Origin of the sequence: Duganella sp. CY15W (assembly GCF_009857555.1) — a bacterium.
GTDB lineage: Bacteria > Pseudomonadota > Gammaproteobacteria > Burkholderiales > Burkholderiaceae_D > Rugamonas > Rugamonas sacchari.
Genome location: NZ_WWCQ01000009.1, coordinates 171,532 through 228,687, shown reverse-complemented (window position 1 = coordinate 228,687; position 57,156 = coordinate 171,532). Strand labels below are relative to the sequence as shown.

General features: G+C 61.4%; 54 protein-coding genes (2 of these 54 cut by a window edge). 34 read left to right on the top strand and 20 right to left on the bottom strand.

Annotated features, from left to right (window positions below; genetic code table 11):
- A protein-coding gene (locus GTP58_RS30360) for a DUF4238 domain-containing protein (RefSeq protein ID WP_161080689.1) crosses the window boundary here: on the bottom strand, positions 1-536 show its 5' portion. 463 nt of this gene lie to the left of the window's left edge; the window shows 536 of its 999 coding nt (coding positions 1-536); its start codon is at positions 534-536; its stop codon lies off the left edge, out of view.
- A 526-nt stretch (positions 537-1,062) separates the two neighbouring features.
- Between GTP58_RS30360 and GTP58_RS30355 the strand changes: the two genes are divergently transcribed.
- From GTP58_RS30355 to GTP58_RS30340, 4 genes are all read left to right on the top strand, one after another.
- On the top strand, positions 1,063-1,728 hold the full coding sequence (locus GTP58_RS30355) for a hypothetical protein (RefSeq protein WP_161080639.1): 666 nt from the start codon (positions 1,063-1,065) through the stop codon (positions 1,726-1,728).
- Positions 1,729-1,846: 118 nt separating this feature from the next.
- A complete protein-coding gene (locus tag GTP58_RS30350) occupies positions 1,847-2,128 on the top strand; it encodes a hypothetical protein (RefSeq protein ID WP_161080638.1) in 282 nt (93 codons plus the stop codon).
- 97 nt (positions 2,129-2,225) lie between these two features.
- The gene (locus GTP58_RS30345) at positions 2,226-2,651 is read left to right on the top strand and encodes a hypothetical protein (protein WP_161080637.1); all 426 of its coding nucleotides are present in this window, start codon (positions 2,226-2,228) and stop codon (positions 2,649-2,651) included.
- Entirely contained in the window at positions 2,645-3,190 is a 546-nt protein-coding gene (locus GTP58_RS30340; RefSeq protein WP_161080636.1) for a PIN domain-containing protein, read from the top strand. The genes GTP58_RS30345 and GTP58_RS30340 overlap by 7 nt, the downstream gene beginning before the upstream one ends.
- 36 nt (positions 3,191-3,226) lie before the next feature.
- Here the strand turns inward: GTP58_RS30340 and GTP58_RS30335 are convergent, their stop codons facing one another.
- A complete protein-coding gene (locus GTP58_RS30335) occupies positions 3,227-3,481 on the bottom strand; it encodes a hypothetical protein (protein WP_161080635.1) in 255 nt (84 codons plus the stop codon).
- 337 nt (positions 3,482-3,818) lie between these two features.
- Positions 3,819-3,965, bottom strand: coding sequence for a hypothetical protein (locus tag GTP58_RS30330; RefSeq protein WP_161080634.1), 147 nt, complete (start codon positions 3,963-3,965; stop codon positions 3,819-3,821).
- Between the two features lie 266 nt (positions 3,966-4,231).
- On the opposite strand from GTP58_RS30330, the gene GTP58_RS30325 reads away from it, so the two are divergent.
- The 3 genes from GTP58_RS30325 (at position 4,232) to GTP58_RS30315 (ending at position 6,427) form a co-directional block, all read left to right on the top strand.
- Positions 4,232-4,723 (top strand): type II toxin-antitoxin system MqsA family antitoxin, encoded by a 492-nt coding sequence (locus GTP58_RS30325; RefSeq protein ID WP_161080633.1) that lies wholly within the window; start codon positions 4,232-4,234, stop codon positions 4,721-4,723.
- A gap of 1,087 nt (positions 4,724-5,810) precedes the next feature.
- Positions 5,811-6,002, top strand: a complete 192-nt coding sequence (locus GTP58_RS30320) for a hypothetical protein (protein ID WP_161080632.1) — start codon at positions 5,811-5,813, stop codon at positions 6,000-6,002.
- A complete protein-coding gene (locus GTP58_RS30315; RefSeq protein WP_161080631.1) occupies positions 5,996-6,427 on the top strand; it encodes a PIN domain-containing protein in 432 nt (143 codons plus the stop codon). Before GTP58_RS30320 ends, GTP58_RS30315 begins: the two co-directional genes overlap by 7 nt.
- Here GTP58_RS30315 and GTP58_RS30310 read toward each other — a convergent pair whose 3' ends face one another.
- Both GTP58_RS30310 and GTP58_RS30305 read right to left on the bottom strand, forming a co-directional pair.
- Positions 6,428-6,895, bottom strand: coding sequence for a carboxymuconolactone decarboxylase family protein (locus GTP58_RS30310; protein WP_161080630.1), 468 nt, complete (start codon positions 6,893-6,895; stop codon positions 6,428-6,430).
- Between the two features lie 87 nt (positions 6,896-6,982).
- Entirely contained in the window at positions 6,983-7,855 is an 873-nt protein-coding gene (locus tag GTP58_RS30305) for an RNA polymerase sigma-70 factor (protein ID WP_161080688.1), read from the bottom strand.
- A 140-nt stretch (positions 7,856-7,995) separates the two neighbouring features.
- Here GTP58_RS30305 and GTP58_RS30300 point away from each other — a divergent pair, with 140 nt between their 5' ends.
- Positions 7,996-9,267, top strand: coding sequence for an O-acetylhomoserine aminocarboxypropyltransferase/cysteine synthase family protein (locus tag GTP58_RS30300; protein WP_161080629.1), 1,272 nt, complete (start codon positions 7,996-7,998; stop codon positions 9,265-9,267).
- Here GTP58_RS30300 and GTP58_RS30295 read toward each other — a convergent pair.
- The 5 genes from GTP58_RS30295 to ompA form a co-directional block, all read right to left on the bottom strand.
- A complete protein-coding gene (locus GTP58_RS30295; RefSeq protein WP_161080628.1) occupies positions 9,264-10,355 on the bottom strand; it encodes a hypothetical protein in 1,092 nt (363 codons plus the stop codon). The genes GTP58_RS30300 and GTP58_RS30295 overlap by 4 nt on opposite strands.
- Before the next feature lie 107 nt (positions 10,356-10,462).
- A complete protein-coding gene (locus GTP58_RS30290) occupies positions 10,463-11,491 on the bottom strand; it encodes a hypothetical protein (RefSeq protein ID WP_161080627.1) in 1,029 nt (342 codons plus the stop codon).
- A 208-nt stretch (positions 11,492-11,699) separates the two neighbouring features.
- Complete coding sequence (locus tag GTP58_RS30285) at positions 11,700-12,389, bottom strand: HAD-IA family hydrolase (RefSeq protein WP_072787205.1); 690 nt, start codon at positions 12,387-12,389, stop codon at positions 11,700-11,702.
- A gap of 5 nt (positions 12,390-12,394) precedes the next feature.
- Entirely contained in the window at positions 12,395-13,093 is a 699-nt protein-coding gene (ubiG, locus tag GTP58_RS30280) for a bifunctional 2-polyprenyl-6-hydroxyphenol methylase/3-demethylubiquinol 3-O-methyltransferase UbiG (RefSeq protein WP_072787204.1), read from the bottom strand.
- Between the two features lie 143 nt (positions 13,094-13,236).
- Complete coding sequence (ompA, locus tag GTP58_RS30275) at positions 13,237-13,953, bottom strand: outer membrane protein OmpA (RefSeq protein ID WP_072787203.1); 717 nt, start codon at positions 13,951-13,953, stop codon at positions 13,237-13,239.
- A 404-nt stretch (positions 13,954-14,357) separates the two neighbouring features.
- On the opposite strand from ompA, the gene gyrA reads away from it, so the two are divergent.
- The 20 genes from gyrA (at position 14,358) to GTP58_RS30175 (ending at position 36,778) form a co-directional block, all read left to right on the top strand.
- Positions 14,358-17,003: a DNA gyrase subunit A gene (gyrA, locus tag GTP58_RS30270; protein WP_161080626.1), complete on the top strand. Its 2,646-nt coding sequence runs from the start codon at positions 14,358-14,360 to the stop codon at positions 17,001-17,003.
- 96 nt (positions 17,004-17,099) lie between these two features.
- Positions 17,100-17,645, top strand: a complete 546-nt coding sequence (locus GTP58_RS30265; RefSeq protein WP_161080625.1) for a DUF2059 domain-containing protein — start codon at positions 17,100-17,102, stop codon at positions 17,643-17,645.
- A gap of 25 nt (positions 17,646-17,670) precedes the next feature.
- Positions 17,671-18,759: a 3-phosphoserine/phosphohydroxythreonine transaminase gene (gene serC, locus GTP58_RS30260; protein ID WP_161080624.1), complete on the top strand. Its 1,089-nt coding sequence runs from the start codon at positions 17,671-17,673 to the stop codon at positions 18,757-18,759.
- A complete protein-coding gene (gene pheA / locus GTP58_RS30255) occupies positions 18,756-19,829 on the top strand; it encodes a prephenate dehydratase (RefSeq protein ID WP_072787200.1) in 1,074 nt (357 codons plus the stop codon). Before serC ends, pheA begins: the two co-directional genes overlap by 4 nt.
- Positions 19,830-19,846: 17 nt before the next feature.
- The gene (hisC, locus tag GTP58_RS30250; RefSeq protein ID WP_161080623.1) at positions 19,847-20,956 is read left to right on the top strand and encodes a histidinol-phosphate transaminase; all 1,110 of its coding nucleotides are present in this window, start codon (positions 19,847-19,849) and stop codon (positions 20,954-20,956) included.
- The gene (locus GTP58_RS30245) at positions 20,956-21,885 is read left to right on the top strand and encodes a prephenate dehydrogenase/arogenate dehydrogenase family protein (protein WP_202413916.1); all 930 of its coding nucleotides are present in this window, start codon (positions 20,956-20,958) and stop codon (positions 21,883-21,885) included. The genes hisC and GTP58_RS30245 overlap by 1 nt, the downstream gene beginning before the upstream one ends.
- 108 nt (positions 21,886-21,993) lie before the next feature.
- Complete coding sequence (gene aroA, locus GTP58_RS30240; RefSeq protein WP_161080622.1) at positions 21,994-23,307, top strand: 3-phosphoshikimate 1-carboxyvinyltransferase; 1,314 nt, start codon at positions 21,994-21,996, stop codon at positions 23,305-23,307.
- 5 nt (positions 23,308-23,312) lie between these two features.
- Positions 23,313-23,981: a (d)CMP kinase gene (gene cmk, locus GTP58_RS30235; protein ID WP_161080621.1), complete on the top strand. Its 669-nt coding sequence runs from the start codon at positions 23,313-23,315 to the stop codon at positions 23,979-23,981.
- A 75-nt stretch (positions 23,982-24,056) separates the two neighbouring features.
- Positions 24,057-25,733, top strand: a complete 1,677-nt coding sequence (gene rpsA / locus GTP58_RS30230; protein ID WP_072787196.1) for a 30S ribosomal protein S1 — start codon at positions 24,057-24,059, stop codon at positions 25,731-25,733.
- A gap of 21 nt (positions 25,734-25,754) precedes the next feature.
- The gene (locus GTP58_RS30225) at positions 25,755-26,060 is read left to right on the top strand and encodes an integration host factor subunit beta (RefSeq protein WP_072787195.1); all 306 of its coding nucleotides are present in this window, start codon (positions 25,755-25,757) and stop codon (positions 26,058-26,060) included.
- A 106-nt stretch (positions 26,061-26,166) separates the two neighbouring features.
- The gene (locus GTP58_RS30220) at positions 26,167-26,469 is read left to right on the top strand and encodes a lipopolysaccharide assembly LapA domain-containing protein (protein ID WP_072787194.1); all 303 of its coding nucleotides are present in this window, start codon (positions 26,167-26,169) and stop codon (positions 26,467-26,469) included.
- Positions 26,470-26,490: 21 nt separating this feature from the next.
- Complete coding sequence (lapB, locus tag GTP58_RS30215) at positions 26,491-27,666, top strand: lipopolysaccharide assembly protein LapB (protein WP_161080620.1); 1,176 nt, start codon at positions 26,491-26,493, stop codon at positions 27,664-27,666.
- 11 nt (positions 27,667-27,677) lie between these two features.
- Positions 27,678-29,045: a UDP-glucose/GDP-mannose dehydrogenase family protein gene (locus GTP58_RS30210; RefSeq protein WP_161080619.1), complete on the top strand. Its 1,368-nt coding sequence runs from the start codon at positions 27,678-27,680 to the stop codon at positions 29,043-29,045.
- Between the two features lie 14 nt (positions 29,046-29,059).
- Entirely contained in the window at positions 29,060-29,980 is a 921-nt protein-coding gene (gene rfaE1, locus GTP58_RS30205; protein ID WP_072787191.1) for a D-glycero-beta-D-manno-heptose-7-phosphate kinase, read from the top strand.
- Positions 29,981-30,165: 185 nt separating this feature from the next.
- On the top strand, positions 30,166-31,413 hold the full coding sequence (locus GTP58_RS30200) for a DUF4214 domain-containing protein (RefSeq protein ID WP_161080618.1): 1,248 nt from the start codon (positions 30,166-30,168) through the stop codon (positions 31,411-31,413).
- A gap of 112 nt (positions 31,414-31,525) precedes the next feature.
- Positions 31,526-31,822, top strand: coding sequence for a helix-hairpin-helix domain-containing protein (locus GTP58_RS30195; RefSeq protein WP_072787189.1), 297 nt, complete (start codon positions 31,526-31,528; stop codon positions 31,820-31,822).
- Between the two features lie 62 nt (positions 31,823-31,884).
- Entirely contained in the window at positions 31,885-33,234 is a 1,350-nt protein-coding gene (locus GTP58_RS30190; RefSeq protein ID WP_161080617.1) for a M28 family peptidase, read from the top strand.
- The gene (locus GTP58_RS30185; RefSeq protein WP_161080616.1) at positions 33,234-34,544 is read left to right on the top strand and encodes an MBL fold metallo-hydrolase; all 1,311 of its coding nucleotides are present in this window, start codon (positions 33,234-33,236) and stop codon (positions 34,542-34,544) included. The genes GTP58_RS30190 and GTP58_RS30185 overlap by 1 nt, the downstream gene beginning before the upstream one ends.
- Positions 34,541-35,458, top strand: coding sequence for a polysaccharide deacetylase family protein (locus tag GTP58_RS30180; RefSeq protein WP_161080615.1), 918 nt, complete (start codon positions 34,541-34,543; stop codon positions 35,456-35,458). The genes GTP58_RS30185 and GTP58_RS30180 overlap by 4 nt, the downstream gene beginning before the upstream one ends.
- Positions 35,459-36,778, top strand: coding sequence for a hypothetical protein (locus GTP58_RS30175; protein ID WP_161080614.1), 1,320 nt, complete (start codon positions 35,459-35,461; stop codon positions 36,776-36,778). It begins immediately after the preceding gene.
- A 2-nt stretch (positions 36,779-36,780) separates the two neighbouring features.
- On the opposite strand, the gene GTP58_RS30170 is transcribed toward GTP58_RS30175, so the two are convergent.
- Positions 36,781-38,550 (bottom strand): cyclic nucleotide-binding domain-containing thioredoxin-disulfide reductase, encoded by a 1,770-nt coding sequence (locus tag GTP58_RS30170; RefSeq protein ID WP_161080613.1) that lies wholly within the window; start codon positions 38,548-38,550, stop codon positions 36,781-36,783.
- A gap of 145 nt (positions 38,551-38,695) precedes the next feature.
- Between GTP58_RS30170 and cysM the strand changes: the two genes are divergently transcribed.
- Positions 38,696-39,598: a cysteine synthase CysM gene (cysM, locus tag GTP58_RS30165; protein ID WP_161080612.1), complete on the top strand. Its 903-nt coding sequence runs from the start codon at positions 38,696-38,698 to the stop codon at positions 39,596-39,598.
- 74 nt (positions 39,599-39,672) lie between these two features.
- Here cysM and GTP58_RS30160 read toward each other — a convergent pair whose 3' ends face one another.
- The 5 genes from GTP58_RS30160 to GTP58_RS30140 all read right to left on the bottom strand — a co-directional run bounded on the left by GTP58_RS30160 (position 39,673) and on the right by GTP58_RS30140 (position 45,526).
- On the bottom strand, positions 39,673-40,023 hold the full coding sequence (locus tag GTP58_RS30160; protein ID WP_072787183.1) for a hypothetical protein: 351 nt from the start codon (positions 40,021-40,023) through the stop codon (positions 39,673-39,675).
- Between the two features lie 420 nt (positions 40,024-40,443).
- A complete protein-coding gene (gene mltB, locus GTP58_RS30155) occupies positions 40,444-41,598 on the bottom strand; it encodes a lytic murein transglycosylase B (protein ID WP_161080611.1) in 1,155 nt (384 codons plus the stop codon).
- Complete coding sequence (locus GTP58_RS30150; protein WP_161080610.1) at positions 41,589-43,607, bottom strand: DUF3488 and transglutaminase-like domain-containing protein; 2,019 nt, start codon at positions 43,605-43,607, stop codon at positions 41,589-41,591. Before GTP58_RS30150 ends, mltB begins: the two co-directional genes overlap by 10 nt.
- Entirely contained in the window at positions 43,604-44,599 is a 996-nt protein-coding gene (locus GTP58_RS30145) for a DUF58 domain-containing protein (RefSeq protein WP_161080609.1), read from the bottom strand. Before GTP58_RS30145 ends, GTP58_RS30150 begins: the two co-directional genes overlap by 4 nt.
- 6 nt (positions 44,600-44,605) lie before the next feature.
- Positions 44,606-45,526 (bottom strand): MoxR family ATPase, encoded by a 921-nt coding sequence (locus GTP58_RS30140; RefSeq protein WP_161080608.1) that lies wholly within the window; start codon positions 45,524-45,526, stop codon positions 44,606-44,608.
- A gap of 68 nt (positions 45,527-45,594) precedes the next feature.
- On the opposite strand from GTP58_RS30140, the gene GTP58_RS30135 reads away from it, so the two are divergent.
- Both GTP58_RS30135 and GTP58_RS30130 read left to right on the top strand, forming a co-directional pair.
- Positions 45,595-46,521 carry a histone deacetylase family protein gene (locus GTP58_RS30135; RefSeq protein WP_161080607.1) on the top strand — a complete coding sequence of 309 codons (927 nt, stop codon included), beginning with the start codon at positions 45,595-45,597 and terminating at the stop codon, positions 46,519-46,521.
- Between the two features lie 34 nt (positions 46,522-46,555).
- On the top strand, positions 46,556-47,254 hold the full coding sequence (locus GTP58_RS30130) for a class I SAM-dependent methyltransferase (RefSeq protein ID WP_161080606.1): 699 nt from the start codon (positions 46,556-46,558) through the stop codon (positions 47,252-47,254).
- Here the strand turns inward: GTP58_RS30130 and GTP58_RS30125 are convergent.
- From GTP58_RS30125 to GTP58_RS30115, 3 genes are all read right to left on the bottom strand, one after another.
- Entirely contained in the window at positions 47,251-48,417 is a 1,167-nt protein-coding gene (locus tag GTP58_RS30125) for a zinc-dependent alcohol dehydrogenase (protein WP_161080605.1), read from the bottom strand. The two genes, GTP58_RS30130 and GTP58_RS30125, sit on opposite strands and share 4 nt — an antisense overlap.
- A 90-nt stretch (positions 48,418-48,507) precedes the next feature.
- On the bottom strand, positions 48,508-50,496 hold the full coding sequence (locus tag GTP58_RS30120; protein ID WP_161080604.1) for a S9 family peptidase: 1,989 nt from the start codon (positions 50,494-50,496) through the stop codon (positions 48,508-48,510).
- A gap of 62 nt (positions 50,497-50,558) precedes the next feature.
- A complete protein-coding gene (locus tag GTP58_RS30115) occupies positions 50,559-52,544 on the bottom strand; it encodes an OPT family oligopeptide transporter (protein WP_161080603.1) in 1,986 nt (661 codons plus the stop codon).
- A gap of 131 nt (positions 52,545-52,675) precedes the next feature.
- On the opposite strand from GTP58_RS30115, the gene ylqF reads away from it, so the two are divergent.
- A complete protein-coding gene (gene ylqF, locus GTP58_RS30110; protein ID WP_161080602.1) occupies positions 52,676-53,626 on the top strand; it encodes a ribosome biogenesis GTPase YlqF in 951 nt (316 codons plus the stop codon).
- A gap of 88 nt (positions 53,627-53,714) precedes the next feature.
- On the opposite strand, the gene GTP58_RS30105 is transcribed toward ylqF, so the two are convergent.
- Complete coding sequence (locus GTP58_RS30105; protein ID WP_161080601.1) at positions 53,715-54,521, bottom strand: class III extradiol ring-cleavage dioxygenase; 807 nt, start codon at positions 54,519-54,521, stop codon at positions 53,715-53,717.
- A gap of 287 nt (positions 54,522-54,808) precedes the next feature.
- Between GTP58_RS30105 and GTP58_RS30100 the strand changes: the two genes are divergently transcribed.
- Positions 54,809-56,812, top strand: coding sequence for a TonB-dependent receptor (locus GTP58_RS30100; protein WP_161080600.1), 2,004 nt, complete (start codon positions 54,809-54,811; stop codon positions 56,810-56,812).
- Positions 56,812-57,156, top strand: partial view of a cobalamin-binding protein gene (locus GTP58_RS30095; protein WP_161080599.1) — the 5' end (the start) only. Its footprint extends 528 nt past the window's final position; the window shows 345 of its 873 coding nt (coding positions 1-345); its start codon is at positions 56,812-56,814; its stop codon lies off the right edge, out of view. Before GTP58_RS30100 ends, GTP58_RS30095 begins: the two co-directional genes overlap by 1 nt.

Here is a 57,156-nt window from a genome sequence, read left to right as displayed (position 1 = left end):
GAAAGAACTTGAATTACGCCATCTCGAAAAGGCTTTGTACGGGAAATTTGATGACCGAAGAACGCCATGAAATTCATCATGTGAGAATCATCCTGCAACACCCCGAGATTTTCTTCGGCAAGCGCTTCCAGCACTGGACGCGCCAGTTTTTCGTGCTCAGCGTGGAGATTTTCTAATAGGCTGCAATTCAATGCATGAAAATGTAATTCTGCTTCCTGATTCAGCTTGCCAGACTTACGGTACATAGCCTCTGCCTGCTGCACCTTCAAAAATTCACGAAGGAGCGACATGTGCTGTTGATGGAGATCGTCAGGGCTTTTCCGTGAGAAGCGGTCAATCACTTCGACATGCCATCTAGTAAGCGTAGTGATTTTATAGAAATAGTCCTCAACAACAATAGCGCGAACGCTATCTTGGGCGATTTTGCCAGTCTTGGTAGTGTAGAAGACATTGTTCGTGCCACTACCCCATCGAGCTAAGTATGACGCCCAGACGTAATGATGCCGTTTCTTTACTTCGAGGTGTTTTTGCGATATGCGTGTCCGTTCGATGTAGTACCCGCGTGTTGGCGCACTCTACAAGCTTCTGCTGTGTCGCCTGTCAGCTGGCCGGTGAACTTTATAGCTGAACTTCTGTTTCTGGCCTAACTCGGCCGGTGACCAGACAGAATAACATCTTGCTCATCTGGAAAATACGCGAAATCTCTCGAGTCCGAGTAGCGGCGTTCAGAATGACGCGAGTATTGAGTTGGCCAGAGCGAACAGGCGGTCGCGGCTCACTCTGGCAGTCTCCTGGCGCGGCCCTGGCGGAAAGTGAAAGTCCTAGAAAAAAACGACTTCCGGTATGGCATAGGCTTTGAAAACTAAGGGGGCAATTTGAAAATCACCTTACGACGACGGTCGGAGTACCCCTGCAGTGCTGCATCGCTTTCGATGTGATATTTGGTGAGAATCTACAGTTGGTCGTCAAGTACACTGCTCAATCTAATTGTTTCCACCCGGAACTGCTTTATGCCTACGGCTATCGCAGATGGTTTTCAAAAGAATCTAGTTACTTGAATAAATGAATGATCTGAAGCACTCGGGCGAAGGCGCTCCTGTTTTACTTCCACGCATCGCTGCATCAATCGAACTGATTTTTAGTATTGTGAAGTTCGCGGTGGGATTGATTGTCTTACTGATCGTATTTTTTATTGCATATAGCGTAATAAGTACTGCGCTATCTGGCGACAAACCCTTTGCCGGACCAGAAGATAATTCAGTTCAGACGTTGACGCCAGGTGGTGAAGAGACCGCCGGTACATCGAAATATGTGCTCTCCCCAGAAGTTGAAAAACTTGGCGAGTCCATCGATATAGATAAGATCAATCGTGCGATTGATCGCCATGATGTGAGCGTACTGGCAGTCGTTCCGGTTCCTGGTCAGGACAAGAATCTAGCGCGCCTGTTCAAGCGACATAATCTTGTCATTGCCAACAATGGCGAGGCGTTATGTGAGCAAGCTGTGAAATTCGACGGGCTGGAACGGGCAGGGTGCTCGATCTCCATCTTCGTATCGCGAAAGCGTGGCAATGGGAAATACTCGGACTTGGCAGGTTTTCACGCGACGTGGTTTCGCGGCACCCATGATAAGGCGTTTAAGCCTGCTAATGGATGGGCAGAGCACATTACATATGCTGACGAATGGATCGCTTTGGGTGGGATGATCGATCGCATGGACCGTCCATAACCATTGAAAGTCCTGTGATACGCTTTATGCTATGCGAAGGGCGGCAACATGGAGGCAATCGTATTCCGCCTGAGTGTCGTCATCGTATCTTCGCTATGCAACCAAGATGAGGGCATAAATGAGTTGTTCTGTCTGCGATAGTAAAGACGTAATCCATGAGGCTAAAGCGCTGTACTACATCAACGTCGGCGGTTGCCCGCGCGCTGCCGAGATAACGCAGTACCTGGCAAGCCTACCGAAAGACGCGCTGATACGCCTGGCTGGCGAGTGCAGCGTGACCGATGGCTGGGACATGTGCCGCACCCTTAACCTCGACACCGGCAAATTCAGGCTGGGCCGGGAGCGCGCCGTGGTCAACGCCTGGCTGCATGCTTGGGCAGCGAAACGCCTACCTAAGTGACCAGGCAAGTTGACTAGAAATGAAGCACACTACCTGCAACAATGGTATTCTGTACGTGTAACCGGGCAGTATTGCGGTATTTTATCTGGAGAAAATTATGAGTGCGCCAAGCATCCCAAAAGGAGGTCTAGCCGGCGGTTTGCGTAAGAGAGTGCGCCAAGACAAAGGGCCGCGTAGCCTGACGGTGCGCAGCTTGGACGCCTTGTTGCTTCAACGCTTGGATGTGGTAGCCGCCCGTCGCACCGGAGTTGTTGTGCCCGCTCTGGACCCGACGGTGAAAATTAAGGGTACGGTGTACCCAGGCATGATGTACGACATTGCGGGCGCGGAGCCTGCGGGCGTCAACATTGGGGCCGTAGCGCGTGCCGTAGTCGCGCCGAGCAAGACCAAGGATCATGTGGATCTTGAGAAGCTGGAGAAGCACCGCAAGGCCGTCGCCATGATTGCCGGCCTGTGGGGCAACAGCGAAGAAGGCCCGATTGATGGCGTTGAATATCAAAAAAAGATGCGTGAAGCATGGTAATAACCGATCCAGTCATCATCGACACCAACATTTTCATCGACCTGCTAAATGGCGTTCCTGACGCCCGGAGAGTTCTGGACACCCACATCGACATTGCCCTTGCCGCCATTACCTATGCGGAGGTAGCGTCGGGCTGCACGCCGGCGGAATCCGGCATGTTTGAGGCGTTCCTTGCAGCCGGCAAGAGCGCCGGCACGGTCCAGATGATTCACACGGACGACGCCATCATCAAGCTGGCGGCGAACTTCAACAAGAATCCAAAGACCGGGCGAGGGTACGGCAAGAAGCAGCTGGCCGATTCCATCATTGGGGCGACTGCCGTAATGTCTGGCCGGACGCTGTTGACCCGCAACGCACCGGATTTTAAGGGCGCAGTGGTGAAAACGCCGTACCAGGGCCAATTGGTCGACACGCCCCAGGCGGACGGCACGGTGAAGAAGGTATGGGTTCCCAAGGTGTCTGCGCCGGCGCCCGTTGCAGCCACCACAACGGTACTCCCAGTCACTCCGGCCCCCGCGGCACCTGCCAAGCTGGCGTAAATTTAGGGCGCTGGCCAGCTACGCCTGACCGTCCAACTATTCATCGCCCGCCATCTGCGCGTCCAAGTACGACTCGTCCGAAAGGTACGCCAAATACGCCCCGGTCACGGTCGGGGCGCTTTCCGCCCGCCGCATCCAGCGGTGGCGCTCCTCTTCCTTGAGACTCTTCCACCAGGCCACTTCGGCGCCCTCGTTGACGATTAGCGGGAAAACGCCGCTGCCAACCTCATTGCCCTCCGCGTCGTGCAGCTTGAGGTTCCATCCACCGCCTGCAGTCTCAGCGCGCAGCATGATCCGGTAGTGCGGCTGCCCCGACTCGTCTGGGATGGGCAATCGGGGGCCGGCCGCCAGCTCGTCCGCTAGGTGGAGTCAGCGCCGGCGAAGGTAGATGACGTAATCATTGAGCAGGCCTGAATGAGCAGGCGGGCGCAGCTCACTCTGTCGGCCTCCTGGCGCGCCCCCGGCTGAAAATGAAAGTCCTAGAAAAAAACGACTTCCGGTATGGCATGCGAGAGAAAAACCGCGATGCAAATTCGAGAATCTGCTTGCGTGGTGGTGTAATAGCAGTTGATGATGAAGTCGAGTGAAGTTGCTGTGCATGGACCGGATAAGATTAATACGCCGGTCGTCACCGCCGGCCACGCCAGGCGAGGGCGAACAGGGCCACGATCGCGACCAGGATGATGAACTGATGGGCGGCGGTAGGGTTCTGTCCGAAGGCGGCGACGATTTCGGGCGCGTTGGCTACGGTTTTCTCAACGGCGTTGCTGGTCATTTTGGTGTCCTTTTTTGTGATGAAACTGCGTCAATCTTTGCACACAAAAAGAACAAACGGTTTACGGCGGGCGTCTCAAGCTCCGTTTTTGGACCTTCGCGAGCGTGCCGGTGACATGTCGCCGCAGAGCGAAAAACACGCTCCGTTCATAGGCATGCCTACCCACTTCTCATAGGGGAATTCGCCGCCGAAGGTCTCCGCCAAAGTCGAACAGCAGGTGATGCAATTGGTATCCTGACAGACGGTAGAAATCATCCAGCCAATCGATGCGCAACGGCGTTTCGTGGATCGTGGCGTCGATGACGGTGCCGGAGATGGAGGCAGGCCGCCAAGTCGTACCTCTGCCACGCGGCCGCAGGCAGACCGAGCGCGTCGAAGTCATTTGTCAATCGCCGTTATTCACCACGACGTTATTACTGAAAGGAGATTTAATTATGAATTGCCCAAACTGCGGCGGTGACAACGTCGTCCATGAGAGTAAAGCGATGTACTACACCCACGAGGGCCGTGCGCACGCAGGCGGTAATGTCACTGGTTACTTTTGCAAACAATGCGGCACGATGCTGACTGGACAGCAGAGGTCAACTGACGCCGAGCTTGAGGAGCGCCGCTCTAAACCGGCGATTGTTTTGACCGAGGCCCAGCGCGCCGCGCGCCGTGAAGCGCTGACTCGCCTCAGGAGTCTGAATCGACTGCACCGCGAGGGCGGGGTGGTCGATGGCTTGGCATTTCAGTTGGAGCAACGCGCCGAGTGGTAGGGCTGGTTCTCAGGTTCATCACTTGGGCGCATCACCGCCCAGGTGATGAACCTGGTAGCTGACCTCAGTTCCAAGTAGGACAATCTGTATCAATGTTGTAAGTACAAAATCCGGGCCTTTCAAATAGTATTTCTCACAGGGAATACTATCTGGTACAAAACCCGGACCTTTCGGAGAGTATTTCACCGGGGGAATACTCTCCATCGTTTCGCGCGTAGAGTGGATAGGGACTGGGGGTTGATTCCCGATACACTCAGAGGAACTCCGCCGAGCGTCCGGCTTGGTTGGTGCTAGAATACCCCGAGTCTGCACCCCAAACGGGGTGCAAAGTGCGGCCTGATCGAGGTGAGCAGCCCTGTAGAATCAAAAGCTTATGAGTGCCGATGGTGGAGACTGGAGACTCCCGCCGTCTCCACCACAAATTCGAAAAGCCGTTGATTCGTCAACGGCTTTTCTTTTTTGCCTGCCCGGTTTGGCTTGGAACGCCAAGTCAGCATCCCAAGAACGGACCAAGCATAGCAATTAAGCTACTTTCGCCCCCACCATTCGTTTCGTTATAAACGACTCCGATGAGGAGTTCGCTTAAACACGTCGTCGATTTTACTTCATGAGAGTTTTTAGCCGAGGGTCGTCAGGCTTGAACACTTCGCGACAGTCGCCGTCATAAAAGCAGAGTGAATCTCCCGGCTGAATGTCTTCACGCCGTATCCAAACGAGAACACTACTTCTTTCCACAACGATATGGCCTTCGTATCCGGGAGGCGGCAATATCTTCGCAAGAAATTCCGCCACTGAGGGAATAAGTGTAGGGGTATTCATTTAGGATGCCTCTCGACGGTAGTGAAGGTTGAGGCTTTTACAAACTTGAATCCAAAGATGGTGACTCAGCTCGATGTTGACATGTATAGATGGTGGAGATTGCAGAATCCCGCCGTCTCCACCATTCGGCTGGAAGAACAAAAGGCCTCGTTGCGCAAGCTTCAGGGCCTTTGTTTTTGTGCTCTTTTTCTGCACCAGCTCAATCTGTGCGAAAGAAGATTTTATGTCCAAGGTATAGACTGTGAACTCCTGTGGAAGGAGAAGTCAGATGGATACGCCAACAATGAAGAGTTCCAAGGGACCGTTGAAAAACGAACAAGGCGAAAAAACGACCCAATTGGAGGCTGATCGCCAAGTGCGTCTGCAGGCAATCGATCTCATTTTCGGCATCTGGAAAGGCCGTACCGACATTCCTGCCGATGGCTTGAAGTACCAACAGCAGGTACGTGCCGAATGGTAAAAGTCTTGTTTGATTCGAATATCCTGGTCGACATAATGAATGGCGTGCCGCAGGCACGTACAGAGGCTAGTTATTATTCGGATATCACCATCAGTGCAATTACCTGGATGGAGGTAATGGTCGGGTGTGTTCAACCAGTTCAGGCAGTTCAATTCCAAACTTTTTTGACCCGCTTGGCGGTCAATGTCATCCATACGAACGATGCGATTGCACTCGCCGCAGTGCAGATCCGCATGACCGGCTTAATGGCGACTCCGCGCCGACAGATTCGGCTTCCTGACGCAATCATCAGCGCGACTGCACAGACTTTGGGCCTGACTGTTATCACCCGCGATCCAAGTGATTTCAGTGGAAATGCAGTGCGCGTGCCTTATCAGATTGATGCTGGCGGCGTCGTGGTAAATGTACTGCCGCCGCCTGCCTAGTTACATGCCTGGCGGTGGCACTTCCGGGATCTGGCTGTGCAGGCTGGCGTTGATCACGTTCCAACCTCGGATCACCGCAATTGCGTAGCTCATTTCGGCGATTTCGTTGTCGCTGAAATGGCTTTTCAGTAAATCGAAATCAGCGTCGCCAGGATGTTTGTGGGGCAGGGCGTTCACCGCTTCGGCCCAGTTCAGCGCAGCGCGTTCGCGTTCGCTGAAGAACGATGCCGGCGCCTCGCGCCAGCCGGCGATGGCGTTCAGGTGGCGTGGTTCGACTTCCTGCTTGATGAGGTCGCGCCAGTGCATGTCGACGCACACGCCGCAGCCGTTGATCTGTGAGATGCGCAGGTTGATCAGCTCCACCAGGCGCGGGCCGAGCGAGCTTTTCTTGACGGTGCCGGACAACGTAATCATGGCCTGCATATTGGCCGGTGCGAGTTTGAAGAAAGGGATGCGGGCTTGGTTCATGGTGATGCCTTTCAGAGTAAGGGGAGGGCGCACCGTGCGCGCTCCATACCCTGTAAGACGGGCCAGCTTCGCAGCTTGTGACAGCGTTCAGAAAATAGTCTGTGGGACGCCGGTCAACTTATCCGGATTGCGCACGATGAGCACGGCGGCGATGCGGTCGTTTTCGATGACGATGGATTGCGCCGACTCCAGTTTGCCGTTCACATAGCGCACCAGCCCCGGGCCGCCGTTGACACGGGCCTGGCGGTACACCACCTGCTGCGGATACTGGTGCTCCAGCGACCAGAACGATCCCGCCACGCGTCCCGCGCCGTGCAGGATGTGCAGATAGGAGTTGACCTTGCCGCCGCCATCGGCCACCAGCTGTACATCGTCCGCCAGCATGGTTTTCATGGCCGCGCGGTCGCCGATCTGGGCGGCGGCGATGAAGCGGCCCAGCAGCGCCTGATGCTGCTCGCGTGGTATCTCGAAGCGTGGCTTTTGCTGCTGCACGCGTTCCTGCGCGCGGTGCACCATCTGCCGGCACGCCGCTTCGCTTTTGCCCAGTACTGCCGCGACATCGGCGTAGTCGTGGTCGAACACCTGCCGCATCAGAAACGCCGCGCGCTCCTCGGGCGACAAACGCTCGAGCACCCACAGAAATGCCATCGACACTTCACTGGCCAGCTCCGCATGGCTTTCCGGCGTGTGTTCGTCCAGCTCGACGATGGGTTCGGGCAGCCACCAGCCCACATAGGACTCACATTCTGCAAGGCGGCCGCGCAGGCGGTCGATGGCCAGCCGGGTGGTGATGGTCACCAGCCACGCTTCCGCCGATTGCACGGCTTCCTGCGCGCTGCCGTGCCAGCGTAGCCATGCATCCTGCACCACGTCCTCGGCATCGGCGCGCACACCCAGCATGCGGTAGGCAATTGAGAACAGCCGCGGACGCAGCGCGTTAAAAGTCGTCGTATCAGTCATCATGCAGCGTAGACGTGCCAGTGCTCCGTTTTGTGACAGCATAGCTTATCCGGATTGCGCATTTGCATTTTTGGAATCATTCTTGGTCACGCCATGGCCTTCCATGCTATTTTGCTAAGTCCACCACCCAAGGAGACAGCATGAAACTGGAAACCATCGCCGTCCACGGCGGCTACCGCCCGGACCCGACCACGCGCGCCGTCGCCGTGCCCATCTACCAGACCGTCGCTTACGCCTTTGACGACACCCAGCATGGCGCTGACCTGTTCGATCTTAAAGTGCAGGGCAACATCTACACCCGCATCATGAACCCGACGCAGAACGTGCTGGAAGAGCGTGTCGCGGCGCTGGAAGGCGGGATTGCCGCGCTGGCGCTGGCGTCCGGCCAGGCTGCCATCACGTATGCGATCCAGACCATCGCCGAAGCGGGCGACAACATCGTCTCCGCCGCCACGCTGTATGGCGGCACCTACAACCTGTTCGCGCACACGCTGCCGCAGTTCGGCATTACCACGCGCTTTGCCGATGCGCGCGATCCCGCATCCTTCGCCAAGCTGATCGACGAGCGCACCAAGGCCGTGTTCATTGAATCGATTGGCAACCCGCTCGGCAATATCACCGACATCGCCGCGATTGCCGCCATCGCCCACCAGCACGGCGTGCCGCTGATCGTCGATAACACCGTCGCCACGCCTTATCTGCTGCGCCCCATCGAGCACGGCGCCGACATCGTGGTGCATTCGCTGACCAAGTACCTGGGCGGCCATGGCAATTCCATCGGCGGCGCCATTGTCGACTCGGGCAAGTTCCCGTGGGCGCAGCACAAGGAGCGCTTCAAGCGCCTCAACGAGCCGGATGTGTCCTACCATGGTGTGGTCTACACCGACGCGCTGGGGCCTGCCGCTTATATCGGCCGCGCACGCGTGGTGCCGTTGCGGAATACTGGCGCAGCGCTGTCGCCGTTCAATGCCTTTTTGATTTTGCAGGGGATCGAGACGCTGGCGCTGCGCATGGAACGCATCGTCGAGAACACGCGCAAGGTGGCGCAGTTCCTGGGCCAGCACGCGAAGGTGAAGTGGGTCAATTACGCCGGCCTGGAAGATCACAAGGATTATCCGCTGGCGCGCAAATACCTGGGCGGCCGCTCGTCCGGCCTGCTGACTTTTGGCGTCGAAGGCGGCGTCGAGGGCGGCACGCGCTTCCAGGATGCGCTCAAGCTGTTCACGCGCCTGGTCAATATCGGCGACGCCAAATCGCTGGCCTGCCATCCGGCCACCACCACGCACCGTCAGCTCAATGAGGAAGAGCTGGCGAAAGCCGGGGTAACGGTGGATACGGTGCGCCTGTCGATCGGCATTGAACACAGCGATGACCTGCTCGCAGACCTTGAGCAGGCGCTGGCCGCGGTTTAAGGCTTGGCTTTGTCCGGCACGCGGGTGATGATGACGTTGCCATCGGCGATCGTGCAGTCGATGATGTGGCTGCGCGATACGCCCGCGTGACGCGAGTACAGGTCGTGGTACTTGCCTGACTCTTCGAGCCGCAGGTCGATGCGGAAGTTTTGCAGGTTGTTGGCAGCCTGCACATCGCGCAGGCGCTGCTTGCGGATGTCCGCTTCCTTGTCGCTGCGGCCGTGCATTTCCGGGCCTTCAAAGTAGCGTATCAGCGCGCATTCCACCACGTCGATGCGGTCCTTGAGCAGCATGTCCGCCGCCACCGGATTCTGGTTGACTTCCATCTCGGCCGGGTCGCCGTCGTCCGACATGACTTCGACATTGAAGCGCTGGATCAGCAGCAGCATGTCGTTGTCTTCGCTGAACTTCTGGTGCACGCGCTGCACTGGCGTCAAACGCGCGCGTGCCAGCCGGCCCAGCGGGTCCTTGGTCTGGCCGACGTACTGTACCTCGGTCTTGTAGTTCAGCTGATTCTCGTACTGCTGCAGAACATCGTGGATCGACAGCGCTTCAATCAGGCCGCCCCAGTTGAGCGTGATGAAGCGGTCGGTCAGCACCACCGACGGTTTTTTCAGCGTGGCGGCAAACGGCACCTCCAGCTCGATGGTCAGCGATTCCTTTTTCTCTTCCGGCCCCACCAGCAGCGGCACGGTCAGCTTGAGCGAGAAGAAGCCCCAGCTGGTGCTGCGCGTGGTGTCGAAGCGCACGCGCGGGCGGTTGACGGCAAAGTAGATGAGGCGCTTTTCGCTGGTCGCTTCCAGGTCGAACTGCATGCGGCGCAGGTGACGGCCGACCGGATCGCGGATGTCCGGCACTTCCGGGAAGCCGGCGATCAGGTCATACCAGTGGAATTTGGCGTCGGCCACCGTGACCACCCAGGTCTGCGGCGCGGCGGTCCGTTGCGGCATCAGCGGCAACAGTTCTTCCATCGCGTCCGGCGGTGGCGCCATCAGGTCGTGGAAGGGTTCGGGCGCTTCCTCGAACAGCGCGCCTATGCCCAGTTCTTCCGGCGACGGATCGGGGTAATCGTCGTCGTCATTGGTCATGTTGCGCGCTCCAGGGATGTCATAGTGAGGTGATTATAGTGCTTGCGGCAAAATATTTCCATGTGGAAATATGGTCGCAAGCGCCTGTTCACTCAATGTAACACTACTCAGCTTTTAGTGCGTTTGGCGGCGTCCGGCCGTGGCATGACGGCCACTTGGGCCTGGCCGTCGGCGATGTAGCAGCTCAGCAGGTGCTGCCTGGACGCGGTGACAAATTCCGAGCACAGGTAGTTGTAAAAGCCGGTTTCCGGCAATTGCAGATCGATGGTGTATTGCGCCAGCTGGTTGCATGCCTGCACGGCGTCCAGGCGTTCGCTACGCGTCTTGCGCTCGTCGCTGGTGCGCCAGCGCGGCGTGCTGCCTTCGAAGTGGCGGATCAGCGCCGCTTCGATCACGTCCATGCGCTCCGCCTGCAGCGCGTCGGCCGCCAGCGGATGCTCGTTGTGCGGCTGTGCGGCGGGATCGCCTTCGGCGCAGTTGACGTCCACTTCCATGCCCACCAGCAGCAATAGGATGTCATAGTCGGCGCCAAATTGCGCGCGCACCTTGTGCAGGGCGGGCAGGCGGCCTTTGGCCAGGCGGCCGTCCGGATCGCGGGTCTGGCCTACGTACATGACCTTGCTTGGCAGCTTGAGCGTGTGGGCATAGGTCTGCAGCAGGTCGTGCACGGAAAATACTTCGACCAGGCCGCCCCAGTTCAGGCTGATGAAGTCTTCGGCCAGAATCACGGTCGGTTTTTTCATGGTGGCCGCGAACGGCACCTTGAGTTCCACCGAGATGGTTTCCTTGCGGGCGTCCGCCCCCACCAGCAGCGGCAGCGTCAGCTTGAGCGAGAAGAAGCCCCATTGCACCACGCCGGTGACGTCGAAACGCACGCGCGGACGGGTGACGGCAAAGAACAGATGGCGCTTCTCCGCTGCGGCATCCAGTTCGAACTGCATGCGGCGCATGTAGCGGCCAACGGGGTCGTGCAGGTCCGGCTTCTGGGTAAAGCCGGCCAGCAGGTCGTACCAGTGGTATTTGGCGTCGGTCACGCGGACCATCCAGCTCTGCGGGGCTTCGGTGCGCTGCGGCAGGATGGTCGTATTGTCAGAGTAAAGCTGCGGGTTTTGGGCAGCCAGCTCAGGAAAATTCATGATGCTCCTGATAGGAAGTTGAGATAAAGGGTGACTGTCTCTCTCTTCCTAATCAGCGAGGTCGTGGCTTTCAGGAAATAAGTAATTCTACGCAGTCAGGGCGCAGACTATACCTACTCTGTCCGTACGGCAATAACTATTTTGCTCAAAATATAGGCAAAGCACACTAATGAGTCGTCTATACAACGGTTAGCGTTATCATTTAACTTTAGGCCGCCAGCGCGCCGCCTGACAGTGTGTTCTGCATCAATACCAACAGTTCGGCGGGGTGCTGGAACAGATAGTCGGCCTGCCAATGTTGCGGTTCGGTCGGGCCGCAATAGCCCCAGCCGCAGGCGATGGTCAGCATGCCCGCCGCCTTGCCAGCCTGGATGTCACGCAGGTCGTCGCCCACATACCAGCATTGCTCTGGCGCCAGATTCAGGCGTTTGGCCGCTTCCAGCAGGGGCGCCGGATGCGGCTTGGGATGCGGCGTGGTGTCGCCCGAGATGGCGCAGGCGGCGTGCGCCAGGCCGATCTGCGGCAGCAGCGGATCGGTAAAGCGCTTGGACTTGTTGGTAACGATGCCCCATTGCAGGCCTGCTGCCTCGATACCGGCCAGCAGCGCGGCAATGCCATCAAACAGGCCGCTGTGCACGGCCATGGCGGCTTCGTAATTGCTGAAGAAGCCGTCGCGCAGTTCGATATAGCCCTCATCCTCGGGCTTCAGGCCGAAGGATGCGCCGATCATGCCGCGCGCGCCGGCAGAAGCGGTGGGACGCAGGATCTCATAGGCGGTCGGCGCCAGACCACGCGCGGTGCGCAGCAGGTTCACGGCGGCGGCCAGGTCGGGCGCGGTATCGGCCAGGGTGCCATCCAGGTCGAACAGGATGGCGCGCGGTGCGGCAGGCAAGGTCATGGTGCTCATGCCAGTGGACGGCGTGCAGCCACCAGGTAATTGACGCTGGTGTCGTCGTTGAGCGAGTAAATCTTGGTCAGCGGGTTGTAGCCCATGCCCTTGAAGCCTTGCACTTCCAGCCCGGCGCTGCGGATGAACTGCGACAGCTCGGACGGCGTGATGAATTTTTCATAGTCATGCGTGCCTTTCGGCAGCATGCGCAGGATGTACTCGGCGCCGATCACGGCAAACAGGTAGGACTTGGGATTGCGGTTCAGCGTCGAGAAGAAGACTTGGCCGCCTGGCTTCACCAGCGCCGCGCAGGCGCGCACGATGGCGGCCGGGTCCGGCACGTGTTCCAGCATTTCCATGCAGGTCACCACATCGTACTGGCCGGCTTCCTGCGCGGCCATGTCTTCTGCGGCGATGAGCTTGTAGCGCACTTGCACACCCGATTCTAGCGAATGCAGGTCGGCTACCTTGAGCGCTTTTTCGCCCAGGTCGATGCCGGTGACGGTGGCGCCCTTGCGCGCCATCGATTCGCTGAGGATGCCGCCACCGCAGCCAATGTCGATCACGTTCTTGCCGGCCAGCGGCGCGCGCGCGTTGATCCATTCAAGGCGCAGCGGGTTGATCTCGTGCAGCGGACGGAACTCGGAGGTCGGGTCCCACCAGCGATGGGCCAGTTCGGAGAATTTTTGCAGTTCTAATGGATCGGCGTTCATGTTGTTCTGTGCAGATGGAATGCGCTATTCTACCCCGCACTGCGCATGCAGGGGTCTGACCCCGTACGGGGTCAGACCCCTTTTTGCTGAGGGGTATAAAAAAAGCCCCGCAAGGCGGGGCTTTCCAGTGTGCGGGCAGCGAATTACTTGCTGGTGCCGACCACTTCGATTTCTACGCGACGGTTTTTAGCGCGGCCTTCAGCAGTTTTGTTGTCTGCTACAGGTTGTTTCTCGCCTTTACCTTCGGTGTACACGCGGTTGGCTTCAACGCCTTTCGAGATGATGTAGGCTTTGACAGCTTCTGCACGGCGTACCGACAGCTTCTGGTTGTATTCATCGGTACCGACCGAGTCAGTGTGACCGACGGCGATGATGACTTCCAGATTGATCGAACCCAGTTTCGAGGTCACGTCGTCCAGCTTGGCTTTACCTTCTGGTTTCAGCACAGCTTTGTCGAAGTCGAAGAACGCGTCAGCAGCGAAGCTCACTTTTTGTGCGGTTGGCACTGGTACTGGTACTGGGGTCGGCGCCGGGGTTGGTGCTGGTGCCGGTGCTGGCGCTGCTGGTGGCGGCGGTGGTGCTACGCACTTGCCGTTTTCCAGTTTCTCTGGCTCGACGCAGATCGGCAGATCGCAACCTGGCACGGCATCAGCCGGGGTCCAGTAGCCGGTGCGCCAGCACAGACCGAATGGATCACGGGCGATGATGCCGCGTGCGTCTTGCACGTAGGCGCTTTTCGGCGTTGCTGCTTTGATGTCCTGGGTGACAGGCGCATACGGTGGCGCGGTTGGCGCGGTTTGCGCGATGGCCGAGCCGGCAAATGCAGCCGAGATGGCCAGCATCGAAATCAGTTTTTTCATATTTTTCTTCCTTTCGGGGTGATATCTGCAGAAAACTGCGCGACGTAGTTCTTTGCGTGGGGCGAATTCTACCACGCAGGGGCGTCGACACCGTTTTCCGCTTGCGAAACAAGCAATTGACTTCTCGTCCATTTTGCCACAAGCGATTAAAGTCGTTTAAAAGGCTCCAACATGGCACCTTTTCAGGTTCGACTAAAATGTTGTTTTGTTGCAACGGGATTGTCGATAATAATTGAGTAATGTGTCATGAATATTACAACTTGTTACCGTGCGTGGTAGGCCGCAACACCGCATGGCGGCGGGCGGGAAGCGGAATTCCGCTAGTTGCCGTGCGCGCATGCTAAAATCGTACGCTTGCCTTTCCCTCGGGGAGGCTTAACAAACCACAGTAAAACGACCCGCCAATGGATCAATTCGCAAAAGAAACAATCCCTATTTCCCTCGAAGAAGAGATGCGCAAGAGCTACCTCGATTACGCCATGAGCGTCATCGTCGGCCGCGCCTTGCCGGACGTGCGTGACGGCCTGAAGCCGGTGCACCGCCGGGTCTTGTACTCGATGCACGAATCCAATTATGTGTGGAACCGCGCGTACGTGAAGTGCGCCCGTGTGGTGGGCGACACCATGGGTAAGTACCACCCGCACGGCGACGCCTCGATTTACGACACGCTGGTGCGGATGGCGCAGGACTTCTCGCTGCGCTATATGCTGGTCGATGGCCAGGGTAACTTTGGCTCGGTCGACGGCGACGGCGCGGCAGCAATGCGTTACACCGAGTGCCGCCTGGACAAGATTTCCAGCGAACTGCTGGCCGACATCGACAAGGACACGGTCGACTTCCAGCCCAACTATGACGGCAAGGAAAAAGAACCGACCGTTCTGCCGACCCGCATTCCCAACCTGCTGATCAACGGTTCGTCCGGTATCGCGGTGGGTATGGCCACCAACATCCCGCCGCACAATCTGCATGAAGTGATTGCCGGCGCGCTGCACGTGCTGCAAAACCCGGATTGCTCGATTGACGAACTGATCGAACTGATCCCGGCGCCAGACTTCCCGACCGGCGGCACCATTTATGGCGTCTCCGGCGTACGCGATGGCTACCGCACCGGCCGTGGCCGCGTGGTGATGCGCGCCAAGACCCACTACGAAGAATACGGCAAGGACGGTGGCCGCACCGCCATCATCGTTGACGAGCTGCCGTATCAGGTCAACAAGAAATCGCTGCTGGAACGCATCGCTGAAAACGTGCGCGACAAGAAGCTGGACGGCATTTCCGACATCCGCGACGAATCCGATAAATCGGGCATGCGCGTGGTCATCGAGCTCAAGCGCGGTGAAGTGCCGGAAGTGGTACTGAATAACCTGTACAAGCAAACCCAGCTGCAAGACACCTTCGGCATGAATATGGTGGCACTGGTCGACGGCCAGCCGCGCCTGCTGAACCTGAAGGAAATGCTGTCGTGCTTCCTGTCGCACCGCCGCGAAGTGGTGACGCGCCGTACCGTGTTCGAACTGCGCAAGGCGCGCGAACGCGGCCACGTGCTGGAAGGCCTGGCAGTGGCACTGGCCAACATCGATGAATTCATCGCGCTGATCAAGGCCGCGCCGACGCCGCCAGTGGCAAAAGCGGCCCTGATGGACCGTTCGTGGGACTCGTCGCTGGTGCGCGAGATGTTGGCCCGTACCGGCGAAGGCACCACCGTGGGTGGTATCGAAGCCTTCCGTCCGGAACACCTGCCGAAGCACTACGGCATCCAGTCCGATGGCATGTACAAGCTGTCCGACGACCAGGCGCAAGAGATCCTGCAAATGCGCCTGCAACGCCTGACCGGCCTGGAACAGGACAAGATCGTCAACGAGTACAAAGACGTAATGGCGGAAATCGCCGACCTGCTGGACATCCTGGCCACGCCATCGCGCGTGACCACCATCATCACCGAAGAAATGACGTCGGTCGTGACCGAGTTCGGCGATCCTGCCAAGGACCCACGCCGTTCCAACATCGAGCACAACGCCAGCGACCTCAATACCGAAGACCTGATCACGCCGCAGGACATGGTCGTGACGCTGTCGCATACCGGTTACATGAAGGCGCAGCCGATTTCCGAGTACCGCGCGCAGAAACGCGGCGGCCGCGGCAAGCAGGCCATGGCGACCAAGGATGAAGACTGGATCGACCAGCTGTTCATCGCCAACACCCATGACTACATCCTGTGCTTCTCCGACCGTGGCCGCATGTACTGGCTCAAGGTATGGGAAGTACCGCAAGGCTCGCGCAACTCGCGCGGCAAGCCGATCGTCAACATGTTCCCGCTGGCGGACAACGAGAAGATCACGGTCATCCTGCCGCTGTCGGGCGAAAACCGGACCTTCCCGGAAGACCACTACGTCTTCATGTCGACCAGCCTGGGCACCGTGAAGAAGACCCCGCTGAAAGACTTCAGCAACCCACGCAAGGCCGGCATCATTGCGGTCGACCTGGATGATGGCGACTTCCTGATCGGCGCTGCGCTGACCGATGGCGAACACGATGTCATGCTGTTCTCCGATTCCGGCAAAGCCGTGCGCTTCGACGAGAACGACGTGCGTCCGATGGGCCGCAACGCCCGCGGTGTACGCGGCATGAACCTGGACGAAGGCCAGCGCGTGATCGCACTGCTGGTGGCAGAAAACGAGCAGCAGTCGGTACTGACCGCCACCGAAAACGGCTTCGGCAAACGGACCCCGATCACCGAGTACACCCGTCACGGCCGCGGCACCAAAGGCATGATTGCGATCCAGACCTCGGAACGTAATGGCCGCGTGGTCGCTGCAACGCTGGTCGATTCGACCGACGAGATCATGCTGATTACCACCGGTGGTGTGCTGATCCGCACCCGCGTGTCGGAGATCCGCGAGATGGGCCGTGCAACCCAGGGCGTGACCCTGATTGCAGTGGAAGACGGCACCAAGCTGTCCGGCCTGCAGCGCGTGGTCGAAACCGACATCGACGAAGTCGAACTGGAACCGGGCCCGGATTCCAAGCCGGACGACGCGGCAGCCGAATAAGGCTGAACCAATCCGGGCGCAAGTCCGGACCATCGGGGCCAGGTCTGTCGCGTAATGCGGCGCAGACTGGCCCCTTTTTATTTGGAGATGCAGAACATGAAAAAAATCGTAGCAAGCCTGGTGACTTCGCTGGCGCTGATCGGCGCCGCCCCCGTCTACGCACAGGCGCCAGCCGCCGACCCGGCCGCCATGGCCGCCGCCAAGGAACTGTTCGAGTCGATGAACTACCGCAGCGTGATGATCGGCGCCATGCAGCAGATGTCGCAAAGCATCGGCGCCTCGATGCATGCCGGTGCGGAGGCATCGATCAAGAACAACCCCAAACTCAGTGCCGACGACAAGCAGAAAGCGCTGGCACAAATGGAAGCCGAACTGCCGGGCGCCATCAACACCATGCAGGCCGTGATGAGCGACCCGACGCTGGTCGATGAGATCATGGCGGAAACCGTGCCGCTGTACGCGCGCAATTTCAGCGCCGCTGAACTGAAGCAGATCACCGCTTTCTACCGCACGCCGGTGGGCGCCAAGATGCTGTCGTCGATGCCGAAGCTGATGGGCGAGGGCATGCAGCTGGGCCAGTTGATCGTGCAGCGCCGTCTCGGCCCGCTGATGCAGAAGATGCAGCAGCAACAAGCCAAGTAACACCATTCACCATAAGGATCGCAACGTGACTCACATCTTTAACTTCTCCGCCGGCCCTGCCGTATTGCCGAAAGAAGTGCTGGCGCAAGCCGCTGCCGAAATGCTGGACTGGCATGGCAGCGGCATGTCCGTCATGGAGATGAGCCACCGCGGACCGGAGTTTATTTCGATTTACCAGGCAGCGGAGCGCGACCTGCGCGAGCTGCTGGCAGTGCCGGACAATTACAAGATCTTGTTCATGCAGGGCGGCGGACTGTCGCAGAACGCCCTGATCCCGTTGAACCTGCTGGGCCACAAGCCTGACGGTGCAACCATCGATTTCATTCACACCGGTTCGTGGTCGGAGAAATCCATCAAGGAAGCGCGCAAGTACGCCAACGTGAACATCGCCGCATCGTCGACCACGGCGGTGCCGCCGCAGGCGCAATGGCAGCTCACGCCCGGCGCAGCTTATCTGCACATGTGCACCAACGAGACCATCGGCGGCGTCGAGTACCAGCCGGACTTCAACGATCCGCGCCTGCAGGACGTGACGCTGGTTGCCGATATGTCCTCGCACATCCTGTCGCGCGAGATCGACGTCGCCAAATATGGCGTGATCTTTGCCGGCGCGCAGAAGAACATCGGTCCGGCCGGCGTCACCATCGTCATCATCCGCGAAGACCTGCTGGGCAAGGCACTGCCGGTCTGCCCATCGGCGTTCGACTTCAAGCTGGTGGCCGACAACGAATCGATGTACAACACGCCGCCGACCTACGGCATCTATATCGCCGGCCTGGTGTTCCAGTGGCTGAAGCGGCAGGGCGGCGTGGCCGAGATGTCGCGCCGTGCGCAGGCCAAGGCCGACCTGCTGTATGCAGCGCTGGACGGCAGCGACTTTTATGAAACGCGCGTAGCGCTATCCAACCGCTCGCGCATGAACGTGCCCTTCTACCTGAAGGACGAAAGCAGGAACGAAGCATTCCTGGCCGGCGCCAAAGCGCGCGGCCTGCTGCAACTGAAGGGCCACAAGTCCGTCGGTGGTATGCGTGCGTCGATTTACAACGCGATGCCTATCGAGGGCGTGCAAGCGCTCGTCGCCTACCTCAACGAATTCGCTGGTCAACACAAATGAACGACAAACTGAAACCCTTGCGCGAAAAGATCGATACGATCGACGCGCAAATCCTCGACCTGCTGAACCAGCGCGCCCAGGTCGCGCAGGAAGTCGGCCACGTCAAAGCGGAAACCGGTGCACCGGTATTCCGTCCCGAGCGCGAAGCGCAGGTGCTGCGCGGCGTCGCCGAACGCAACCCCGGCCCGATGGGCAACGCGGAACTGCAAACGATCTGGCGCGAGATCATGTCCGCCTGCCGCTCGCTGGAAAAACGCGTCACCGTGGCCTTCCTCGGCCCGGCCGGCACCTACAGCGAACAGGCAGTCTACGAACAATTCGGCACTGCGGTGGACGTGCTGTCCTGCTCCTCGATTGATGAAGTCTTCCGCGCGACCGAAGCCGGCACCGCCGAATTCGGCGTGGTGCCAGTAGAGAATTCAACCGAAGGCGCCATCGGCCGCACGCTGGACCTGCTGCTGCATACGCCGCTGACCATCAGTGGCGAAGTATCGATCGCCGTGCGTCACAGCCTGCTGACCGGCACCGGTAATATGGAAGGCGTCACCGCCATCTGCGCCCACGCCCAGGCGCTGGCGCAGTGCCAGATCTGGTTGAACAATAACTACCCCGATCTGGAACGCCGCGCCGTGTCGTCCAACGCCGAAGCGGCGCGCATGGCGCGTGACGATCACACGCTGGCGGCCATCGCAGGTGAGCGCGCAGGCGTGCGATACAGCTTAGGCACGGTCAAGGCCAACATCCAGGACGACCCGTCGAACCGCACGCGCTTTGCCGTGATCGGCCAGCTGCATGCCGGCCCGTCAGGCGAGGACCGTACCTCGCTGGCATTGGCGGCGCCGCACAAGGCAGGTTCGATCTACCGCCTGCTTGGCTCCCTGGCGCAGCATGGCGTGTCGATGACGCGCTTTGAATCGCGCCCGGCCCGCACCGGCACCTGGGAATACTATTTCTACGTCGACGTCGAAGGCCACGTCCAGAATCCGTCCGTTGCGCGCGCGCTCGAAGAGCTGCAAAGCAATGCCGCATTCTTCAAGGTGCTGGGTTCCTACCCGGTCAGCCTGACCTGATTACGAAGAGAGACAATATGAGCAAGAACTACGGCCCGGAATACGTCCGCGCCATCGCACCCTACCAGGCAGGCAAGCCGATTTCGGAAGTCGCGCGTGAATTCGGCCTGGAAGAAGCGGCCATCGTCAAACTGGCGTCGAATGAAAATCCATTTGGCATGCCGGCCTCCGCGCAGCAGGCGCTGGCCGCCGCCGTGGCGGAACTGGGGCGCTACCCGGACGCCAATGGCTTTGACCTGAAAGGTGCGCTGTCCAAACGCTACGACGTGCCAGCAGACTGGATCACGCTGGGCAACGGCTCCAACGATATCCTGGAAATCGCCGCGCATGCATTTGTCGAGCGTGGCCAGTCCATCGTGTATGCGCAGTACTCGTTTGCCGTGTACGCGCTGGCGACCCAAGGGGTGGGCGCACAGCACATCGTGGTGCCGGCCAAGGCGCACGGCCACGACCTGCCAGCGATGCTGGCGGCGATCCGTGACGACACGCGCCTGGTCTTCATCGCCAATCCGAACAACCCGACTGGCACCTTTATTCCGGCTGCCGAGATCGAAGCGTTCATCGCCAAGGTGCCTGCGCACGTAGTGGTGGTGCTGGATGAGGCATACAACGAATTCCTCGCGGCCGAACACCAGTTTGAGTCGGCGCAGTGGGTCAAGAAATATCCCAACCTGCTGGTCTCGCGCACCTTCTCGAAGGCGTACGGCCTGGCGGGCCTGCGCGTCGGCTTTGCGATTGCGCAGCCAGCGCTGACGGACCTGATGAACCGTATCCGCCAGCCATTCAATGTGAACTCGCTGGCGCAAGCCGCAGCGATTGCAGCACTGAACGACAAAGCCTTCCTGGCGCAGAGCGCAGCCAACAACGCCGCTGGTTATCAGCAGTTTGTCGAAGCGTTCGAGCAGCTGGGACTGGGGTACGTGCCATCGTTCGGCAACTTCGTTCTGGTAAAAGTGGGCGAGGATGCGGGCGCAGGTGCGCGCGTTAACCTGTCGCTGCTGAAGCAGGGTGTGATCGTGCGTCCGGTGGGGAACTATGGCTTGCCCGAGTGGCTGCGCATTTCCATCGGCCTGCCGCAGGAAAATGCCGTGCTGATCGCGGCACTGAAGAAAGCACTGGCGGAGTAATGCTGAATAAAGTCGTTATTTTTGGCGTCGGACTGATTGGTGGCTCGTTCGCCCGTTCGCTGCGCAAGGCCGGTGCAGTAGGCGAGATTGTCGGCGTGGGCCGTTCCGCCACATCGATGGCGCGCGCAAAAGAGCTGGGCATCATCGATGCGATTGGCGTAAGCGGTGTCGCCGCCGATGGCGCGCTGCCGCTAGCGGATGCGCTGCATGGCGCAGACCTGGTCCTGCTGGCCGCCCCTGTCGCACAGACCGAGGCGATTCTGGCCTCGATAGCGCCGCATCTGCAGGCTGGCACCGTGGTCACCGATGCGGGCAGCACCAAGTCCGACGTCGTCGCATCCGCGCGCCGCGCGCTGGGCAGCAAGGTAGCGCAGTTCGTACCAGGCCACCCCATCGCCGGCCGCGAAACCAACGGCCCCGATGCCGCCATCGACAACCTGTATGTCGGCAAAAAAGTCGTGCTGACTGCGCTGGCCGAAAACAGCGAAACGGATGTAGAACGTGTCGCCGCTGCATGGCGCGCTTGCGACGCCATCATCCATCGCCTGACGCCGGAAGAGCATGACAAAGTGTTCGCCGCCGTCAGCCACCTGCCGCACCTGCTGGCGTACGCGTTGGTCGACGACATCGCCAGGAAACCGCACGCCGACCTGCTGTTCCAGTACGCCGCCAGCGGCTTCCGCGACTTCACCAGGATCGCCGGTTCATCGCCAGAAATGTGGCGCGACATCAGCCTGGCCAACCAGCCAGCGCTGCTGGCCGAACTGGACGCCTACATGGCCCAGCTGACCCTACTGCGTGCGCAACTGGCCGCCAACGACGGCGCGGGCCTGGAGCAGGTCTACAGCAACGCCCAGCACGCGCGTCACCAATGGATCACCGCAATCGAAGCAGCCGAAACGCCGCCATCGCCCGATAAAGCAGATTAAACCCGGGGTCAGGTCCGTCATTTCTACACGAGCCCAGCTGTAAGGCCGTACTACGGTAGAGGTCGTGTAGAAATGACGGACCTGACCCCGTAGTGGAAGGAATATTTTATGACTCACGAATTCATTGACCTGCAAACGGTCGCTCATGTTGAGGGCGCTGTGCGCCTGCCGGGCTCCAAGTCCATTTCGAATCGCATTTTGCTGCTGTCGGCGTTGTCGCAGGGGCAGGTGGCGATTGTTGATCTGCTGGCGTCAGACGATACGGCGGTGATGCTGGCGGCGCTGCGTTCGCTCGGCGTCATCTGGACCGAGGAAAAAACGGCTACCGGTACGATTCACCACGTGACCGGCGTGGCGGGCGTGCTGCCGAATAAGTCGGCGGATCTGTTCATGGGCAACGCGGGCACGGCGATCCGTCCGCTGACCGCCGCGCTGGCTGTCATCGGCGGCGACTATACGCTGCACGGTGTGCCGCGCATGCATGAGCGCCCGATCGGCGATCTGGTCGATGCGCTCAATGCTGCCGGCACCAACGTGGAATACACGGGCAATCCCGGTTTCCCGCCGCTGCACATCAAGCAGGGCAAGATCAACACTCAGCGCCTGTCGGTGCGCGGTGATGTGTCGAGCCAGTTCCTGACGGCGCTGCTGATGGTGGCGCCGCTGATGGCGAGCGAGCGTGCCATCACGATTGATGTGACCGGTGAGCTGATTTCCAAGCCGTATATCGAAATCACGCTGAACCTGATCCGCCGTTTCGGTGTCAAGGTCGAGCAGGATGGCTGGGCCTCGTTCACCATCCAGCCTGGCCAGGTGTATCAGTCGCCAGGCACGATCCATGTGGAGGGCGATGCGTCGTCGGCGTCGTACTTCCTGGCAGCCGGCGCGATTGGCGGCGGCCCGGTGCGCGTGGAAGGCGTGGGCAATCACAGCATCCAGGGCGACGTGCGCTTTGCCGCCGCGCTGGAGCAGATGGGCGCGCAGATCACGATGGGCGATAACTGGATCGAGGCCAGGGCGAATGGCCCGCTGAAGGCGATTGACGCTGACTTCAATCACATCCCGGATGCGGCCATGACCATTGCCGTGGCCGCGCTGTACGCCGACGGCACCAGCACGCTGCGCAATATCGCCAGCTGGCGTGTCAAGGAGACGGACCGCATCGCCGCCATGGCGACCGAGCTGCGCAAGGTCGGCGCTACGGTGGAGGAGGGGCCGGACTATATCAAGGTGACGCCACCCGCCGTGCTGACGCCTGCTACCATTGATACCTATGACGATCACCGCATGGCGATGTGCTTCTCGCTGGTGGCGCTGGACGGTGCGCTGCGCAAGGGCGCGGCCACCCGCATCAATGATCCGAAATGCGTCAACAAGACTTTCCCTGAATACTTCAAGGCGTTTGCCGAAATAGCAAAGTAACCGATATGCCAACTTCCCAAATTCCAGTCATCACCATCGACGGCCCTACCGCATCCGGCAAGGGCACGGTCGCACACCGCGTTGCCGATAAGCTCGGCTTCCATTACCTGGATTCGGGCGCGCTGTACCGCCTCACGGCGTTGTCGGCGCTGCGCCGCGAGACCGACCTGGCCGACGAGCACGCACTGGCCAAGCTGGCCGAGCACCTGCATTGCAGTTTTCAGGGCGGCGACATCATCCTGTCGCATGAAAACGTCACGGATGCGATCCGCGCGGAAGAGGTGGGTAACACCGCTTCAAAAATTGCCACGTTCCCGGCGGTGCGCCATGCGCTGACGGGGCTGCAGCTGAGTTTCCGCAAGGCGCCGGGCCTGGTGGCCGATGGCCGCGACATGGGCTCGGTGATCTTCCCGCATGCCCCCTTGAAGGTGTTTTTGACCGCCTCGGTCCAGGCCCGCGCCGAGCGCCGCTATAAGCAATTGATAGACAAGGGATTTTCTGCTAATATGCAAGACCTACTGGTGGATTTGCAGGCGCGTGACGATCGGGATACAAACCGGACCATCGCGCCGCTGGCCCCGGCAGAAGGCGCACTGGTGCTGGATACCTCTGAAATGAACGCTGATCAAGCGGTCGAACAGGTGCTGGCATGGTATGCCGCTGTAGCAAAGTAGTAATTTTATTAACCTAACCCAGTTGAAGCCGCAACCCGCGGGCCTTACTGGTAACCTGGAAATACAATGTCTAATATGGAAAGTTTTGCAGCCCTCTTCGAAGAGTCCCTGTCGCGTCAAGACATGCGTTCGGGCGAAGTGATCTCGGCTGAAGTCGTTCGTCTGGATCACAACTTCGTGATCGTCAACGCCGGCCTGAAATCGGAAGCATTCATCCCTGTTGAAGAATTCAAAAATGACCAAGGCGAACTGGAAGTCAAAGTAGGTGACTTCGTTTCCGTGGCCATCGAATCGCTGGAAAATGGTTTCGGCGATACCATCCTGTCGCGCGACAAAGCCAAGCGTCTGGCTTCGTGGCTGGCACTGGAAAAAGCCATGGAATCGGGCGAGATCGTCGTCGGTACCGTGAATGGCAAAGTCAAGGGCGGCCTGACCGTTCTGACCAACGGCATCCGTGCCTTCCTGCCAGGTTCGCTGGTAGACACCCGTCCGGTCAAGGACACCACCCCATTCGAAGGCAAAACCCTCGAATTCAAAGTCATCAAACTGGACCGCAAGCGTAACAACGTGGTTCTGTCCCGCCGCGCTGTCATCGAAGCTTCGATGGGCGAAGAGCGTCAGAAACTGATGGAAACGCTGAAAGAAGGCACCGTGGTGACCGGCGTTGTGAAAAACATCACCGACTACGGCGCGTTCGTGGATCTGGGCGGCATCGACGGCCTGCTGCACATCACCGACCTGGCATGGCGTCGTGTGCGTCACCCATCGGAAGTGCTGACCGTTGGTCAAGAGATCACCGCTAAAGTCCTGAAATACGATCAAGAGAAAAACCGTGTTTCGCTGGGCGTGAAACAACTGGGCGATGATCCATGGACCGGTCTGTCGCGTCGTTACCCACAAGGCACCCGCCTGTTCGGTAAAGTCACCAACCTGACCGACTACGGTGCGTTCGTTGAAGTGGAACAAGGCATCGAAGGCCTGGTACACGTTTCCGAAATGGACTGGACCAACAAAAACGTCGCACCAAACAAAGTTGTTCAACTGGGCGACGAAGTAGAAGTCATGGTTCTGGAGATCGACGAAGAGCGTCGCCGTATCTCGCTGGGCATGAAACAGTGCAAAGCCAACCCATGGGACGACTTCGGCGTGACCCATAAGAAAGGTGACAAAGTCAAAGGCGCGATCAAATCGATCACCGACTTCGGCGTGTTCATCGGTCTGGCTGGCAACATCGACGGCCTGGTACACCTGTCCGACCTGTCGTGGACCGAGTCCGGCGAAGAAGCCGTACGCAAGTTCAAGAAAGGTGACGAACTGGAAGCCGTGGTTCTGGCCATCGACGTTGAGCGTGAGCGCGTTTCCCTGGGCGTTAAGCAACTGGAAGGTGATCCATTCAACAACTTCGCCGCCATGAACGACAAAGGCGCACTGGTTAACGGTACCGTTAAATCGGTTGAGCCTAAAGGCGCCGTGATCCAGCTGTCGGAAGAAGTTGAAGGCTACCTGCGCGCTTCGGAAATCTCGCGTGACCGCGTGGAAGATGCTGGCACCCACCTGAAAGTCGGCGATGCCGTCGAAGCGCTGGTGATCAACATCGACCGTAAAGCACGTTCGATCCAGCTGTCGATCAAAGCCAAAGATTCGGCTGACACCGCTGAAGCGATGAAAAACATCGCTGCTGACAGCAACGCTGCTTCGGGCACCACCAGCCTGGGCGCACTGCTGAAAGCAAAGCTGGACAACAAGAACTAAGCAAGTATTAAGAACTAGTCGATGACTAAGTCCGAACTCATAAACCGCCTGGCTGAGCGTTATTCTCAGCTGGTGGCCAAAGATGCGGAATATGCCGTCAAGACCATTCTGGATGCGATGACCAACGCCTTGTCGACTGGTCAGCGCATCGAGATCCGCGGTTTTGGCAGCTTTGCCCTCAACAGCCGGCCGCCACGTATCGGACGTAATCCGAAGTCGGGTGACAAGGTGATGGTGCCGGAAAAACGGGTGCCGCATTTCAAGCCTGGCAAGCAATTACGCGAGCGGGTTGACGCGATGGTCGGGCAACCGATCATCGAGGACTGAAGCATTCAAATAGTTAAACAAAGCGGCGTCCTTCGGGATGCCGCTTTTTTTTTGTTGCCCGAGGTGCGATACTGGCACCCTTGGAACTACACAGGGACTCTGGCTGATGAAATTCATCTCCACCTTTATCGGTTTTATCATCTTCATCCTGTTTTTCGGCTTCGCGCTGAAGAACTCGCAGGAAGTCGATCTGCACTTGTTCCTGCACTATGAGCTGCGCGGCCCGCTGGTGCTGATGCTGCTGGGCTTTTTTGTCGCGGGCGCCGTACTGGGCGTGCTGGCGCTGACGCCCACCGTATTCCGCCACCGCCGCGAAACGAACAAACACAAGACGACCATCCATACGCTGCAAGCCTCGGCACAGCAGGCGACCATACCGCCGCAGCCGGACAGCGTGAACACACAATAAACAATAACAAAAGCACACAGCATGGAATTTGAACTCTGGTGGTTACTGGGTATCCCGGTCTTCTTTGGCCTGGGATGGGTTGCGGCGCGCGTGGATATCCGCCAGCTGCTGTCGGAATCGCGCTCGCTGCCGCGCGGCTATTACAAGGGCCTGAACTTCCTGCTCAACGACCAGGCGGACAAGGCGGTCGACGCGTTTATCGAGATCGTGCGGCTGGACCCGGAATCGGCCGATATGCACTTCGCGCTGGGCCATCTGTTCCGCCGCCGCGGCGAGACCGAGCGCGCCATCCGCGTGCACCAGAATCTGCTGGCGCGTCCCGACCTGCCGCAGGAGCAGAAGGAACACGCGCAGTATGAGCTGGGCATGGATTACCTCAAGGCGGGCCTGCTGGACCGCGCCGAAGAGACCTTTAACACGCTACTCAATGGCCAGTACTCGGCGCAGGCGCGCCGCGCGCTGCTGGAGATTTTCCAGCGCGAGAAAGAGTGGCCGCGCGCCATCGAGTCGGCCATCGGCCTGCAGGAATCGGGCGCCGGTTCTCGCCAGAAGGAAATCGCACAGTTCTACTGTGAACTGGCGCAGGACGCGCTGGTGCATATGCATCCCGACCAGGCGCTGGTGCTGCTGGATAAATCGCTGCAGGCGGACCGCGTCAACGTGCGCGCGACGCTGCTGACCGGCGATGCCCAGCTGGCGCAGGGCGACCTGGAAGGCGCGCTGCTGACCTGGCGCCGCGTCGAGCAGATCAGCGTGCCGCACGTGGCGCTGGTGGCGCAGCGTCTCATGGATGGCTACACCAAGGTTGGCCGCCCGCAGGAAGGCGTGAACCTGCTCAAGTCCTACCTGGAGCAGGCCTCGTCGATCGACCTGGTGGAGGTGGTGTACAAGGCGGTGCTGGAGCTGGACGGCGTGGACGCCGCCAAGCAGCTGGTGTCGAATGAGCTGCGCCGCACGCCCACCTTGCTGGGCCTGGACAAGTTCCTGGAAGCGCGCCTGATGGACGCACCGGCCAATGTGATGCCGGAGCTGTCGATGGTGAAGAATCTGGTCCACAGTTATACGCAGAAGCTGGCACGCTACCAGTGCAGCCACTGCGGCTTTAAAGCACGCCAGTTCTACTGGCAGTGCCCGGGATGCAGCAAGTGGGAGACCTACCCGCCGCGCCGCACCGAAGAACTTAACGTTATGAATTAAAGAGTATCGCGATGAAGATTACTATTATTGGCACTGGCTATGTAGGTCTGGTCACTGGCGCCTGTCTGGCGGAGCTGGGTAACGACGTTTTCTGTCTCGACGTCGATCAGAAGAAAATCGATCTGCTGAACAACGGCGGCATTCCTATCCATGAACCGGGCCTGGAAGAAGTCGTCGCGCGCAACCGCGCTGCCGGCCGTATCCAGTTCTCGACCGACGTTGCGGCCTCGGTGGCGCACGGCGAAGTGCAGTTCATCGCGGTCGGCACGCCGCCAGATGAAGACGGCTCTGCCGACCTGCAGTACGTGCTGGCCGCGGCCCGCAACATCGGCAAGCACATGACCGGCTACAAGGTCATCGTCGACAAATCCACCGTACCAGTCGGCACCGCAGACCGCGTGAAAGCCGCGCTGCAGGATGAGATCAGCGCGCGCGGTGTCGCCGCCACTTTCTCGGTGGTGTCGAATCCGGAGTTCCTCAAGGAAGGCGCGGCGGTGGAAGACTTCATGCGTCCGGACCGCATCGTCATCGGCCATGACAACACGGCGGAAGGCGAAAAGGCCGCCGCCAAGATGAAGAAGCTGTACGCGCCGTTCAACCGCAATCACGAGCGCACCTTCTGGATGGACGTGCGTTCGGCGGAGTTCACCAAGTACGCGGCCAATGCCATGCTGGCGACCCGCATCTCGTTCATGAACGAACTGGCCAATCTGGCCGACCAGGTGGGCGCCGACATTGAAGCGGTGCGTCACGGTATCGGCTCCGATCCGCGCATCGGCCACAGCTTCCTGTACGCCGGTGCAGGCTATGGCGGTTCCTGCTTCCCGAAAGACGTGCAGGCGCTGGAACGCACCGCGCGCCAGTACTCGCAGGACCTGCTGATCCTGCGCGCCGTGGAAGCCGTCAACGACAAGCAGAAGCTGGTGCTGGGCCAGAAGGTCATCAAGCGCTTTGGCGCGGACCTGGGCGGCAAGCACTTTGCCGTGTGGGGCCTGGCCTTCAAGCCGAACACCGACGATATGCGCGAAGCGCCATCGCGCGTGCTGCTGCGCCAGCTGCTGGACGCCGGCGCCACGGTGGCGGTGTACGACCCGGTCGCCATGGCCGAAGCCAAACGCGTGCTGGCGCTGGACCTGACGCCGGAAGAACTAGCGCGCGTACGCTTTGCCGCCAGCCCGATGGACACGCTGACGGACGCCGAAGCGCTGGTCATCGTCACCGAATGGAAGGCCTTCCGCAGCCCGGACTTCGACAAGATCAAGACGGCGCTCAAGCAAGCCGTGATCTTCGACGGCCGCAACCTGTTTGAGCCGGAAGTGATGGCGGAAGCCGCATTTGAATACCACGGCATCGGCCGTTCCATCCTGACCCGCACCTGATACGAGGCTGAATCTTGACGACCAATTTGAACAATGTACGTATCCTGGTGGTAGGCGATGTGATGCTGGACCGTTACTGGTTCGGTGACGTCAGCCGCATTTCGCCGGAAGCGCCGGTGCCGGTGGTGCGCATCGAGAAGCGCGAAGCGCGTCTGGGTGGCGCCGCCAACGTGTCGCGCAATGCCGCCGCGCTGGGTGCGCAGGCCGGGCTGCTGGGCATCGTCGGCGACGACGAGGCGGGCGATGAAGTCACGCGCCTGCTGGAAGGCGGCGGCATCCGCAGCTATCTGAAACGTGACGAAGCCATCTCCACCATCATCAAGCTGCGCGTGATCGGCCGCCAGCAGCAGATGGTACGCATCGACTTTGAAGAGCCGCCGACCGACACCGTGTTGCGCGACAAGCTGGAACAGTACAAGGCGCTGCTGGCCGACTACGACGTCATCATCCTGTCCGACTACGCCAAGGGCAGCCTGGTGGCCGTGGCTGACATGATCGCGTCCGCGCGCGCGCTGGGCAAGGTGGTGATGGTCGACCCGAAAGGCGACGATTTCGCACGCTATGCCGGCGCCACCGTGCTGACGCCGAACAAGTCCGAACTCAAGCGCATCATCGGTTCGTGGAATAGCGAAGAGCAGCTGACCGCCAAGGCGCAGGCGCTGCGCGCGGAGCTCAAGCTGGACGCCTTGCTGCTGACCCGTTCGGAGGAGGGCATGACCTTGTACACCGACGGCGCGCAATACCACACGCCGGCGCAGGCGCGCGAAGTGTTTGACGTCTCCGGCGCGGGCGACACCGTGATCGCCACCATGGCCTGCATGCTGGGCGCCGGCGCCAGCTGGCAGGACGCGGTGGAAACCGCCAACCGCGCCGGCGGCATCGTGGTCGGCAAGCTGGGCACGGCCACCGTGACGCACGAGGAACTGTTCGGCTAACCGCACGACAGTCTGCTCCGACAACCGCCCCGATAACCCGCCCGGTTCGCGCCGTGCGGGTTTTTTTACGCCCGGATTGAACCTTGGCGCGTGCGGCGGGAATACACAGGCAACCCGACATACGGGCTGCTGCCGGTCGCCTCACCGGCAGCTCTTTTTCATCTTAACGACAGGAGATTCCCACGATGAAACAGGAGTGCATACTGGCCAGTGTGCTGGTGCTGCTGGCCTTGGCCGGTTGCGGTGCCGGTACCGATAGCAGCAGCACGGCCGCCACCGCCAGCCAATTGCGCCAGGGCGGCGTCCGCATGGATGCGGGACCGGCAGTGAATACGACGTTTTCCGGCAATCTGAGCCAGTACACCATTTCCAATGCCAGTCTGACCGTGACCGACAATGTCAGCGGCCAGGTGCAGGCGGTGCCGGCGCGCGCGCTGCTGCAGTTTGCCGATGCCACGGTGTCGCTGGATGTGGATGACGGCATTCCTGGCCAGATGTACCGTCTGTATCAGGCCGCGTTCAACCGCGTGCCGGACCTGGCCGGGCTGGGCGCGCAGATCAACGGCATGAACAATGGCCTGAGCCTGGAACAGATCGCGCAGAACTTCATCGATAGCCGGGAGTTCTCGGACACCTATGGCGCGCTGAACAACACGGCGTTCGTCACGCAGCTGTATGCCAATGTGCTCAAGCGCGCGCCGGACGCGGCCGGGCTGGCCTTCCACGTCGGCAATCTGGAGGGCACCAATCCGGGCGGGCGCGTGCTGAGCCGGGCGATCGTGCTGTTCGGTTTTTCGGAGTCGGCGGAAAACAAGGCGCTGGTGGCGGACAAGATCCGCAACGGCATCGAGTACATTCCGTTTGGCAGCAGCGCGCCGAGCACGCCGGCCACCGCATTTACGGCCAACTACAACGGTAGTCTCAGCGGCGGCGACAGCGGCACGCTGGCCTTGACGGTGGATGCCAACGGCGCCCTGATAGGCGCGCTGCACTCGGCCGCCTTCAATGTCGATATGAACGGCGTGACCGGCATTGCACCGGGCGGCCGCTTTGTGCTGGACTTGAGCGGCGGCGGCCATACGGCCACGCTGAGCGGCAGCTTTAATCTGGCCTCCGGCCTGGCGACCGGAAGCTGGACCTATGGCGGCAGCACGGCCGTGGGGACCTTCTTTGCCAACAAGAAGGTGCAGGTGGTGCTGCGCTTCCCGCAGGTACAGGCCATCATCAATCAACGCTGCGTGAGCTGCCATTCGGCCTCGCTGGCCAATGGCGGCGTGCGGCTGGATACGGAAGCATTGATACGCGGCCAGGCGGCGCGCATCAACCAGGTGGCGGTGCAGAGCACCATCATGCCGCAGGGGAATGTGACCGGCATGACGGCGGATGAGCGCGCCATTATCGGCAAGTGGATCAGCGACGGCACGCCGCCGTAAGCGGCTGGTTTGATCTGCGTCAGGCGGCCGCTGTCATCCGTGCGGCGGCCGCCCGCCGTTAAGGTGGTTCAAGGTGCGATGGTCGCCCTTGTTCAACTGAACGGAGACGCTTATGTACAAGAAACTACTGCTGGCGCTTGCCACGCTGGCCGCAAGCATGACCCTGGCCTGGGCCCAGGTTGACGTCAACAAGGCCGATGCGGCCGCGCTGGACGCCATCCGCGGCCTGGGGCCGGCCAAGACCAAGGCCATCCTGGAAGAGCGCAAGAAGGGCGAATTCAAGGACTGGGGCGACCTGGAGCAGCGTGTCAAAGGCATCGGCCAGAAGAATGCACTCAAGCTGTCCGAGGCTGGCTTGCAAGTGAATGGCAAGTCGAAAGACGGTGCGCCGGCCAAGTCTTCCAAGTAAGATAGTGGTTTTCCAACGGCCCGCGGCCACAGCGTCGCGGGCTACTCCCCGGAGACCGCTGCATGCAGATCAAACCCCTCGCGCTGGCACTGCTGATCGCCGTACCTGCCACGGCCGCAGAACCTGATACCAAACGTCATCAGGCGCAGATCGACCAGATCGTCAAAGAAATTTCCCCGGTACGCATAGAAGCCACCATCCGCAAGCTGGTGGGCTTCCGCACGCGCCACACGATGTCGGACACGGTCTCCGAAACCGAGGGCATTGGCGCCGCGCGCCGCTGGATCAAGGCGGAACTGGAGCGCTGCGGCGCGGGCACGGCGCTCAAGGTGGAGTTTGATAGTCACATCGCGCCGGTGTCGGCACGCATCAGCCGTCCCACGGAAATCGTGAACGTGGTGGCGACCTTGCCGGGCACGCAGGCGGCATCGGTGGACCGCATGTACGTGGTCAGCGGCCACTACGATTCACGCAACACCGATGTGATGGATGCCAGCGGCGACGCGCCGGGCGCCAACGATGACGCTTCCGGCACGGCGGCCGTGATGGAAATGGCGTGCGTGATGGCCAGGTACAAATTCGATGCCACGCTGGTGTTCATGACGGTGGCGGCGGAAGAGCAGGGCTTGCTGGGCGCGGCGCACTGGGCGGAGCAGGCCAGGCAAAAGAATCTGAACATCGCCGGCATGTTCACCAACGACATCATCGGCAGTTCGCGTGACGAACATGGCAAGAAGGACGACACGCAAGTACGCTTGTTCGCAGAAGGCCTGCCGGTGCAGAAGGAAAACAGCGATGCGGTGCGTACGCTGATCCAGACCGGCGGCGAGAACGATTCGCTGTCGCGCCAACTGGCGCGCGCGGTGAAGGAGGCGGGCGAGCGCTATGTGCCCAAATTTAAAGTCAATGTGATCCAGCGCCGCGACCGTTATCTGCGCGGCGGCGACCATATGCCTTTCCTCGAGCGGGGCTATGCGGCCTTGCGTTTCACCGAGCCGGCTGAAGACTTCAATCACCAGCACCAGAACATCCGCACCGAGAACGGGGTGCTGATCGGCGATCTGCCGCAGTACAACGACTACAACTACATCGCCAGGGTGGCGCGCGTGAACGCGGCGGCCCTGTCCTCGCTGGCGCTGGCGCCGGCTGCACCGCAGAAGGTGCAGGTACGCACGGCCAAGCTGCAGAACGATACGGAGCTGGTATGGCAGGCCAACAGCGAGCCTGATCTGGCGGGCTACCGCATTGTCTGGCGCGACACAACGGCGGCGGACTGGCAGGGCAGCAAGTTCGTCGGCAACGTCACCGAATTCACCATGCCGCAGTCCAAGGACAATGTGTACTTCGGCGTGCAGGCCATCGACAAGGATGGCAATGTGAGCCCGGCCAGCTACCCAACGCCGCTGCGCTGATGAAGATTTCGCGCATCCTCCACGCCGGCTATGTGTTCGAGAGCGGCGGCACGCAGATCCTGTTTGATCCGGTGTTTGAGAATCCGTTCAGCCGCAACTGCCACGCCTTCCCTGATGTGGCCTTCGACGCGCAGCAGATACGCGGCTTGCGTCCCGACGCCGTGTTCATCTCGCACCTGCACGACGACCATTGTTCACTGGAGAGCCTGGACCTGCTGGACCGCAGCACGCCGATCCATATGTACTGCCTGTTCGACGAACTGTTTGCGATGATACGCGCGCTGGGCTTCATCAATGTACAGGCGCTCACGGTCGATGTGGCCGTGCCGGTCGGCGCGTTTGAGGTTATTCCGCGCCGTGCGCTGGATGCGGACGTCGATTCCATGTTCCAGATCCGCGCCGAAGGCCTCAATGTGCTGAACGTGGTGGATTCGTGGATGGACCCGGAGACGCTGGAACAGCTCAAGCCCTATGCACCGTGGGACATGGTGCTGTGGCCATTCCAGACCATGCGCGAAGTGGATGTAATCGCACCATCGCGCGCCGAGCGCGGCCCGGTGGCGTTGCCAGAGGAATGGCCGGAACAGCTGCAGGCGCTGGCGCCGCGCTACGTGGTGCCCAGCTCCTGCCAGTTCCGCCAGGAGCCATGGTCGTGGTACAACCACGCGCTGTTCCCGATCACCTATCGCCAGTTTGCGCAGGCGGTGGGCGAGTGGCTGCCCGCTGCGCGCGTGGTGCGGCTCAACCCTGGCGTCGCGGTGGAACTCACGGCCGCTGCGTTGACGCCCGCCACGCCGCTGCCCTGGGTGCTGCCAGTCGGTGAGCAGGACGTCGATTACGCATACGACCCGGACCTCGTGCCGCCACCCACGGCCGACATCGCGCGCCGCTTTGCGCCGCTGACGGCCGATCAGGAAGCGCTGGTGCTGGACTTCTGCCGCAACGGCCTGTTGCAGCGCTATGAAGACATGGAACTGCCGGAGGACAGCTACTTCGCCGCACCGTGCGTGTGGCAGCTGTCGGTCTACGATCATGCGGGCCAGGTGCAGCAGTTCCGCTACCGCATCCATGGCGACCGCATCGCGCTGATGGGTGATGAGGAAGCGCCAGCATGGCTGACGGCCATCCCCATGGCCAAGCTGTACGCGGGACTGGCGCTGGGCGAGTCGCTGACCTCCATGTATTTGCGTATCGATGGCGCGCCAGCCGATGCCGACATCGTGGATGATCCGCTCATACGCTGCCTGTTCAACGACGCCATCGGCGCTTATCAGGCGGCGCAGTTGCGCCGGCTCACGGAGAAACAATGAAATCAGCTGCATGGATTGCCGGTCTGCTGCTAGCTGTCGCTGGTGCTGCGCAGGCGCAGTCGGTGGCGTTCACGTTTGATGACGGTCCGCATCTGCAGGAAACGCCGCTGCTGTCGCCGCAGCAGCGCAACCAGGCCTTGCTTGATGCGCTGTCCGCGCAGAAGGTATCGGCCGCGCTGTTCGTCACCTGCGGCAATGGCGCGGACCGTCCGGCAGGCTATGCGCTGGCGCAGGACTGGGGCAAGGCAGGGCACGCGGTCGGCAACCACACCATGACGCACCTGGACCTCAACGACGCCAAAGTCACGCTGGCGCAGTACCAGCGGGAGACTACTGATTGCGACCGGATTACTGCAACGCTGCCGGGCTATCAGAAGTGGTTCCGCTTCACCTTCCTGCGCGAGGGGAATACGCCGGAAAAACGCGACGGCATGCGCGCCTTCCTCAAGCAGGCCGGTTATCGCAACGCCTATGTGAGCCTGGACACCAGCGACTGGCGGCTGGACGAAAAACTCAACGACGTGCTGGCCAAAAATCCGCAAGCCGATCTCGCGCCGATCAGGCAGGCTTACCTGTCGCACTTGCGCCAGCGCGCGACTGCCTATCGCGACCTGTCGCGACAGCTGGAAGGCCGCGACATTCCGCAAGTGATCCTGATGCACCACAACCTGGTCAACGCGCTGTGGCTCAAGGACGCGATCCAGCAGTTCAGGGACATGGGCTGGACCATCATCACACCCGCGCAGGCCTTTGCCGACAAGGTCTACTCGCAGCCGCCGGAAAAGCTGGTTGCTGGCCAGAGCCTGCTGCTTTCCATCGCGCGCAGCAAAGGCCTCGGCAAGTTTGAAGGCTGGGAGCGATTGGTCGATGATGGCGATGCCGAAATCGAGGCGCTCAGGCAGCAGGGACTGTAGATGGATTATTTCGCAGCGATCATCGAGTCGATACGCACAGCGGATAGCGTCACCGTGTTGCGCGAGCATGCGGCTTCGTATTCCGGCTATGTACGCGAGGCCACGCTCAAACGCGCTGCCGAACTGGCGCAACCCGAGCTGCTGCCGGAAGTCGCGGCACGGCTGAACGACTGGGTGCCGGCCGTGCGCAAAGCAGCGCGTGCGGCATGGAGCGCCTTGCAGCCGCATGCATCGGCCGGGGAGATCATGGCCATCCTGCCGTTGCTGCGGCAGTTGCATAGCGGCGCAAGAGAAGACAACGCCGGATGGCTGGCCGTCGTGGAGCGGCAACTGATCCAGCAGGTGGGCGGCGAGGCGATTCGCATGGCAGCGGCCAGTCCCGATCTCAGAATTGCGCGCGCCGCCGTCCACCTGCTGCTCGACTACCAGCTGATGCCACTGGTGGACCTGATCGGCTTGATGCTGAAGCGCCGCGACGACGTGGTGCTGGCCCATCGTGCTGTCGTTCTGTGCGCGCAGCTGGCGCCGGAGCAGCAGGAGCTGGCATATCGTGCGGCGGCACGTACGCATTTCGCTGTGGTCCGCACCATGGCTGTCCGCGCCTTGTTGGCCATGCCAATCAAGGCGCGCATGGAGATCGCGATTGCGGCGCTGGATGATCTGCAATCGTCGCTACGGTCAGCGGCGGCGATCTATCTTTTGGCGGCCGGCTTTGATGTGCGCGGCCATTACCGTGCCAGACTGGAATCAGAACATCCGGCGCAACGCACGCGCGTTTATCTGGCTGCGCTGGCGGCACAGCGCGACGCGGCAGATCTGGAACTCATCAAATCCCATGTGGACAGCCGCCATCCCGCGATACGCGCCGCTGCGCTGTCTGCGTGGTTCAAACTCGCGCCACACGACAAGGATGACATCGCGCTCACCGCGATGCATGATGCCGCGCCGGGTGTGCGCAAGCTCGCCGTGCAGCTGGTGTCCAGATATGGGGCTTACATCCCGTTCTCACTGATACGCAGCCAGCTTGAAACCAGTGATAGCGTCGGATTTTTCTTACGGCTGTCGGAAACCAATCGCTGGAACTGGCTGGAGGCAATCGCCCGCGTCGGCCTGCGGGTTGGTGCCGAGGAGGCGCGCAAGCTGCGCCTGGAGGAAGGCCTGTTCGCCTGGCTGCGGGCCAGGCAATGCTATGTGTATCCAGATCAGGCGCAGCAGCAGTTCCTTTTATCTCAACCGGTAACGGCGCTGTTCGCCGACATGCTGCAAGCCTATCCTGATAACCTCAAAGCATTGCTGCAGCGTCTGCGGCTCGCCGGCTAAGCTTACGTTCCCAGCTTATCTGCTGGCAGGTTGGCCAGGAACTGGTGGATTTGCGAGACCACGGCCGCGCCCTCGCCAACAGCGGCGGCCACGCGCTTGGTGGAGGTGGCGCGCACGTCGCCAATCGCAAACACGCCGGGCACGCTGGTCTCCAGCGCGGCGCGTGAGGGCAGGTCGCGCGGATACACGCCGTTGGCGAAGTTGGCCTTGCACTGCGACTTGGTGACGTCAAAGCCGGTGCGGATAAAGCCATGGGCATCGACGTCCACGCCGCAGTCACTGAGCCAGCCGGTGTTAGGCTCGGCGCCAATGAACAGGAATACACGGCACACATCGTAGTCGCACTCGTCGCCGTTCCTGGCATGGCGGATACGCACCTGCTTTAGGCCATCCTCATCGCCTTCCAGCGCGACGATTTCGGTGCAGGTGTGCAGCTCGATATTCGGCGTGGCCTGGATACGCTCGATCAGGTAGGACGACATGGTGGACGACAGGCTGTCCTTGCGGATCAGCATATGCACCTTGGACGCAAAGCCTGACAGGAACACGGCCGCCTGGCCCGCCGAATTGCCGCCGCCGACCAGCACGATTTCCTCAGTCTTGCACAGCTTGGCCTCGACCGGCGAGGCCCAGTAGTACACGCCCTTGCCCTCGAACTGTTTGAGGTTGGCCAGCGACGGACGGCGGTAGCGCGCGCCGCACGACAGCACCACGCTCCTGGCCTTGAGTTTTTGCAGGCTGCCGCACATCTCCACCTGCAGCGGGTAGGTGTCGCAGATCAGCCTGCCCGCAGGCGCCGGGATCGCGATCTCGACGCCGAACTTCTGCGCCTGCACGTAAGCGCGGCCCGCGAGTGCGCGGCCGGAAACGCCGGTCGGGAAGCCCAGGTAGTTTTCAATGCGCGCACTGGCGCCGGCCTGGCCGCCGTAAGCGCGGGTTTCCAGCGCCAGCACTGACAGGCCTTCCGATGCCGCATACACGGCCGTCGCCAGGCCGGCAGGGCCGGCGCCCACCACGATCACGTCCCACACCTTGTCGCCGTCCAGCTCCGGCAGCATGCCGAGGCAGCGGCCGATATCGACCACGGTGGGATTTTTCTTGACCACGCCGTCCGGGCATACCACCAGCGGCAGCTCTTCCGGCTTGGGCTGGTAGTGCGCCATCAGGTCGGACGCCTGCTGGTCATGCTCGGGGTCGAGCACTACGTGCGGATGGCCGTTGGATTGCAGGAAGCTTTGCAGCGTGTGGATGCGGCCATGGCCACGCGGACCGACGATCACCGGGCCGCCCGATGCCTGTTCGATCAGGCCGACGCGGCGCAGGATCAGCGCGCGTACGATGCGTTCGCCCAGGTCGGCATGCGCCACCAGCAGTGCGCGCAGCGATTCTGATGGCACCACCAGCACTTCCACATCGCCCACTGCATGGCCATTGCCGAGCGACGGACGGCCCGACAGCTGCGCCACTTCACCGCTGAACTGGCCGGGCTGGTGGGTGGTCACGTATGAGGTGTTGCCCAGGCCATCGTAGCGGTTGACTTCGATGCCGCCTTTCAGCACCAGCATCAGGCCGAAGCTGGTTTTGCCCGCTTCGAAAATCATTTCGCCGTTCTTGAAGCACACCACATGGCCGAAGCGCTGCATGTGGCGGATGTCGGCCGGACTCAGCGTGGGGAAGATCTGATGCCGGCGTTGTTCGAGGTCGAGGGCGGGGCGCGGTGTCGGCTCGTCCGGGGTTTCTTCGGGGAGCAGTTCCGTGGAGGTGGTGGCCATGAGAATTCCGAATATGAAGATGGTTGCACGAATGTTGCCAGTCTAGCCGAAGCGGCGCCGCCAGTCCAAAGACTTAGGCGGTAGTCGGCCGCTTTGCGGCAACTCGGCTAAAATGGTCATTTTGGCGAACTCGAACAAGAACACGATGGCTTACAAGACTCTGCAAGATACGATCGGCAACACGCCGCTGGTGCAATTGGTGCGCCTGCCCGGCGCGGATGCCGCCGCCCGCAACAACATCATTCTCGGCAAGCTGGAAGGCAACAATCCGGCCGGTTCGGTCAAGGACCGCGCCGCCATGTCCATGCTCATGCGTGCCGAGGAACGCGGCGACATCAAGCCGGGCGATACGCTGATCGAAGCCACCAGCGGCAACACCGGCATTGCGCTGGCCATGGCCGCCGCCATCCGTGGCTACAAGATGCTGCTGCTGATGCCGGAAAATCTCAGTGTCGAGCGCCGCCAGAGCATGGCCGCCTATGGCGCCAACATCATGCTGACGCCCAAGACGGGTGGCATGGAGTATGCGCGTGACATGGCCGAGCAGCTGCAAAAGGATGGCAAGGGCATCATCCTGGACCAGTTCGGCAACCAGGACAACGCGCGCGCGCACTACGAAAGCACGGGACCGGAAATCTGGCGCGACACCGATGGCCGCGTGACCCACTTTGTGAGCGCCATGGGCACTACCGGCACCATCATGGGCACCTCGCGCTATCTGAAGGAACAGAATCCGGAGGTGCAGATCATCGGCGCCGAGCCGGAAGAGGGCTCGTCGATACCCGGCATCCGCAAATGGCCGGAAGCCTATCTGCCGAAGATTTACGACCGTTCGCGCGTGGACCGCGTGGAGTCGGTGTCGCAGGCGGCGGCTGAACGCATGGCGCGCCGCATGGCGGCGGAGGAAGGCATCTTCTGCGGGATCTCGGCAGCGGGCGCGTGCGAGATTGCGCTGCGCATTTCGCAAACGGTGGAGAACGCCACCATCGTGTTCATCGTCTGCGACCGCGGCGACCGCTACCTGTCGACTGGCGTCTTCCCGGCCTGAAGCGACAACGCCCTCGTCCCCTTGGTAAAAGGGAGGAGGGCGTGCTGACCGGAACGGATGACAACGAGGCTGGATTAGCCTTGGTTGTTGTTACCGCCGTTCGGGGTTTCGCCTTCTTTAGGCTTGAATTGCTTGTCGCTGATGCGGAACTTGTTGCGGCGGTCGCCCATCAAGTAACGCAGGTCACGGATACTCAGATCGCTGACTTCGTGCATGCGGATCAGCAGCGAAGCGCCAACCGGCAGGCGGTGGTGGCGAATCTTGCTGATCACTGGTGGTGCTACTTCCAGTGCGCGCGACAGCGCTGCGTCGTTTTTCAGGCGCAGGTTCTCGATCAGGGTATCCAGCAGGCGGTTGGGATTGTATTGCAGCAGATCATCGCCATCCGCATCATTGTTCATGTCTATGCCGACTTGGTTTGTCATGTCGTCTTTTCCTTCTGTAAAGTTGTCCTGCAAAGTACAACACTCGGGGCTTTGCTGCGTCAATGTCCAATCCTTACCAGGAGTATTTATACACGGACACGGATTCCAGGATAACAAGTTTCATAATATATACACAATTGTACAACATCGTGCAATCTAATACTCAGCAGCAATACAAAAAATCATCTTCCCGCAGAGTATTGTTGTCCGACTGCAACATTGTGTGAGAATTATACACCGAGTTGTATGTTAAGCTGCCTGTGCACACTTTTAATGAACAGTTAAAGTTAATTGTATAACAATTCCGTTGTAAAGTAGCCCACATTGTATTGCGTAGTTGGCAGTGTGTACAATTTATTGCCAAGTGTCAACTAAACAATACTGTGGTCTTACTCTGGAGACAAGATGTTTTACGCTTGCTTACATTCCTGAAGTAACTGCTGGCGCTGGTGCGCCGCCACGCGCGAGCCGCACGGCACGGCCCAATTCCACCACCGACATGGCGTAAAAATAACTGCGGTTATATTGTGTGATCGCAAAAAAATTGTTGTTTGCGAGCCAATATTCAGTCGGATCAGCCCCATTTTGCAAATCCACCAGGCCATAAGTCTGTTGTTCCGGCACCGGCGTGGTGGCGGTAACGCCCGCCGCCGTCAGTTCCTGGGGCCCGTATTTGGCGGTCAGGCCCTGGTTCAGCATGGTTTCCCAGGCGCGGTTGGGCGAGACATTGGCGGCGTACACCAGCGGGCCGCCCTGGTCGCGCTCCCAGCCGTGGCCCACCAGGAAGGCGGCCACGCTGCCGATGGCGTCGGTGCTGGAGTTGAGCAGATCGATCTTGCCGCTGCCGTCAAAATCCACCGCATATTTCATGAGGCTGCTCGGCATGAATTGCGGCATGCCGATCGCTCCCGCAAACGAGCCCTTGAGTGACAGCGGATCGATGCCGCTCTGGCGCGCGAACAGCAGCGTGGCTTCCAGCTCGCCGCGGAAGAATTCCATGCGCTCGCGGCGCTGCGGCGCTTCCGGATACGAGAAGGCCAGCGTGGTCAGCGCATCGAGCACGCGGAAGCGGCCCGTGTTGCGGCCATACACCGTCTCCACGCCGATGATGCCGACCAGAATCTCCGCCGGCACGCCGTACAGCGATTCGGCGCGGTTCAGCGCTTCGCTGTTGTCATTCCAGAACTTGACGCCGGCATCGATACGCACCGGATCGATCATGAGCTTGCTGTAAGCCTGCCAGTTTTTCGGCTTGCCCGGCGGCGCCGGCTTGACCAGCTGCACGGTGGCATCGACATAGCGCACCTGCGCCATGAGCGCGTTGAGCTCGTCGCGGTTGAAACCATTGCGCGCAGCGACGTCATCAAGGAAGGCGCGCACATCTTTCCAGTCGCCAAAGTTGACGTACTCGCCAACATAGTCGACCGCTGGCGCGGCCTTTTTCTTCGGCTCAGCTTTTTTCTTTTTGGTCTGCATGCTGGGCGGCAGCTTGTAGCCGTAGGGATCGACAGGCGCGGCATAACTGGCGGTTGCGGCACTCAACAGCAGGGCGGTAATCAGAGTCTTCATCGGCATAAAGGTAAAAGTGTTTTTAGCGTCGCTAGCGACGCCGAACGTGATTCGGTTCCGTCGGCGCCATACTTCAGCATACCGTACAGGTGCAAAAACTGGTTTATCGCAGCGTGCTTTTCCGCGCTCGCGGGCATGGCCTGCAGGCGCGCGGCATAGCTGTGCGGCCCCTCGGCCGGGCGGCGCGCATAACCATCGCGCGCCTGCAGCCGGCAAAACGCCGCGTACAGGCTGTCCAGCGGATCGGCGGGCTGGCGCTGCCACTGCCAGCGCAGCGCCAGCAGCAGGCCGCACACCAGCGCCGCAGCAACGGCGCTGCGCCAGTTGCCAAAGCTTGCGCTTAGTTCCTCGAGGAAACTTCGCTGTCTATCGGAATTGTAATCCAGTACCCATTGATTCCAAGAATTATTCAGTGCGGCATAGCTGAACCGGACCTGCGCCAGCCACGAATCGGGATCGCCTTGCAGCGCCAGCAGCGGCGCAAAGCCAAATGCGGCGGGCTGCGGCAGCGCGCGCGCCAGGTTGCGCTGCACACGATCGGGGGCGACGGCGGCCGTGGGATCGACGCGCTGCCAGCCGGCTTGCGGGGTCCAGATCTCGGCCCAGGCGTGGGCGTCGGACTGGCGCACGGTCAGGTAGCCATCGACCGGATTCATTTCGCCGCCCTGGTAGCCGGTCACCACGCGCGCCGGGATGCCCATGGCGCGCATCAGCACCACGTAGGCGCCCGCGTAGTGTTCGCAGAAGCCGGATTTGCTCTGGAACAGGAATTCGTCCACAGCGTCGCGCCCCAGCAGTGGCGGTTCCAGCGTGTAGTTGTAGCCGCCGCTGCGGAAGCGCGCCAGCAGCGCGTTGCTGAGCAGCGCGGCATCCGCCTGCGGCATGGTGGTGCGCAACTGCTGCGCCAGCGCCAGCGTGCGCGGGTTGTAGCCGGCCGGCAGCTCCAGCCAGCGCGCCATGCGCTCGGGGCGCTCATTGGCCTGCAGCGCGTAGCTGGTCCAGGCCATGGCCTGGTAACGCACGCGGCGGCTGATGGCGTCGGTGGTGAACACTTCCATCTCATCCGTGTCGCGCAGGCGGTAGCCCGGCACCTGCAGCTCGGGACCGGTGAGCTCCAGCAGCGCCAGCCAGCGTGTGTTGGTGGCTTCCATGGTGGTTTCGTAGCGTAGTGGCCGGCCGCGCGTCTGGATGGCGATGTCCAGCCGTTGCAGGCCGCGCTTGCGCGGCACGCGGCTCCAGGTGCGGCCGTCATAGTCGCCCAGCACGATGCTGCGCCAGTACAGCTGCTGCTGGGCCGGCACGCCGTCGAGGAAGCGCACGCGGAAGGCCGGTTCGTCGGACTGCGCCAGCGACGACAGCGTGCCGGGCGCCATGGTGTCGCTGAGCCCCGTCTTGCCGCCCAGCGCATCGCCGGGCAAGCCCCACAGCGGGCCTTGCAGGCGCGGGAAGCCGATGAACAGCAGCAGCGCAATCGGCGCCGCAATCGCGCACACCTTGGCCGAAGTGCGCAGGCGCCGGGCCAGAGGCGGCACCACGCCGGTGTACTGGAAGGATTGCTGCGCCGTCAGCAGCACCACCAGCGTCAGCGCCATGAACAGCGCGGTCGGCATGGACTGCGAATACAGGAAGTTGGTCAGCAAGACAAAAAAGCTCAGGAACACCACCACGAACAGATCGCGTTTGGCGTGCATCTCCAGCAGCTTGAAGGCCAGCAGCAGCACCAGCATGGCCACGCCGGCGTCGCGGCCCAGCAGGGTGCGATAGGTGGCGTAGACGCCGGCCATGGCCGCTACCGCCACCGGCACCAGCAGCCAGATGGGCGGCATGCGGCGGCCCGTCCACGTGATCGCCGCGCGCCACAGCAGCGTGACGCAGGCGAGGGCGCTGATCCACAGCGGCAGGTGCGCGAAGTGCGGCGCCAGCACCATGAGCGCGGCGGCAATCAGCAGCAGCGTGTCTGCCTTGTCGCGTGTGAGGCGCAGCGCCAGCGGCGTGCGTGGCGGGACCGCATTCATGCTCCGCCCTCCTGGCCGAACAGGGCCAGCGCGCGCAGGCAGCTGGCGCGGTGGGCGTCGCCGAGCGCCGGGCCATAGTCGTGCTGCGCCAGCTTGAAGCGGTAAGGCAGCGCGCGCTGTTCGGCCTCCAGCACCCAGCGCGCCATGCGCGCCAGCTTCAGTTCCAGATCCAGTTGCAGGGGCAGCGCCGCGAAGTCCAGGCATAGCTCGGCCACCGCGCCGCCTTCGAAATGCTTGGTCACCAGCTGTCCGCCCAGCGCCGGATCATGGCGCGCGATCTGGCGCCAGGCCAGATGCCGCAGCGGATCGCCGGGCTGGTAGCTGCGGATGCCGGCGAAGTTGTCCAGTCCCACCGTGCCATGCCCATCCTCGCTGGCCGCGCCGGCCGAGGGCAAGGGCTGCGGCGGCAGTTCCGGCGCCGGATACACCAGCACCCGCGCGTCCGGCTGCCAGTAGGCCCATGCGCGGAACAGCCCGAGCGGAAAGCGCGTCACCAGCCGCACGCGCGGCGCCGGCAGCCAGCCGCGCCGGCGGGCCGCTGCCGACAGCTGCAGCGCACTGCTGCCGCAGGCCGGCACATCGAGCACCTGGCGCGGCTCGCCATCGGCCTGAAAACCCATCCACACGGCAAAGCGGTCGCGCCGGCTGCGGTTCAGCACATGCAGCTCAAACTGCGCCTCCTCGCCGGCAAACACCGGCTGTGCGCGGCCGCATGCCAGCTGCAGCAGCGCCAGGTTCCTGGCTGTCATCACCATGTCCGCAACTGCGCAGGCGCCGGTGAAAAATGTCAGCGCAAAACCCAGGCCCAGGTTGTAGTTGATGGCGCCGATCAGCATGACCAGCAGCAGCACGGTAAACGCCAGCCCGGCGCGCGTCGGCAGGATGAACACGCGGCGCATGGTCAGCGTCACCACACCCGGCTCACTGTCGCGCAACTGGAACAGCCACTGGTCGCGGCCCTTGCGATACAGCGAGTGCAGCGCCGCCATCATGATGGGTCAGACCGGCACCGACTCTTGCAGCTGCAAGACCAGATCGCGGCTGGCCAGCGCCACGCCGTTGGCCGACCTGACAGGCCGCAGCCGGTGTGCGCATACCGGTACCAGCACCGCCTGCACGTCTTCCGGCAGCACATGGTTGCGGCCTTCCAGCGCTGCCCACGCGCGCGCCGCCTGCAACAACGCGATGGCCGCGCGCGGACTCAATCCTTCCGCAAACATGCCGTTGTGCCGCGAGGCCGCCGCCAGCGCCTGCACATAATCGATCAGCGCCGCCGATGCGTGGATTTGCCGTAGCCCTTGCTGCGCCTGGGCCAGTTCATCGGGCAGCATCGCCGCCGGCAGGGACTTGAGCAGCACGCGGCGGTCCTCGCCCATCAGCAGCGCACGTTCGGCGGCCGGGTCGGGATAGCCCAGCGACAAGCACATGAGAAAACGGTCGAGCTGCGATTCCGGTAGCGGGAAGGTGCCGATTTGATGCATGGGATTCTGCGTGGCGATCACAAAGAACGGCGCCGGCAGCGCGCGCGTCACGCCATCCGCGCTGACCTGGCGTTCTTCCATCGCCTCCAGCAGGCCGGATTGCGTCTTTGGCGTGGCGCGGTTGATTTCATCGGCCAGCAGCACCTGTGTGAAGATCGGCCCCGGATGGAACACAAAGCCGTTCTGCTCGCGTTCATAAATCGAAATGCCGTTGACATCGGCCGGCAGCAAATCACTGGTGAACTGGATGCGGTTGAAGCGCAAGCCCAGCGAAATCGACAGCGCGTGGGCCAGCGTGGTCTTGCCCACGCCCGGCACATCTTCCACCAGCAGATGGCCGCCCGCCAGCAGGCAAGTGAGCGCCTGCCGTATCTGCACGTCCTTCCCGACAATGATGTCGCCCACCTGACGGGCCACGGCATGCAATTTTGTGTACATGATATCTATGGTAGATTAGCGCCTGAGGGGATTCTATGCGAGAAACAGCTCGCAGCAGTAAAAATAACATGACCACAGCCATCTACAGCCATCCCGATTGCCAGCGTCACGACATGGGGGACTGGCATCCTGAATCGCCGGCACGCCTGCAGGCGATTGCCGACCAGCTTATCGGCTCCCACATCAACGACCTGCTGGAGCATCGCGAAGCGCCGCTGGTCGATATCACGGACCTTGAGCGTAACCACAGCAGGAACGCCATCGGCATCGTGCGTGACAACGTGCCGGAAGAGGGCGACACCTACCCGATCGATGGCGACACCTCGCTCAACGCCTGGAGCTGGCGCGCCGCGCAGCGCGCCGCTGGCGCCGCCGTGGCCGCGACCGATGCCGTGATCGACGGCGAAATCGACAACGCCTTCTGTTCCATCCGCCCGCCCGGCCACCACGCGCGGCCAAAAGAGCCGATGGGCTTCTGCCTGTTCAACAACGTCGCCATCGCCGCCAAGCATGCGTTGGAGGTGCGCGGCTTGCAGCGCGTGGCGATTGTCGATTTCGACGTCCACCATGGCAACGGCACCGAGGAAGCCATCCTCAATGAACCGCGCGTGCTGATGGTCAGCTTCTTCCAGCACCCGCTGTATCCCTACACCGAGCCGCTGCCGATCACCGACCATCTGGTCAACGTGCCGGTGCCGGCCCACACCAAGGGCGATGTGGTGCGCAAGATCGTCACGGAGCAATGGCTGCCGGCGCTGCACGCGTTCAAGCCCGAGATGCTGTTCATCTCGGCCGGCTTTGACGCCCACCGCGAAGACGACATCGGCGGCATGGGCCTGGTGGAAGCCGATTATGCGTGGATGACGCAACAGGTGATGGAGATTGCGCGCCTGTACGCGCATGGCCGTATCGTCAGCTGCCTCGAAGGTGGCTACAATTTATCTGCGCTAGGCCGCAGCGTGGTGGCACACGTGAAGGCGCTGGCTGACCTGTAGTTCGACTGATTTTTCTTAACACAAGGAGTGTGCTGTGAGTTTGTGGACCCAGTTTTACTTCAATGAAGGCAAGAAGATTTTCAAATGGACGCATTACTTCCCGATCTACGAGCAGCACTTCCAGCGCTTTGTTAACCGCCCGGTCACCATCCTGGAAATCGGCTGCCTGAGCGGCGGTTCGCTGCAGATGTGGAAGAGCTACTTCGGCCCGCAGGCTACGGTGGTGTCGATCGACATCAATCCCGACGTCAAGCAGCACGAGGAAGACCAGATCCACATTCGCATCGGCGACCAGTCGGATACCGCCTTCCTGCAAAGCGTGGTCGATGAATTCGGCCCGTTCGACATCGTCATCGATGACGGCAGCCATTTCAGTCCGCACCAGATCGTCAGCTTCGAATTCCTCTACCCGCACACCAAGGAAAACGGCGTCTACCTGGTGGAAGACCTGCATACGAGCTACTGGCCGGAGTGGGGCGGCGTCAAGCGTCCGGGCACCTTCATCGAGCACGCGAAAGACCTCATCGACACGCTCAACGCCTACCACGCGCGCGAAGCCATCCCGGTGACGGAATTCACCAACTCGACCACCTCGATGCACTTCTATGACAGCGTGCTGGTATTTGAAAAGGGCCGCATGCTGCGTCGTCACGACGTCACCATTGGCCGCGATGAAAACGGCGTGCGCCAGCGCGTCGAGCGCCAGTCGCTGCCGTACAAGAAGACCCGCTAGGCGCCCGGCCGCAGGATCACCTTGCGGCAGTTGTCCTCTTTCTTGTCGAAGATGCGGTAGCCCTCGGCCGCCTGTTCCAGCGGCAGGCGGTGGGTAATGATGGTTTCCGGCTGCAAGCGGCCGGCGCGGATATGCTCCAGCAGTTCCGGCATATAGCGCTGCACGTGGGTCTGGCCGCTGCGGAAGCTGATGCCTTTCTCGAACGCGTCGCCAAACAGGAAGCCGTGGATAAAGCCCGCGTACACGCCCGGCACGCTGACCACGCCGCCGCGCCGCACCGCCGCGATGCACTGGCGTAGTGCCGCGCCGCTGCTGCCTTCCAGTTTGATGGCAGTGAGCGCCGTCTCCAGCGCGCTGCCTTTGGCCTCAAACCCCACCGCATCAATCACCGCATCGACGCCGCGGTTGCTGGTATGCGCGATGATGACTTCGGCCGCATCGACGTTGTCGAAATTAATTGGAATCGCGCCGTAGGTGGCGCGCGCGAACTCCAGCCGGTAGGCATGGTGATCGACCATGAAAAGATGCTCCACGCCCAGCATGCGCGCGCACGCGGCAGCCATCTGGCCGACCGGCCCGGCGCCGAAGATCGCCAGGCTGCTGCCCGGTCCGACGTTGGCGTTGAGTACCGCCTGGTAGCCGGTCGGCAGGATATCGCTGAGGAACAGCACCTGCTCATCGGTGAGCGCATCGGGAATCTTGATCGGCCCGACATTGGCCTTGGGCACGCGCGCATATTCGGCCTGGCCACCCGGGATGCCGCCATAGTTGTGGGTAAAGCCAAACAAGGCCGCGCCGGGGCGCAGCGACTTTTTGTTGAGGATGGTCCCGCTATCGGGATTGGTGGTCTCGCAGGCCGAATACAGCTGCATGTCGCAGAAGTGGCAGCTGCCGCAGGCAATCACAAACGGCACCACCACGCGGTCGCCCCTGGCCAGTGCGGTGACGCCAGCTCCCGTTTCCACCACTTCGCCCATGAATTCGTGGCCGAGAATGTCGCCCGCGTTCAGGCGCGGCACCTTGCCACGGTAGAGGTGCAGGTCGGAACCGCAGATGGCGGTGGCGGTGATGCGGAGGATGATGTCGTCGGCTTCCTGTAGCGTGGGATCGGGAACCGTATCGACTTTGACGTCATGGGCTGAGTGATAGACAAGCGCGCGCATGGTGAACCTCCTCTCGTGGTGGAAGCCCATCATGCGCGCATGGCGGCTGCGCGCAGTCGGCGCACCCGCCATCTGGGTGTAGGAGCAGGCCTAGGGCGCCTGTTTGAGGTTTTTCTCCAGGAAGGCATCGACGCGCTGCCAGAACGCGATGCGGTTGTCTTCGTGGCGCCAGCCGTGGCCCTCATTCGGATACGTAATCATCTCGACGTTGCTGTTGCCGCGCTTGACCGCATCGTAAAAGCGGTTGGCGTGAACGATGGGCACGCGTACATCTTCCACGCCGTGGGCGATCAGCAAGGGCTGCTTGAGCTCAGCGGCGCGCGCCAGCGGCGACGATTTGCGCCACAGCTCCGTATCCTTGTCCGGATCGCCGATCAGCGTGCGCAGGCTGTAGTTGAGGGTCTCTTGCGAGGCGTCCGAATAGGGCGTATCAAAGCGCAGGCCGATGTCGGTAACGCCCGCCCATTCGACGCCGCAGCGGAATATCTCGGAATGCTTGATGAGGCCCATCAGCGTGGCATAACCGCCGTAGCTGGCGCCCATGATGCCGATGCGTTTGGGATCAGCCCAGCCCTGCTGGACCGCCCACTGGGCGGCATCGGCCAGGTCGTCCTGCATGGTCAGACCCCATTGCTTCAGGCCCGCCTTGAAGTGGTCGGAACCGAAGCCGGTACCGCCGCGGAATTCCGGCTGGATCACGACATAGCCGCGCGACGCCAGGAACTGCGCCTCGCTGTCCCAGGCCCAGTAGGCGCCACGGACCGTCGGCCCGCCGTGCACCAGCACCACGGCCGGCAGGGGGCCGCTGGCTTTGCCGGGCGGCAGCGTCACATAGGCGGGAATGCTGCGGCCATCGCGCGCCTTGTAGTGGTGGAAGTCGCGCAAGCCCATTTGCTCGACCTGGATATCCGGATGTTCGGCGCCCAGTCCTTCCAGTTTGCCGCTGGCGCGGTGGTAGATGATGTACTGCGGCGGCTGACGGTCGGACGAGGTCACCACCAGCGCCACGGGCGCTTGCAGGCAGTCGTCGGCGCAATGGATGGTATTGGTGGTGTTGGGCAGCATGGCATCGACCTTGGCCTGCTCGGCTTTCATCGCCGGATTCAGCCAGTAGGTGGTGCCGGCGTCGGTTTGCAGGTGGATGCCCAGAAGGCGGTGACTGGTGTAGTCGATTTCCGGCACGCCGTTGAAGTCGAAGCCGGGCACGGAGATAAACGGCTGCTTGTCCATCTTCATCGCTTGCAGGTCATAGCGGAACAGCGCGATGTAGCCCTTGTGGCCGGCGTTGACGTACAGCGTGTCGTCGCCGTCGAAAAAGGCCGGCGAGAAGCGGCTGTCCAGATAGCATCCGCCGTTTTCCAGCTCGCGCCATTCGGTGTCATTGGCGCGACGGTAGGAGCTGATGCAACGGCCGTTTTTCTGCGACATGACCACGCGTGGAACGTCGTAGGTGTCGGTCATCCACCATTGCACCGCGCCTGGCTGCGCGCCTTCCAGCGCGCCGCGCAGCTGGCGGTTGCGCGTGTTGAGGCGATAGATGCGGGAATGGTCGGGCGTGCGGTCGATATTGTTCCAGCTGAATTTCTGCACCAGGATATCGTCCGAGCCGTCATGGGTGACGCCGTAGAATTCGTAGTCGGCCGTCAGCGTGTGGGCCTTGATCGAGCTGCCGGTATTCTCGCGCTGATGGGTCCAGTTGCCGCTGATGAGGTGGACCACGTTGCTGCCATCACGGTCGGCCGCGATCTCGTCCAGATTGCCGTCGAATTCGACGCGCAGATTCTTGATGGTGAAGCCGATGCGGTTTTCATTGATCCAGTGGACTGCGGTGATGACTTCCTGGTCCGTGGTGCGGATGATGATTTTGTATTGCGACAGGTCGCTGGTGTTGCGCACCGAGAGCAGGCTTACGCCGTTCGGGGTCGCCGTCACGGAGGCGACATAGCCGCCTTTGGGTGACAGCGCGACGTGGCTGAGCTGGGGCGTCTGGAAAAAATGCTCGGCGCCGGGGGCGGTGGCTTGCGCCAAGCCCACTGACAGGGACAGGGACAAAAATAAGGACAGCAGGGATGTCTTCATAAAACCTCTACAATTGCAATTAAGCAATCATAGAGGTCGGTTGTTTTTTTGTCTATTACAGATCAGCCATGTACGGCCTGGCCGTTCTTGGCCGACCAGCGGTACAGGCTCCAGACGATGGCGGTGCCGACGATGAGGGCGATGGACATGGTCTGGCCTTCGCTCATGGCGTTGGCAATTGCCAGCGGCTCGCCTTTGCCCGACAGGACGATCATGCCGGCCAGCGCGACGTTGAACAGGCTTTCGCCGACGATGAAGCCGGACATCACCAGTACGCCAATCCGCTTGGCCGCTTCGCCGCCAGCCTTCTTCTCGACCGCGCGGTCGAACAGCCAGCCCGTCACGGCGCCGATCACCACCGGCGTGATCACCGCGCTAGGCAGGTAGATCGCCAGGCCCACGCCCAGCGGCGGCAGGCTGTACTTGCCGTTGCTGGACTGCTTGAGCGCGAAGTTGATCAGCACCAGCGCCAGGCCAATCAGCACGCCGTAGCCGAGCAGATTCCATTGCAGATTGCCGCCGATGACGCCCTTGGCCAGCGTCGAGATCAGCAGCGCCTGTGGCGCGGCCAGCGGCTGGTCCGAGATCGAATCCAGATTCGGTGCGCCGACAAAGCCGTTCGCATGGTTCAGCAGTTCCAGCACCGGCGGCACCACGCACGAACCGGCGGCCACACCGATCAGCAGGCCGACCTGCTGCTTCCATGGGGTGGCGTTGACCAGCTGGCCGGTTTTCAAGTCTTGCAGGTTGTCGTTACCGATCACGGCCACGGCCAGCACCACGGTGGTGACAAACAGCGCGAAGGCAATCAGCGCCTGGGCGACTTCCGGACCCATGACGGTGCGGCCGACCATGCCGACGCTGAGCGCGGCGCCCAGAATGGTCAGGATGGCGATGCCGGATACCGGCGAGTTGGACGAACCGATCAGGCCGGCCATGTAGCCGCACACCGCCGCCGCAAAGATACCGGCGATCAGGATGTAGCCCACGCCCACCGCCACCAGCGGCACGGCCAGCGACATCAGGGGGCCGCCTTGGAGGAAGCTGGCCAGCAGCCAGCCGGCCGGCACCAGCGAAATCAGCGTCACCAGGCCGACAATGAAGATCGGCATATCCAGCTCGGTGCGGTCCAGCACCGCGCCGGCCAGCTTGGCTTTGCGCGCGGTTTCCATGGCCGACTTGAGGCCGCCCAGGATCGGCTTGGCCAGGCCGGCCAGCGTGATGATCGCGGCAATGCCGATCACGCCCGCGCCCATCATGCGGACTTCCTTGGACCAGATGCTGAGCGCATGGTCGGCAGCGGCCATGCCTGCTGCGGCGGGCGACAGCGTGGTCATGATCGGCACCAGGACGCCCCAGGCGATCACGGTGCCGACCAGCATGGCGACACCGACGGTAATGCCCATCAGGTGGCCGGCACCGATCAGGGCCAGCGAGCTGGAGGCGCCAATGCCGGTGGCGCCGGCGCCGGTGCGGAAGTAGATCGCCACTTCGCCGGCCAGCAGCTTGGCGGCGGCGCCCGCAGCAAACAGCGCCGAGGTCAGGCTGCCCCAGATCACGGCGCGCAGGCCGGCTTTACCTTCAGCCGCGCCAGCACGCGACGCCATGCCGACCTTGAGCACCTCGGCGGCGGCTACGCCTTCCGGATACGGCAGGTCGGACTGCGACACCAGCGCGCGGCGCAGCGGCACCGTGTACATCACCCCCAGCACGCCGCCGACGGCGCAGGCGCCAAAGGTCGGCCAGAACGGCACGTGCGCCCACCAGCCGATCATCAGCAGACCAGGCAGGACGAAAATCACCGAAGCCAGCGTCCCCGCTGCGGAGGCAATGGTCTGGACGATGTTGTTTTCCTGGATGGTGGCATCCTTGAAAGCACTCAGCAGGGCCATCGAGATCACGGCGGCCGGGATCGAGGTGGCAAAGGTCAGGCCGACTTTCAGGCCCAGGTAGACCTGCGCGGCGGTAAACACCAGCGTAATCAGAATGCCCAGAATAATGCCGCGAAGGGTGATTTCCTTCGGGGTGGACGGTGCAGCTATGCTCATCTTCAGCACTCCGGTTGAAAAATATTGTTTATATAATCAGAAAAGGGTAAAAAGCGCCTCATGATAAACGAATCCCGGCCGGGTTAGCAGGTAAAATAGCGGGTTGTCAGAACGATTTTGAAGGTCAGAGCATGTCGATACAATGGTACCCGGGGCATATGAACGCCGCCAAGAAGAAGGCGGCGGAACAGATGGAGAACACCGATCTGGTGATCGAAGTGGTCGACGCGCGCCTGCCCGAAGCCAGCACCAACCCGATGGTGGAGGAGCTGCGCAAGTTCCGCCAGCGTCCCTGCCTGAAGATCCTCAACAAGATCGACCTGGCCGATCCCGCCGCCACCGCCGCCTGGACCGCGTACTACAACGCCCAGGAAGGCGTGACCGCGTATGCCATGACCACCAAGAAGCCGGCCGACGTGGCGCGCATTCCGGACCTGGCCAAGCAGCTGGCGCCGCACCGTGGCGTGCCGACCAAGCCGCTGCGCATCATGATTATGGGCATCCCCAACGTCGGCAAATCCACGCTGATGAACGCGCTGCTGAAAAAGCGCGTGGCCAAGGTGGGCGACGAGCCGGCCGTGACCAAGCAGCAGCAGAAGCTCTACCTCGACAAGAACACCGTGCTGGTCGATACGCCAGGCATGCTGTGGCCGAAGATCGCGCTGCCAAGCGATGGCCTGATGCTGGCCGCCAGCCACGCGATCGGCTCGAACGCGCTGATCGAAGAAGAAGTGGCCGAGTTCCTGGCCGGCGAGCTGCTGGTACGCTATCCGGAGCTGCTGGTGGCACGCTACGGCTTCAAGGAAATCGACCAGATGGACGCGATTGGCGTGGTGGAAGGCGTCGGCATCAAGCGCGGCTTCCGCCAGAAGGGCGGCGACCTGGATTACGAGAAGGCCTCGCACACCTTCCTGGGCGATTATCGCAGCGGCGTGCTGGGACGTATCTCGCTGGAGACGCCGGACACGCGCACGGCGCGCCTGGAAGAACATGCAGCCGAGATGGCAAAGAAAGCCGCTGAAAAAGCCGCCATCGCCGAAGAGAAGGCCCGCGCCGCCGCCAACGGCAAGCGCGGTACCTGATAGTTAGCACCCAACCCGCAATGCCGGGCAAGGGTCTGACCCCGTACGGGGTCAGACCCCGCGTCGGTTTGGGGTGCTGCGACGGGATTCAGGCCGCAGCCTGGCCGAAGCGGTAACTACTGACGGCCAGTGCACCCATAAAAGCATCCTCGTGGTATGGCATGGCGGCGGGGTCGTTTTCCGCCGCGCCCAGCACCACCATCAATGGCAGCAGATGCTCTTCGCGTGGATGCGCCACGCGTGCTGCTGGCGCCTGTTCCCACTGCATCAGCTGTGCGCTGCGCTCGGCCGGCGGCAGCGCCATGGTCTGCTGCAGCCACTGGTCAAATGCATGCGATGCCGACGCGCCCTGCGCATTGAAGGCGCGCAGGTTGTGGTAACTCAGCCCGCTGCCGATAATCAGCACCCCTTGTTCGCGCAAGGGCGCCAGCAGGCGGCCGACTTCCAGGTGCGTCTGCGGATCGAGGCCGGCTTTCAACGACAGCTGTACGATCGGCACCTCCGCATTTGGATACACCGGATACATCGCACTGAATGTGCCATGGTCAAAGCCGCGCTGCGGATCGAGCAGCGCCTTGTGGCCGCCAGCCTCCAGCAAAGCCTGCACCTGCGCCGCCAGCTCCGGCGACCCCGGCGCGCGGTACTGCACCTCGTAGGTGTGCGGCGGGAAGCCGCCGTAGTCGTAAATCATCGGCGGCGTGGCCGAGGACGACAGCATGAAATCGCGGCCTTCCCAGTGCGCCGTAATCACCAGCACCGCCTTGGGCGTGACGCCGATCTGGCGCGGAATGTCGCGCAGCGAGGCGTCCAGCTTGCCGTACAGGTGGCCGACCTGGTCCATCATGAATGGCCAGGGGCCGCCGCCGTGGGACAGAAAATAAGTAGGTAGCTTCATTGGGAGAGTTCCTTTCAGCCTTCACTATAGACACGCACAACTCTGCAATCAATGCTGTAAATATAGATGGATCGTATCGAAAATATGAATGATCGGACTTGCGTCCTTGTCAGGCGTATAATGCGCGGGTCTGGTGCCTGGGAAACACGAATCCAAAGTGTGCTGCCCCCGCAACCGTCATCAGCCCGGATACCGGCCAGACAAGGGGGAGACTGCTCAGCGGCCTCCGTACGATTCCAGCCTGCGGGGACGCAGGCGGATGGCTTCTACTAAAAAAATATACCACCATGATTAGCTCCGCATTCCGTCCGCGCCTGATGGCCGCTGCTGTTTCCCTTTGCTTTATCGCCCCGGCCACCGCGCTGGCCGAAGACACCGCCGCACAAGCCGGCCAGGCCCTGAGCACCATCGTGGTCACCGGTTCGCGCTTTGACGCCGATCCGGCGCTGGCGCCGATTGGCGCCACCGTCATTACGGCGGAAGAAATCCGCCGTTCGGGCGCCAGCGACGTTAACGCGGCGATCCGCAAGGTAGGCGGCGTGTACGGCCGCCAGTCGCTGGACGGCAGCCCGGACTTCGGCCTGGACCTGCGCGGCTTCGGCACCAACAGCAGCCAGAATCTGGTGATTGTGCTGGACGGCGTGCGCCTGTCGGAAAATGAATTGAGCAACGCCATCCTGTCGACCATCCCGATCAACACCGTGGACCACATTGAAATCACGCGCGGCGGCGCCAGCGTGCTGTATGGCGACGGTGCCACCGGTGGCGTCATCAACATCGTCACCAAGCGCCCGCTGGCCAATACCCGCCGTGGCAGCATGTTCGTGCAGGGCGGCCAGTTCCACGCTGGTGAAGTGCGCGTTTCCGGCGCCCAGGCCTGGGACAATTTTGCGGCCGATGCGACGCTGGGCACCCAGCGCACCGATAACTACCGCGACAACAACGACTTTAAGCAAACCAACTTCAGCGGCGGCGCGCAGTGGTTCGCCAACCAGTTCGACCGCATCGGCTTCCGCTACGAAGGCGCACGCCAGGATATGCGCTTTGCCGGCTCGCTCAAAGAGACCGAGTTCAACGCCAATCCACGTCAGACCAAGACGCCGGATGACAATGGCTCGCTGGACAGCGATCGCCTGACTGTATTCGGCGCCTATCGCCTGTATGGCCACGACATCGCCGCCGACCTGTCTTACCGCAAGAAGACGGTGGAATCGGCTTACTTCTCCAGCTTTGGCGCTTCGAATAGCAGCTACGAGAGCAAGCAATGGCAGTTCTCGCCGCGCGTGCGCAAGCTGGGTGCGATCAACGGCATGGTCAATGAGCTGGTGGCCGGCGTGGACTTCATTAAATGGGAGCGCACCACTGCGGGCGCATTCGCCGGCGCATCCTACACGGCCGCCAGCGCCAACCAGAAATCCAAGGCGGTGTACGTGCGCGACGAACTGCGCTTCGATGCCGCGCATGAAGGCCGCGTCTCCGCTGGCGTACGCCGCGAAATCTTCGACAAGGACTTCGCCGATCCGCTCAGCTTCGGCACCAAGTCGTACAACATCGTGCAGGGCCTGAATGCGTGGGAGCTGCAAGCCAGCTACATGCCGGTCGCCGACCTGACCGTGTTCGGCAAGCTGGGTCAGAGCTACCGCGTGCCGAACGCGGATGAAAACGCGCTGACGCCGAAAACCAATAAGCCGCTGGCGCCGCAGCAGTCGCACGATGCGGAAGTGGGCGTGAGCTACGCTAACGCCATGCAGAAGGTTACTGCGCGTGTGTTCCGTCACAACCTGACCAATGAGATCTTCTACGATCCAACGTTGAACTATGGCGTCAATACCAATCTGGACCCAACCCGCCGTCAGGGCGTTGAGCTGGATGCGGAGCAGAAGATCAACGCGGCATGGAGCGTCAACGCGCACTACCAGCATGTGCAGGCCAAGTTCCGTGAAGGCGTCAACAACGGCAAGGAGATGGTGCTGGTGCCGAAGAACACGCTGAGCGCGCGCGTGAGCTGGACTGGCCAGGGCCAGAATGCCGATGTGGGCGTGCAGTGGAGCGACAAGCAGCGCTATGGTGATGACTTCACCAACCAGTGCAAGGCCGAGATGCCAGCCTTCACCACGCTGGACGCACGTTATGCACGTAAGTTCGGCCAGTGGGAGTGGGCAGTGTCGGGACAGAACCTGACGGACAAACACTACTACTCGCAGGCATTCTCCTGCACCACGGGCGTCAACCAGGGCATCTACCCATCGGATGGCCGCCAGCTGAAAGTCTCGGCGCGCTACGACTTCTGATGCGCCGCGCTGCTTTCCTGCTGGCGCTGGGCGGCTTTGGCGCCGCTCACGCGGCTATCACGGTACAGGACGACGCCGGCAACAGCGTCACCCTGGCCAAGCCGGCGCAGCGCGTAGTCTCGACCGCGCCGCACATCACCGAACTGCTGTTCGCAGCGGGCGGTGGCGAGCGCGTGGTCGGCGCCATGAACTTCAGCGACTATCCGGAAGCGGCCAAGCGCATCCCCGTCATCGGCAGCAACGCGACCATCGACATGGAACGCCTGCTGGCACTGCGCCCGGATCTGCTGGTGGTGTGGCAGACCGGGAATACTGCGCGCCAGCTGGAACAGTTGAAAAGCCTG

Excerpts from the sequence above, each read along its gene's own strand:
- GTP58_RS30355 (WP_161080639.1), top strand. The coding sequence starts at position 1,063 with ATGAATGATCTGAAGCACTCGGGCGAAGGCGCTCCTGTTTTACTTCCA.
- GTP58_RS30350 (WP_161080638.1), top strand. The coding sequence starts at position 1,847 with ATGAGTTGTTCTGTCTGCGATAGTAAAGACGTAATCCATGAGGCTAAA.
- GTP58_RS30345 (WP_161080637.1), top strand. The coding sequence starts at position 2,226 with ATGAGTGCGCCAAGCATCCCAAAAGGAGGTCTAGCCGGCGGTTTGCGT.
- GTP58_RS30340 (WP_161080636.1), top strand. The coding sequence starts at position 2,645 with ATGGTAATAACCGATCCAGTCATCATCGACACCAACATTTTCATCGAC.
- GTP58_RS30335 (WP_161080635.1), bottom strand. The coding sequence starts at position 3,481 with ATGCTGCGCGCTGAGACTGCAGGCGGTGGATGGAACCTCAAGCTGCAC.
- GTP58_RS30330 (WP_161080634.1), bottom strand. The coding sequence starts at position 3,965 with ATGACCAGCAACGCCGTTGAGAAAACCGTAGCCAACGCGCCCGAAATC.
- GTP58_RS30325 (WP_161080633.1), top strand. The coding sequence starts at position 4,232 with ATGCGCAACGGCGTTTCGTGGATCGTGGCGTCGATGACGGTGCCGGAG.
- GTP58_RS30320 (WP_161080632.1), top strand. The coding sequence starts at position 5,811 with ATGGATACGCCAACAATGAAGAGTTCCAAGGGACCGTTGAAAAACGAA.
- GTP58_RS30315 (WP_161080631.1), top strand. The coding sequence starts at position 5,996 with ATGGTAAAAGTCTTGTTTGATTCGAATATCCTGGTCGACATAATGAAT.
- GTP58_RS30310 (WP_161080630.1), bottom strand. The coding sequence starts at position 6,895 with ATGAACCAAGCCCGCATCCCTTTCTTCAAACTCGCACCGGCCAATATG.
- GTP58_RS30305 (WP_161080688.1), bottom strand. The coding sequence starts at position 7,855 with ATGACTGATACGACGACTTTTAACGCGCTGCGTCCGCGGCTGTTCTCA.
- GTP58_RS30300 (WP_161080629.1), top strand. The coding sequence starts at position 7,996 with ATGAAACTGGAAACCATCGCCGTCCACGGCGGCTACCGCCCGGACCCG.
- GTP58_RS30295 (WP_161080628.1), bottom strand. The coding sequence starts at position 10,355 with ATGACCAATGACGACGACGATTACCCCGATCCGTCGCCGGAAGAACTG.
- GTP58_RS30290 (WP_161080627.1), bottom strand. The coding sequence starts at position 11,491 with ATGAATTTTCCTGAGCTGGCTGCCCAAAACCCGCAGCTTTACTCTGAC.
- GTP58_RS30285 (WP_072787205.1), bottom strand. The coding sequence starts at position 12,389 with ATGACCTTGCCTGCCGCACCGCGCGCCATCCTGTTCGACCTGGATGGC.
- ubiG (WP_072787204.1), bottom strand. The coding sequence starts at position 13,093 with ATGAACGCCGATCCATTAGAACTGCAAAAATTCTCCGAACTGGCCCAT.
- ompA (WP_072787203.1), bottom strand. The coding sequence starts at position 13,953 with ATGAAAAAACTGATTTCGATGCTGGCCATCTCGGCTGCATTTGCCGGC.
- gyrA (WP_161080626.1), top strand. The coding sequence starts at position 14,358 with ATGGATCAATTCGCAAAAGAAACAATCCCTATTTCCCTCGAAGAAGAG.
- GTP58_RS30265 (WP_161080625.1), top strand. The coding sequence starts at position 17,100 with ATGAAAAAAATCGTAGCAAGCCTGGTGACTTCGCTGGCGCTGATCGGC.
- pheA (WP_072787200.1), top strand. The coding sequence starts at position 18,756 with ATGAACGACAAACTGAAACCCTTGCGCGAAAAGATCGATACGATCGAC.
- hisC (WP_161080623.1), top strand. The coding sequence starts at position 19,847 with ATGAGCAAGAACTACGGCCCGGAATACGTCCGCGCCATCGCACCCTAC.
- GTP58_RS30245 (WP_202413916.1), top strand. The coding sequence starts at position 20,956 with ATGCTGAATAAAGTCGTTATTTTTGGCGTCGGACTGATTGGTGGCTCG.
- aroA (WP_161080622.1), top strand. The coding sequence starts at position 21,994 with ATGACTCACGAATTCATTGACCTGCAAACGGTCGCTCATGTTGAGGGC.
- cmk (WP_161080621.1), top strand. The coding sequence starts at position 23,313 with ATGCCAACTTCCCAAATTCCAGTCATCACCATCGACGGCCCTACCGCA.
- rpsA (WP_072787196.1), top strand. The coding sequence starts at position 24,057 with ATGGAAAGTTTTGCAGCCCTCTTCGAAGAGTCCCTGTCGCGTCAAGAC.
- GTP58_RS30225 (WP_072787195.1), top strand. The coding sequence starts at position 25,755 with ATGACTAAGTCCGAACTCATAAACCGCCTGGCTGAGCGTTATTCTCAG.
- GTP58_RS30220 (WP_072787194.1), top strand. The coding sequence starts at position 26,167 with ATGAAATTCATCTCCACCTTTATCGGTTTTATCATCTTCATCCTGTTT.
- lapB (WP_161080620.1), top strand. The coding sequence starts at position 26,491 with ATGGAATTTGAACTCTGGTGGTTACTGGGTATCCCGGTCTTCTTTGGC.
- GTP58_RS30210 (WP_161080619.1), top strand. The coding sequence starts at position 27,678 with ATGAAGATTACTATTATTGGCACTGGCTATGTAGGTCTGGTCACTGGC.
- GTP58_RS30200 (WP_161080618.1), top strand. The coding sequence starts at position 30,166 with ATGAAACAGGAGTGCATACTGGCCAGTGTGCTGGTGCTGCTGGCCTTG.
- GTP58_RS30195 (WP_072787189.1), top strand. The coding sequence starts at position 31,526 with ATGTACAAGAAACTACTGCTGGCGCTTGCCACGCTGGCCGCAAGCATG.
- GTP58_RS30190 (WP_161080617.1), top strand. The coding sequence starts at position 31,885 with ATGCAGATCAAACCCCTCGCGCTGGCACTGCTGATCGCCGTACCTGCC.
- GTP58_RS30185 (WP_161080616.1), top strand. The coding sequence starts at position 33,234 with ATGAAGATTTCGCGCATCCTCCACGCCGGCTATGTGTTCGAGAGCGGC.
- GTP58_RS30180 (WP_161080615.1), top strand. The coding sequence starts at position 34,541 with ATGAAATCAGCTGCATGGATTGCCGGTCTGCTGCTAGCTGTCGCTGGT.
- GTP58_RS30175 (WP_161080614.1), top strand. The coding sequence starts at position 35,459 with ATGGATTATTTCGCAGCGATCATCGAGTCGATACGCACAGCGGATAGC.
- GTP58_RS30170 (WP_161080613.1), bottom strand. The coding sequence starts at position 38,550 with ATGGCCACCACCTCCACGGAACTGCTCCCCGAAGAAACCCCGGACGAG.
- cysM (WP_161080612.1), top strand. The coding sequence starts at position 38,696 with ATGGCTTACAAGACTCTGCAAGATACGATCGGCAACACGCCGCTGGTG.
- GTP58_RS30160 (WP_072787183.1), bottom strand. The coding sequence starts at position 40,023 with ATGACAAACCAAGTCGGCATAGACATGAACAATGATGCGGATGGCGAT.
- mltB (WP_161080611.1), bottom strand. The coding sequence starts at position 41,598 with ATGCCGATGAAGACTCTGATTACCGCCCTGCTGTTGAGTGCCGCAACC.
- GTP58_RS30150 (WP_161080610.1), bottom strand. The coding sequence starts at position 43,607 with ATGAATGCGGTCCCGCCACGCACGCCGCTGGCGCTGCGCCTCACACGC.
- GTP58_RS30145 (WP_161080609.1), bottom strand. The coding sequence starts at position 44,599 with ATGATGGCGGCGCTGCACTCGCTGTATCGCAAGGGCCGCGACCAGTGG.
- GTP58_RS30140 (WP_161080608.1), bottom strand. The coding sequence starts at position 45,526 with ATGTACACAAAATTGCATGCCGTGGCCCGTCAGGTGGGCGACATCATT.
- GTP58_RS30135 (WP_161080607.1), top strand. The coding sequence starts at position 45,595 with ATGACCACAGCCATCTACAGCCATCCCGATTGCCAGCGTCACGACATG.
- GTP58_RS30125 (WP_161080605.1), bottom strand. The coding sequence starts at position 48,417 with ATGCGCGCGCTTGTCTATCACTCAGCCCATGACGTCAAAGTCGATACG.
- GTP58_RS30120 (WP_161080604.1), bottom strand. The coding sequence starts at position 50,496 with ATGAAGACATCCCTGCTGTCCTTATTTTTGTCCCTGTCCCTGTCAGTG.
- GTP58_RS30115 (WP_161080603.1), bottom strand. The coding sequence starts at position 52,544 with ATGAGCATAGCTGCACCGTCCACCCCGAAGGAAATCACCCTTCGCGGC.
- ylqF (WP_161080602.1), top strand. The coding sequence starts at position 52,676 with ATGTCGATACAATGGTACCCGGGGCATATGAACGCCGCCAAGAAGAAG.
- GTP58_RS30105 (WP_161080601.1), bottom strand. The coding sequence starts at position 54,521 with ATGAAGCTACCTACTTATTTTCTGTCCCACGGCGGCGGCCCCTGGCCA.
- GTP58_RS30100 (WP_161080600.1), top strand. The coding sequence starts at position 54,809 with ATGATTAGCTCCGCATTCCGTCCGCGCCTGATGGCCGCTGCTGTTTCC.